This is a genomic window from Clostridium pabulibutyricum, assembly GCF_058242705.1.
Genome location: NZ_JBZAYZ010000016.1, coordinates 1 through 57,671, shown reverse-complemented (window position 1 = coordinate 57,671; position 57,671 = coordinate 1). Strand labels below are relative to the sequence as shown.

Genomic DNA, 57,671 nt, shown 5'->3' with positions numbered 1-57,671 from the left:
AAATACTGTTTCAAGTTAAAAAAATTTAAGCTGCCATATAAAACGGGCAGCTTAAAACTTACACTAAATTTTCATTCACAATATGTATCAGATTCTCGCCTTTATAATCACAAACCACAATTTTCTTTCCAAAATACCTCTCAAGTTGTTCCAGCGTTACATCGTCAAGCATTATATTTTCACCAGATTTAAACATATTTTCCGGCATTATTATGTGGTCCATAACTTCATCTGGTTTAATCTGATCCATTATATCAGTACCTGTCAAAAGTCCGGCAACAGTTATTGTCCTGCCGAAAAAATTATTTATAACTTTAAACACATTTATTCTTATACCATTGTTTTCACTATTTATTATATTCGCAGCCCACATTATCTCTTCATAGGCAAGCACTCCTGTAATAAAAGTAAATGTCCCTGTACAATCTTTGTTCAAATACTTGATCCCATTCATTAAATTCATTCTAAATGACCTTATCATGCCTATTCCATCTTCAACTTGCGCGAAATTGCCATAAAATGTTTTTTCAGGTATCTTTCTGCCCGATGTTACATAAAATTCATCAGAAAGTCTTATAAATGGTCTGCCTGTTTCCTTCAAAGCTTTTTTTTGAAATTCTTTTATTGAATCAAGTTCCAATGCTGCACTTTCAGCATTATACAACTCCATCTGGCTCAAGTTTTTTCTAAATTTAGTGACTCCTATAGGAACTGCTGCAACATTTTCTACATAAGGATAAAGTTTATAAAGATCTTTCACTGTTTTCAGAAGCTCTCTGCCCCCATTATACCCCGGGCACAACACTATCTGGCAATTCATTTTTATTTTTCCATAAGCCAGCTTTTTAAGTTTTTCATAAATATTGCCTGCAAATCTATTGTTAAGCATGCTCTTTCTAAGCTCGGGATTTGTAGTATGTACAGAAACATTTATAGGGCTGATTCTATATCTTATAATCCTGTCTATATCTTCATCCGACATATTTGTCAAAGTTACAAAATTTCCCTGAAGAAAAGACAGTCTCGAATCGTCATCCTTGAAATATAAAGTTTTTCTCATGCCTTGTGGAAGCTGATCTATAAAACAAAAAATACAGTTGTTCCGGCAGCTTTTTGCCTTATCCATAATACCGTCTTCAAATTCAATTCCTAAATCTTCGCCACATTCTTTTTCGATTTCCAGAGTCCATACTTCTTCATTTTTTTTCTTTATTTCAACTTCAACATAATCATCTGCAAGTAAAAATTTATAATCTATTACATCTTTTACTCCTGTACCATTTATGTTCAAAAGAGAATCCCCTGTCTCAACTCCCATTTCTTCTGCAATGCTTCCATGTACAACTTTAGATATTTTATTAGCCATATTTTTCAATCCTTTGTTCAACGTTATTTTTTACAGGCAGATTTTTAATTTCACGAAACCATATTTTCGTGAAATTAAAAATCAATTAGTTAGTTATTTACAAGTTCAATTTCATCTAGCAATAATCTATATTCTCTTGAAAGTTTCATAAATCTTTTTCTATTTTTCATATCAAGAGAACTGTCAATTGCACTTTTCACTATGGAAAGTCCATTTTCCAGATATTCACGGTTTGACGACCATCTATAAACCCTAGCTATATTGTTGTTCATACTGTATTCAAGAGCAGTATACGTCATGAAAAAGCTCAACCAATCATCCGTAGAATAATTTTTTATGAAATCAATACCACAATCAAATTTTTTAATTGTATAAATATCAGAACTGTCTTCTGTCCATATAACCCATACTCTGCTGTTGTCTTTCAATTTTTTAATATCTTCAAAACTAAGTAACTCTCCCTTCATATAATCATCTCCAAATATATATTAATTTAATTATATAAAGACGTTTAACGGGTCATTATTATTAAATGCCAGATCAGCTCTTAATGTGCATGATTTATAAATATTTCTGCATACATAAATTTAAAGTGCTAAAACTATCAACAACAATATCATAAAATAGATAGGAGGTATTTAACTATGAACGATAATTTTTATTTCAACTTTCCAAAGTCTGTTCCAGAACAGGAACAAAACAAACAGCCTGGAATTGAGACTGAATTGAATCCCCAGCCAATATTTGAAAATCCAGACTGCACAGGTTCCAATAAGCTGCAGGATAAAGTCGTGGTAGTAACAGGAGGAGACAGCGGCATAGGAAAAGCCGTTTCAATAGCATGTTCAAAAGAAGGAGCAGATATTGCAATAATATATTATAACGAAAACGACGATGCACAGAAAACAAAAGAAATGATAGAACAACATAAAAGAAAATGTATTATCATCCCCGGAGATATTTCAGACGATGACTTCTGCAGGTCGGCAGTACAAAAAACCATAGATTGTTTTGGAAAAATAGATGTACTTATAAACAATGCAGGTGTCCAATTTCCACAAAACAGTATTGAAGACATAAGCAATGCTCAGCTTGAAAAAACATTCAAAACAAATATCTTTAGCATGTTTTACATTACACGGGCAGCTCTTCCACATCTTAATCCCGGCTGCAGCATAATAAACACCTCATCAATAACTGCCTATGAAGGAAGTGAAACCTTAATCGACTACTCTTCCACAAAAGGCGCAATAGTATCCTTTACAAGATCACTTGCACTATCTTTGATAAACAGAAAAATACGAGTAAACGCAGTTGCTCCCGGTCCCGTATGGACACCACTTATACCTGCCTCCTACAGCATGCAGAAAGTCGGCGAATTTGGATCAAAGAATCCATATAAAAGGCCTGCACAACCGGTAGAACTTGCACCGGCCTATGTATTTCTTGCATCTCCTGAATCTTCATATATTACAGGACAGGTGCTGCACATAAATGGCGGTCAGTTTATAAGCTGCTGATACCTCATAAAAGGAGACTTTTAATAGAGTCCCCTTTTAATTGTTATTTTAAAACTATCTTGTTGTATTTCTTTTTTCCTCTTCTGACAATCATACTTCCATCTTTAAAATCATCTTGACTTACAACAGCCCCTATATCTGTAACCTTTTTATCATTTACAGTAAGTCCACCCTGCTTTATAAGTCTTCGCACTTCGCTCTTTGAAGACATTATTGCAGTCTTCACAATCAAATCAACAAGAGTGCCTCCAAAACATTCCTTTGAAACTTCCACAGTCGGAACACTGTCCATTCCATTTCCCCCGTTGAAGAACGCTTCCGAAGCCTTTTTTGCCTTGTCAGCTTCATCCTCGCCATGTATAAGTTTTGTAACTTCATAGGCAAGAACAGCTTTTGCTTTGTTTATTTCAGAATCTTTAAGAGAACCAAGCCTCCTTACTTCATCCATAGGAAAAAATGTGAGCATTGCAAGACACTTTTCAACATCTGCATCATCTATATTTCTCCAGTACTGATAGAAATCATAAGGACTTGTTTTATCACCGTCAAGCCAGACCGCACCGCCTTCAGTTTTCCCCATTTTCTTGCCGTCACTTTTTGTAAGAAGAGAAAAAGTCATTCCATATGCTGATTTTCTCTCTCTCCTTCTTATAAGATCAACGCCTGCTAGTATGTTCGACCATTGATCATCTCCACCCATTTCAATCGTACATCCATATTTTCTATTAAGCTCAAGAAAATCATATGCCTGCATTAGCATATAATTAAATTCCAAAAATGTCAGTCCTTTTTCCAGTCTCTGCTTATAACACTCTGCAGTAAGCATCTTGTTTACAGAAAAACTTACACCTATAGTACGTAAAAATTCTATATAATTTAAATTCAGAAGCCAATTTGCATTGTCTTCCATGATTGCCTTTCCATCATTAAAATCAATTAATCGTGAAAATTGATTTTTAAAACACTGTGCATTGTGTTCAATTTGCTCTCTGGAAAGCATTTTTCTCATATCGGTTTTTCCAGTAGGGTCACCTACCATTGCAGTTCCCCCACCAATAAGTGCTATTGGTCTGTGGCCTGCCTTCTGCATATGAGCCATAACCATCATCTGTATAAAGTGCCCTATATGAAGGCTATCAGCTGTTGGATCAAATCCTATGTAAAAAGTTACCTTTTCTTTTCCAAGTAATTCTCTTATTTCTTCGTCATGAGTAGTTTGTTTAATATAACCTCTTTCTAAGAGAATATCGTAAACGTTTGTCAACTTCTGCTCCACCTTTCAATATTTTATCCCATAGTTATATATTATCATAAGTATTAGTATATAATTAAAGTTAAGTTTTATCAACCATGGCGCATTGTTTTTTGGATACTATATGATATAATAAAGTTAAAGTTTTACTATAATTATATGTAAGTAGGCCAAATTTTTTCAAGGTATTAATTTCTCCTTAAATTCATGGGAGTAGTTATCAAGAATAAATTAGTCCTATTGATTTTAAGGAGGTTTTTTTATGGCAGACAAGACTATTGTATGTAAAGACTGTGGTAAGGAATTTGTATTTACAGAAGGCGAGCAGGAATTCTACAAAGAAAAGGGATTTGAAAATGACCCTGTAAGATGTCCTGAATGCAGGAGAAAAAGAAAGGCCGAAAGAAATAGATCGAGAATGTAATTAATAATGGAGAGGTTATGCCTCTCCTATATTATTTTCAAGTTAAGTAAGTTTTACTCTTTTCAATGCCCTGCCAATAGGAAGTGCAATAGCTCCGCCTACAACTGACTGAACTATATTGCCAGGTATCTCAGCTGCCGAAAGAATAAAAGCCTGAGAAAACATTATATTTGTCACAAAATGCATTAGTAAAACTCCTGCAAAATAATATGCAGTTATCATCCACATACCTCCAACTGCAAAAGCCAACATATTATTCCAGAGTTTCTCGCCATCATAATTATTCCTATATGCAATAGAAGCTGTGATATATGCCATAAACCCCTTTATAAAAAAAGTAAAAGGTGTCCATATGGCATAAGGTGATAAAATATCAAACAATCCCATACCAATAGCCGCTGAAAAAAATGCTTTCTTCCTTCCAAGCAAAATCGCAGCTAAAAATACCATGCTGTCCCCTAGATGCACAACTCCTTTTAGTCCGCCACCTGTTGGTATATTTATAAAGGCCGTTGCAATATATGTCATTGCCGCCATCAGGGCAACCCGTATTATGCCATGAACCTTGTTTCTTGTCTCCTCCAGCTTTTTCTGCTCCAATTCAATTCCCCCTTTAATTATCAATTAATATACATTATATTTTGATACATAAAAAGTACAAAATGTATGGATACACTTTTTAATAATAGATTCAAGAAAAATGGAAATACTATATTAAGATTGTACTTTAAGATATTCTACAAGGAGGTATTGTCTTCATTCAGTTGTTGGAGACAATAAAACATAAAATGATATTTGCAAAATGGTTTCTAAGTTTCCTATTTATAATATTTCTAATAAGCATTTGCTTAAAGGCAGGATGGATATTCTTGAATTTCGTAATTTCATCAACCTTCATACTTCTTTTAATCGACATATTTTTTAAGCATAAAAATTTTCTGTAATTTCCATTAAAACAATAAAATACAATGCATATTGTACTATATACTTAAGCTATCCCTAGTGATATAATTTATTGTGTGTATAGGGAGGGTTATCTTTATGTATAATACAAAAAAAGAAAGTTCCAGTTACAATATTCGATACGTACTTAATAAATCCTGGGACATTTTTCTCAAATATTATTTCATAATAATAGGATTATATTTCCTTAAAAAGGCTCTTTATCTCTGTAAGTTTCCTTCAATCAGTACTACTTCAAAAATATATCTTTTTGTACTGTCTTTTATAGCATTTTCAGCCTATAATGACATGAGAAATGATGTAAAAATATTGCCTTTTTTAGTGTTATGTATACCTTTTTTAACATTTGTAGTTTTTTTAAACAAATATGGATACACAATTTGGGGAAAAATGTTGAATTGGCAAATTTCACGAAAAATAGTAGTAGACTTAAATCCATTATTTAGTAGCATTCCACTAAACGATGGAAAATTTGCAAGAATGTATACGAATCAAACATTGACGTGGTTTTTCAGAATGATATACAATAACGGATTTGTGCTGCCTGTTCTACTTGTTATATATAGGTCTGCAATAATGCGTGACTTCAAAAAAATGCTGAGGTACGCTTTATCTGCACATATAATTCAGGTGCTTTTAATTACACCATTCTACCTAACCTTTCATCTTCAGGAAGTTTGGTATGTATATGGTGATCCGGACAGACTTGCACGTCATTTAAGTCCTTTAGCCGCAGCAGGTGTGACTTTAAACTGTTTTCCATCAATGCACACTTCGATATCATTTGCAATGTTTTTGCTTGTTTTAAGAGAAAGGGACAAGTTCTTCAAAATATTTATGTCATTTTTCTGCCTAAGTGTAGTATTTTCAACCTTATATCTTGAAGTACATTGGGTATTGGATGTTTTGGCAGGAATGCTTCTTGCATTTATTACAGTAAAAATTGTAGATTTCATGTTTAAGAAGCTGCAGCCTCTACTGCAAAGTTTTTTGGATAAATACTACTACAAAAAAATAAATACAACATATATAGAAAATTATTATATTGACACACTAGGTAAGAAATAACAAATAAAAGGCAGACTTTTAAAACAGAAAGCCTGCCTTTTATTATTTTTTACTCTGACTTTCCTATATCTGAAAGTACAAGTCCCTTATTATGCTCCACTGCCCAACTTATAGCCCATTCATTTTGAAATATTAAAAGATTCCTGTCCTTCAAATCTTTTACCATCTTTGTATCACTTGTTAAAACAAGCTCATCTTCAGGAATATCTGAATTCTCTATCCATCTTATAGCCCTATAAGATAAATTCTCCACTTTAACATCAACATTGTACTCATGTTTCATACGATAATCCAGTACTTCAAATTGAAGAACTCCTACAACTCCAACTATTATCTCCTCAATACCTATATTAAGCTCCTTGAATACCTGAATGGCGCCTTCTTCAGATATCTCATTCATTCCTTTTATAAACTGTTTCCTTTTCATAGTGTCTATAGTTCTTACTCTTGCAAAATGTTCCGGTGCAAAAATAGGTATACCCTCAAACTTGAACTTTTGTTGTGATTGGCACAAGGTATCCCCTATATTAAAAATTCCAGGATCAAATACTCCTATTATATCGCCTGCATACGCTTCCTCCACAATCTCCCTGTTTTGCGCAAGAAACTGCTGGGGTTGAGCAAGTTTCACTTTATCATTACCTTGTACATGAAATACTTCCATTCCCTTTTTAAACTTTCCCGAACATATTCTCATAAAAGCAATTCTGTCTCTGTGAGCTGGATTCATATTTGCCTGTATTTTAAAAACAAAAGCCGAAAATTGATCATTAAATACATCTATCATGCCTTTGTCTGAAGTTCTTGCCACAGGTGGTGTTGAAAGCTTTAAAAATTTCTTTAGAAATGGTTCTACACCAAAATTCGTCAGCGCACTTCCGAAAAACACAGGTGTAAGCTCACCTTCCCTCACTTTTTCTATGTCAAATTGATCTCCTGCTATATCTAAAAGTTCTATATCTTCCTTAAGCTTTTGATGCAGCGGTTCCCCAAGAAGTTTCTTGAATTTTTCATCATCTACAGAACCTTCAATAGATTTTATAGCTTTCTGTCCATGGTCTCCTCCATTAAATGCCTCTATTATATTTTTATTTCTGTCAAATACTCCCTTGAAACCAGAACCGGAGCCTATTGGCCAATTCATAGGATAGGATTTTATTCCGAGCACATTTTCTATATCCTCCATAAGGTCAAATGGGTCCATACTCTCTCTGTCCATTTTATTTACAAAAGTAAAAATGGGTATTCCTCTTAAACTACAAACGTGAAATAACTTTTTTGTCTGCTCTTCCACACCTTTTGCCGCATCTATTACCATGACGGCACTGTCTGCAGCCATTAATGTTCTATAGGTATCTTCACTGAAATCCTGATGACCAGGTGTATCCAATATATTTATGCAATAATTGTCATAATTAAACTGCATAACTGATGATGTGACAGAGATTCCTCTCTTCTTTTCTATTTCCATCCAATCCGAAACTGCATGCTTAGATGTTTTCCTTGCTTTTACCGAACCTGCAAGCCTTATTGCACCTCCATAAAGAAGCAGTTTTTCAGTCAAAGTGGTTTTACCTGCATCCGGATGGGATATTATTGCAAAAGTCCTTCTTCTTTCTATTTCCCTTTTTAAATCTGCCACAAATCTACCTCTCTTCTTGATTTTTTGCCTACATCTATTGATTATCTATATCCTGCTATCTTGGAATAAATCCCATTTTTTTCTGCATTTTTCTTAAAACTTTATTTGAAACATAATATGCTTTCTCAGCGCCTTTTTTATAAACACTTTCCAGATAAGTCTTGTCGGAAAGATATTCGTTTATCTTTTTCTGAATTGGTTCAAGTTCACTAACTATAGCTTCTGCAACATCATTTTTAAACTCTGCATAACCTGAATTTTCGTATTTTTTTTCTATTTCCTCCGCGGTAGTGTTTTTTATAGCTACAAGTATATTCATCAAATTTTTTATTCCAGGCTGTTCGTCACAATATCTAACTTTCCCTATACTATCCGTAACACACCTATTTATCTTCTTTCTTATAACATCCGGAGGGTCCATTACAAGTATATAACTGTTTGGATTTTCCGATGACTTCGACATCTTTTTCGTTGGATCCTGAAGATCCATTATCTTGGCACCGCTTTCAGGTATATATCCTTCCGGAAGTGTAAATGTCGGACTGTACAAGTTATTGAACCTTTCAGCTATATCACGCGTAAGTTCTATATGCTGTGTCTGATCTTTTCCCACAGGAACAAGATCTGCATTATAAAGCAGTATATCGGCCGCCATAAGCACTGGATAATTCAAAAGTCCCGCACTTATAGGAACACCGGAATCACTGTATTTTTGTGACTTGCTCTTGTACTGTGTCATCCTTCCAAGTTCCCCTACATATGTAAAGCAGTTTAAAAGCCATGCCGCCTCTGAGTGAGTTGGTACATGAGACTGTATAAATATCGTGTTTTTTTCAGGATCTATTCCCGCTGCAAGGTATATTGCAAGAACTTCCATGGTTCTTCGTCTCAAATCTTTTGGTTCCTGCTTTACCGTTATTGCATGCAGATCCACCACACAAAAATAACATTCATATTTATCCTGAAGTTTCACCCAATTCTTTAAAGCACCAAGATAATTTCCTATAGTCAAATTTCCAGAAGGTTGAATACCACTAAATATTACCTTTTTATCTTTTTCCATACTGACATGCCTGATTCATAAAATCAGGTTTCACCCGCCTCTCTTTGAATACCATACAATTAAAAAAAATCCTATGATTTAACAAAACCACAGGTTGTATGACTCCCAAGTTTAAAATAACTACCTTACATTTTACTATATTTATCTGTAAATTTCTACAGTATATTAAAATAATATCAGGTTCAAGTTAATATATTCAACACATTAACTTGAACCTGTTTTTGTACAAATTACATATTACTTGCTTTTCCACAATCCGTGAATATTGCAGTATTCTCTTGCAAACTTCACATCTTCACTGATTTTAAATTCTGCCTGTGGCTTGTCATCAGGAGTCAAGTATTTTCTGTATACCTTGTTTTGTGTATGAACTTCTATCCATTGGATATAATGTTCCTTTATCATAGGATGCTCAACTGAACCAACTTTTACAAGCACACCATCAGCTGTCTTTTCAATTACAGGTACATGTTTCTCAAGAGCAGCATCAACTGTATTTTCTTCAAGCAATGTCATTGGTTTGCCACAACAGGTCAAAGTCCCGCCACCTGCATTCAAAACCTCCACAATATTTCCACACACACTACATTTGTAAACTTGTTTAAGTGATATCATTTGTCTAACTCCTCCCTTTCAATAGGTATATTGTGTTCTACAATCATAAAATTCTACACAATTAGTAAAAATCCTGCCACAAAACCATAAAAACTCTATAAACTTTGACTTTTATTTTTTATATTTTAACAGTTATATCATGTATTCCATCTTTATATGGAATAATATTATCCGAAAGTCTACGTCCATCCATCCATATACCATTATTCACATCTCTGGATACAGCTATATTGTAAATGCACTTTTCTTTCTTGTATGTCATAGAATAACCTTTCCATAAATCCGGAACACATGGACTTACAGTAAACCCTGCACTCCCTTTGAGTTTAAGCCCAAGTATGCATTCTATCCCTGACCTGTACATCCATCCAGCAGCTCCGGTATACCAGCTCCATCCTCCTCTTCCTTCATTATTTTTTGAATTGTATACATCTGCAGCAGCAACATACGGCTCCAATCTATAATTCATGCTGTTTAAATATGACTTACTATGATTTACAGGATTAAGCATGCTGAATATTTCATAGGCCTTGTTGTTATATCCAAGTTCTGCAAATGAAGCTATTGACCATATTGCCCCGTGAGTATACTGTCCTCCATTTTCTCTTATTCCCGGCAGATAGCCTTTTATATATCCAGGTTCAAGACTTGACCTGTCAAATGCAGGATTCAAAAGAAGTACCATTCCTTTATCCCGCTTTACAAGATTTTTTTCAACAGCCTCCATTGCTTCCTTTGCCCTCGACTTCTTTGCACCTTTTGAAATTACAGACCAGGCCTGAACTATACAATCTATTCTGCATTCTTCATTTTGCACAGAGCCAAGTGGTGTGCCATCATCAAAATAAGCCCTTCGGTACCAGCTTCCATCCCATGCGTTTTTCTCAAGATTTTCTCTTATAAATTCAGCGGTTTCCCTGTATCTCATATAAAGCAAGTCATCTCCCACATGTAAACAAAGTGGTGAAAATTTACACAATATACTATAGAGAAACCAACCTAGCCATACACTCTCTCCCTTTCCGCGATTTCCAACTGTATTCATTCCATCATTCCAGTCACCTGATCCCATAAGCGGAATGTTGTGCTGTCCAAACCTGCACGCTCTATTTATAGCTTTTACACAATGCTTATAGATGGTATCTTTTACTTTTGATATACCGGATACACCATATCTTTCATCTTCACCTTCCTTTAGTTCCATATCTTCAAGATATTCCGTCTCCTCATAAAGTACACTGTAGTCGCCTGTATTTTCAATATAATCAGCGGTTACATATGGAAGCCACAACAAATCATCTGAAAATCTTGTTCTTATACCGCTTTCTTCAACCGGATGCCACCAGTGCTGAACATCTCCCTCCAAATACTGCCGTGTTGAACTGTATACTATATGCTGCCGTGTTATATCCGGTCTCAGATAACCAATTGACATTACATCCTGAAGCTGATCTCTGAATCCATAGGCACCGCCAGACTGATAAAACGCGCTTCTAGCCCAGTACCTGCAGCCAAGCACCTGATACATAAGCCAGCCATTAAGCATTATATCCATTGATTTATCAGGTGTGGATACCTGAATTCTCCCAAGAAAATCATTCCAGAAATCTTTCACTCCTGCAAGTTCATTTTCCACAGCCTCGAAGCTTCCATACTTTTTCAATGTTATATTCGTATCTTCAATGGACTCTCCCTGTCCAAACATCACAAGTATTTTCTTGCCCTCACCCGGCTGTAGAAAAATATCACATTTTTCAGCAATACACGGATCGAATCCCGCTCCAACCGAATTTGAAAGACTTTGTTCTCTCATGCCATACGGATTTACCATACTCCCACATTTTCCGAGAAATTCAAATCTGTCTCCTGTGTAGGACAGGTTGTCACCACCTATCATTTTCATATAACATACAAGCTTTCCAAAATACTGGCTATATGGATTCTCTGCATAAACATATCCTTCATTGTAATTCATACCGGTAAATATATACTGGGCCGTGGATTCATGAGTCACTCCAAGAACCAATTTTGTATAATATGCCGCTGATAGGTTTCTCGCACACTTTCCATCATTTCTAATTTCTACAATACAAAATTTTATGCTGTCGTGAAGTGCTGCAAATGTTGTAAATTCTCCATATATTTCTTTGAAAGAATGCTTGAATACAGAATATCCGAAGCCATGCTCAATAACATATTTTCCAGAATCCCTCACCGGCTGCGGGGATATACTCCACACCTCTCCGCTGTCATTGTCCCCAAGATAAAATGCCTCGGATTCACCATCAACCACTGCATCATTATTCCATGAAGTCAATTTGTTTTCACTGCTGTTTTTATTCCATGTATACCCCGAGCCTGATTCTGATATATGAAATCCAAAGGATTTATTCGATATTACATTTATCCATGGAGCAGGGGTGTTTTTATAATCTCTAAGTACTATAAAATATGATCTCCCATCCTTTGAAAATCCACCTATTCCATTGAAATACTGGAGATCATTCACATCAACGCCTGACACAAAATCGCTCTCTGTTTTGCTTGTACTGTGATATATACTTTCCACCTTGTCATATCTGACTTTTGGATTTTCTCCAAGCTGAACCGACAGATCTCCCCCACTGCTGTCAAACACCAGCCTCGATACTGCCTTTAAAAATCTCTCATCATCCTTTGAAACATTTCCACTACTTAACAGAAATGCTCCTCCTGCCTGATTTCTGCTGTTTCTCGCATGACTTGAATCAATAAGTTTGTTTATTTCATCCTGCAGTGGATGCATATATGAGTCTTCCTCCATATCAAGGATAACAAGATCAAACCTGAGACCTTTTATTGAAAGGTACTCATGAGTACTTAAAATTTGCCTTGCTATATGAATATCATCATATTTTCTTGTTATTACAAATACAATCGGCAGGTCTCCTGAAATTCCATATTTCCATAAAGCAGATTGGCTCCTATTTATATTTACAATATAGTTTTCTCTTTTTTTCATAGTATCATTCATAAAGAGTATTTTTGATGCCATAGTCTGATATATATTAACATGCTGTGCCCTGAGTCCAAGATATTTCATCCTCATATATGCTTCATTTAAAGACAGCTGAAACATTCTTTCTATATTGTCCATAGAAGAATACTTTCTTGCCATTTCAACTATCCTGTTTTTAGAATTTGATACACCTGTAGTATATGCCAGTCTGCAGGTTTTACCCGGATCTATTTCCACCTTTACCCTAATGCTTATTATTGGATCAATAACAGCTCCCTGAGTTCCTGAAAGTTCTACATCACTATCCATCGCTCTTGGATTTTCAAGATTTCTATCTCTTCCTATAAATCTTTCACGGTTCGTTTCATATTGTACAGGTCCAATTTTTTTTCCCTGTACACATACTGTCTGAAAAGCCCATTTTCTTTCAGCATCTTTACCCCTTGATCTCCTGCTTGCAGCGATACAAAATGGATTTTCTACAAATTCGGTTTCTATAAATAAATTTCCAAAGGCCGGATGTACAATATCAGAAGCATACGATGCGAGAGTTACTTCCATATAGCTTGTAACTTCAATACTTCTTGTATGCTGACTCTTATTTGTCAAATAAATTTCTCTTATCTCAACATCATCTTCCTGAGAAACAGTAATTTTCATACATGTCTTTATGTTACCGTCAACCCTTTGAAACTCTGATGCATCTTCTGAAAACACCACCTTGTAATTTTCTCCATAATATTTACAAGGCTGATATGCCGCGCTCCAGTATTCATTAGAATTTATATTCTTTATATAAAAAAACATTCCTGTATTGTCCCTCACGGGATCCTCTCTCCATCTTCCAACAAACATATCACCTTTTCTGCTGTACCCTCCTCCGTTATTAGTAACCATAACAGAGTATTTTCCATTCGACATCAAGTTTACTTCAGGATATTTTGTATTTAGAGAAGAATACTTCCTTTCTGGCATTACAATTTTTTCACTTTGGCCTTCATATGAAATGTATTTTTTTCTGAAGTTTTTATATACCACAGCTTTAGGAATTCTTTCCTGAAGCAGCATCTCAGAAGCCCTTACCCTAGGTACTCTATGAAATCTATTCTGAAGGATATTACCTTTAACAACATTGTCTATAGAAAGCAAACTCATTCCCTGGTGATGAACCATAAAGCACTTTATAATTTTATTCTTTACACAATCGAAAGCCTCATAAAGTCCATATCTTCCTTCAAGGCCGAGTTTTTGAAGTCTCTCTATATTTTGAGATGCGGCCGGTGCATCAACAAGAAGTGACATTACCGAGGCATATGGAGCCACTACAAGCTGACCGTCATCTATATTTCTGTCAAGAGCAGTCTCAGGAACTCCAATAGCTTTGTATTGGTAGACTGAATTTGAATCAAAACTATAATAGGCACACTCCGATATTCCCCATGGAATTCCCTTACTATCGCCATACATCCTTTGGACTTCAACCACATTTTTATAAGTTTGTTCAAGTAGCGTGCCTGAAAAACTTTTAATTATTATAAGTGGCATGAGATATTCAAACATAGTGCCAGACCATGAAACAAGAAGCTTTTTATTCCGGACGGAAATCATTGATCTGGCCATTTTAAACCAGTTTTCTTGACTAATCTGACCTTTAGCTATAGCTGCAAAACTTGCCTGCCTTGCTTCAGACGCCAGAAGATCGTAATAACTTTTATCTCTTGAATCTCTTTCAGCATTATAACCTATAGAAAACAGCCCTCTTTTTTTGTCATACAGTATGGAGAAATCATGCTCAAGTTCCATATTCTCTAATTCCAACTTTACAGACTCAAGCTCATTTACAAGTGTTTTTATATTTATTTCAGCAGACACCAAATGTTTCTTAAATTCTTCTGAACCTGCACAAGATTCATATTTTTCATTGATATATTCAAGTATTTTCTCAATTCCAGACGGTACATCACGAAGTGAAGCTTCACTAACAATATAGGTTAACTTTTCGATTAACTCCACATTATTACACGAATCATCTTGAAGTTTTTGATAAAAGTTATCCACAATAAAAGGCATATATTTATCCACAAAGTTTATAAAATCCTGTGAATTACTTTTTACTTTGCAACTCCAGTAAAATTCACTGTAATTTTCAATTATCCTGCTGGATTTTTCATTAAGCCTGCTAAGCATCTCAAGAATTTTCCTGTTTGCTACTCCAGTATTGCACCAATTATTTATATCTTCTTCATATACGCCTTGAACACCACAGTTATCCTTGATTTCTTCATTTGCAATATTTACTGTATCATAAATCCCATCCAGTAAATTTTTATTTGAAATTGGACTCTGCAGGTATTCTTCTATGGCACTCTCCAGAAGCCAAAAATAGCAAACAAGATTTCCACTGTCTACAGTAGATATATAGGAATCAAGAGGCTTTTTTGTCTTTATATCATACCAATTGTAAAAATGTCCCTTGCATCTTTCAAGTGTTTTCATGCTTGAGGTTATATTTGCAAGCCTGAAACCCAACCTGTCAATGCTTATATATCCCATATCATAGGCAGCTATATTTGATGCCATATTCATTGCCATGTTTGTAGGAGACGTTCTAAATGCAATTCCCTTCTTTGGATATTCCTGATAGTTATCCGGAGCAAGCCAATTCGTATCTTCTGTCACAAAATCCTCAAAATAAGCCCAGGTACGCCTTGCAATATTTTTTATCATTTTCATTTTATCCTTGTCAGGAAGCTTTCTCGAATAATTTCTATCCATTCCCAAAGTATAAGCAATCCATGGCGAAACAATCCACATAATACAGGAGGGCATGATAATAAATCCTGCAGTTTTTGAATTAAAAAAAGCTGCAATCTGAAATATAATTCCCAAAACACTTCCAGGATACATCAGTCTTATATAGTCCCTCATAGACTTTCCAGACTTTTTTTCGGCATCTTCCGCAGTCTGCCACTGAAGAAGATTTTTACCACTTACATATATCCTGTACAAGGTCCTTGACACTGCATCAAGCATAAGAAAGGCCTTATGCGGCAAGAATGCAAATATCAGCAAAAACTGTTCAAGAGCAAGTTTTACTCCCTCCATTCGATCTGAGAAACTTATGCCTTTGTCCGGGAGCACTATAGAATCTGATACATTAAAAAACACCGGGCATATAAGCGTTAAAATAACTATAATAAAACTCGCTTCCGGTTTCTTCAAAGCAGTCAGTGACCACAGGAAAAATACAACTACACCAGGTGCCGTCATACTTCTTCTTAGATTGTCAAATATTTTCCACTTTGAAAGTAAATTAAGTTCGCCCCTCATTTTTCCGAAAATCCAGGGAAGAAGCTGCCAGTCACCCCTCACCCATCTATGCAGCCTTTTAGAACTTGAAATATAATTTGAAGGATATCCATCTACAAACTCTATGTCTTCAGCGAGAGCTGCCCTGGCATAGGAACCTTCCAGCAAATCATGGCTGAGGACAGTATTTTCAGGTATTTTGTTTTCAAGTACACTCATAAAAGAATCTACATCATATATTCCCTTGCCTGTAAATATGCCTTCATCAAACATATCCTCATAGACATCAGATATGGAAGTTGTGTATATGTCTATCCCTGTTTCTCCGGAAAACACACTGGAATATAAAGTTTTTCCCGCACTTACAGTTCCAACACTTATTCTCGGCTGTATCAGTCCATGTCCTCTAACAATTTTTCCATCTGAAACATGCGGCACATTTAAAACATGCTCCATGGCACCTACAAGTTTCTTGGCACAATCCCTCGGAAGTATTGTATCGGCATCAAGCGTTATCACATATTTTACATTATACAAGTTTTTTATATTTCCACTTATCACATCATAACTTGTAGTTTGATCTCCTCTTACAAGACGGTTGAATTCCATGAGCTTTCCACGTTTTCTTTCCCAACCCATCCACTTTTTTTCAGATTCATTGTACTTTCTGCACCTTGACATAAAATAAAACTTATCTTTTTCTCCGGGAGAATATTTTTTATTCAATAACTTTATCATGTCAACAGCTGTCTTTACCATGACTTCATCTTTCTTTTCAACTTTTGAACTGCTGTCGGAAAAATCAGCCAGAATGGAAAAATACAAATTATCTTCCTCGTTTGAAAGATAGTAAACTTCAACATCCTTTATAATTTCTTTTATTTTTTTCACATTATCAAATATTACAGGTACTACAACTACAGTGCTGCAATTTTCAGGTATTCCATTTTCAAATTGAATTTTAGGTATGAATCTCTGACAACTAAGCTTGTTTATGCTCCAGTTAAAAATTGATATGACTATCTCACTTAAAGGAATAAGGGCAAGTAAAAATGTTACTATACGCTCCCCCCCTCCACTGAAAATTCTGCTGTATACGCCACTTGTAAATACAGTCAAAAATATTATAATTCCAACATATATGTTTGGATTCATATGTATACCGTATCCAGTCAGGTTTTTTCCAACAATTTCAGAAAGTTCTCCGATTCCTTTATCTACCAAATAATAGCCCACATGAGATTTAAAGTCTTCATTTATGTGATTTTCGGCACATTTCAGAGCACTTCTTGATATGAAAATCTCAGATAGACCCGTTTTTTTCGATATTTTCTCTATTTTATGTCTGTAATAGTCTTTCGACTCAAAGTCCATTTTTCTATATACCCTTGCAGGATCTTTTTTTAATATCTCATCTACACAATTAAGTGATTCAAAGTTTTTTCTCCAATCAAGCGATACTATGCTGCGTATCCCGTTTATAGAATTTCCCATTGAAATCTGATAGCTGTTTTGATTTTGGTGATCAAGTCTCACAGCACTGTTAAAACTCATACCTATCTTAGAAATTTGTTCGTCTATCCATTTGTATAAATCAGGACTTTCTATAAAATTATCCCTTAATATTTTCACGAATCTTTCAGTAAACGCAGGTGTAAAATTCATCTTTTTATTTTCAAGTTTCTTTATCTCCTCTGAAACACGAGCTTCATCAAGCGATTCATTATTATCATACAAATTTACTATACCTTCAGCAGCATCATCTGCAGCATCTTTATACTTTTGTTCCTGAATTATATCTTTTGCAATCATACTTATATTTTCAATAAATGCTATTCTGAGCATTATAGGAAATGCCCAAAGTTCCCCTATAGTAAGGATTGTATTTTCCTGATATGCCTTTATAAAAAGTTCTATGTTTTCCTCGCTCAATTTTTCTTCTGCCCTTGAAATCAGTTCCACTGCAATAAAATATATTCTTGGATAGCCCCTCATATATCCTCTTTCCATTATAGGGAGACTTCTGTAGTATCTATCCGGCATATTATTTTTTATACTAACATATTCTTTATTTACGAGATACATATTGTCAAGAAGCCATCTGGCACATGGAATCACCTTTCTTCCTCTTTTAATATTCAAATCGAGGAAATTATAATTTTCCACAATTGTCTTATAAAAAGAATCAAGCCTTTTTACCAGTTTTTTTCTGCAGCTTCTTAATTTCATTTTTGATGGAACAGATGAAATTTTTTTTGCGTGTTCCTTTAATTCTTCCATAGTGCTTTCTATTGGATACATGTCTTTCATCACATTATTATTTCTATCCTCAATCTTTTGAAATATTATATAAAGAAACATAAGTACCAATATTACACCCATGGCAAAAACAACATAAGACATGAAAATATCATCCTTTCCTGTGAAAAATATATTTTGCTTTGATTATTGTTTCCAAATAATCTTCAAAATATTAGTTCAAGAAAGGATGATATTAAAATCAAATCATTATTTCTCCATCTATCATGTCATCAAAGTTCTGCCTTTTGCATATTAGAGAAACATATTTTCCATTTACAAGCACCACTGCAGGTCTTCTTGCTTTATTGTAATTGCTTGCCATGGAATAACCATATGCTCCAGTTGTAAATACTGCGAGGATATCGCCTGTTACGGGTTCAGGGAGAACTGCCTCTTTTATGAGTATGTCACCTGACTCACAAAATTTTCCTGCCACAGTAACCTTCTCCAGTCGATTGGAGGACATTCTGTTTGAAATTGCACATTCATATTCAGCCCTGTACAATGCAGGTCTTATATTGTCCGCCATTCCTCCATCCACAGATATATATTTTCGTACATCTGGAATATCCTTTATAGCTCCAACAGTATAAAGCGTGGTGCCTGCATTTCCTATTATCGATCTTCCCGGCTCTATTACAAGACATGGAAGATTGATCTCAAGTTTACGCGCCTCTTTGTCTGCTTCTTCCAGTATAGCAGTGCAAAATTCTTCTATAGGTTTCGGATTGTCTCCAGCTGTATAATATATCCCGAATCCTCCCCCAAGATCAAGTTCTTCAATATCAATTGATAAATCCTCTTTTATCTTTTTTATCAAAGCAAGCATTATTCTTACTTCCTCACAATAAGGCTCAATGTCAAATATCTGTGAACCTATATGGCTGTGTAATCCCTTAAGCTTTATATTTTCAAACTTCAATACTTCTTTAATGGTATTTATTATATTGTCGTCAATCATGTTGAATCCAAATTTCGAATCTATCTGGCCCGTTTTTATATAATCGTGGGTATGTGCCTCTATTCCCGGAGTAACCCTAAGCATAATATCCTGCACTCTGTCTTCTTGTTCTGCAATTTTATTTATATTCGCAAGTTCTTCTACATTATCTACTACAAAACTGCCTATTCCAAGCTTCACACCCATTTTAATTTCGTCGATTGTTTTGTTATTGCCGTGGAAATAAATTTTTTCCATGGGGAATCCACTTTTATATGCAGTATACAATTCTCCACCAGATACCACATCCAAAAAAAGCCCCTCACTTTTTATGATCTGGCACATAGCAAGTGTTAAAAATGCCTTTCCCGCATATGCTACCTTATTTCTGCCTTTATCTGCTTTAAAAGAAGTAAAATATCTGCTGCATTTGTTCCTTATCAGTTTTTCATCAATAACATACAATGGTGTTCCAAATTCTGCCGCTATTTTAGATGCATCAACCTCACCTATATACAATCTGTTGTTTTTAACTTTCATATCGTCAAATAGTTTCACGAAACTTCCTCCAGACATTTACTAAAGATTAAATTCTTTTGCGACAATTTTGACCGTTTTAAGCTTATCTTCGTGTTTTATTGCACATGTAACTCTTATCTCAGATGTAGTTATCATTTTCACTTGTATATTGTTTTTCCTAAACAATTTAAACATTCTTGCCGCTACTCCGGAAGTTGTTTTCATTCCAATCCCCACAATAGAGAATTTAGTTATATCTTCATCTATGTCAACCTGACTCTCAACATCACAATGCTCTTTCAGTATTTCAAGACATTCGCCAAGATCAACTTTAGGTATTGTAAAAGATATATTTATTTTTTTGTCTATAGGCGCAGTCTGGCTTATCATATCTATGTTTATCTTTTTGCTTGCTATACTTTCAAATAGATTTGATATCAGATTTATATCCCCGTTTATATTCTTTACAGTTACTACTACATCATCATCACTGGTTGCAATTCCAGTTACAGGCTTATTCTCCATATTCATGTTGCTTTCCCCCTTTATAATGGTTCCTCTTATTTTACTATTGCTAAGTCCGACATATATAGGTATGTTGTATTTTTGGCCGAGCTCTATGGATCTCGGATGCATGACCTGCGCCCCAAGACTCGAAAGTTCCAGCATCTCCTCATAATCTATCTCATATAATTTTTTGGCATCTTTATACTCTCTCGGATCGACACTGTATATTCCATCAACATCGGTGTATATTTCACAAGTCCCGCCAAGCTTTACAGCTATGGCAACCGCTGTGGTGTCAGATCCGCCTCTTCCAAGAGTAGTTATATCTCCATCTTCATTTATTCCCTGAAAACCGGCTGCAATAACTATTTTACCCTCGTCCAGACTTTTTTTAATCTTCTTCCCATCTATATCTTCTATAAGTGACTTCCCATATTGGCCACTTGTTTTGATTCCTATCTGGTATGCGGTATAACTTATGGACTCATAACCCATTGCCTTGATGGTCATTGCAAGAAGAGCACATGACTTCATTTCACCGGTTGAAAGCAGTGCGTCAAGTTCCCTTTTATCAGGATTTTCCGTAATCTCCTTTGCAAGATCTATAAGATCATCAGTAGTATCCCCCATGGCTGACACTACAATAACCATACTGTCACCGGATTTTTCTCTATCCACCACGGTCCTCGCTATATTTTTTATCTTTTCTACTGTACTGACAGAACTTCCTCCATATTTTTGAACGACAATTGCCACAATATCACTCCCTAAAACTTTATAAAAATAAATGCAGCAAAGGAACACCTCTACTGCAAATTATGCAATCCTGTGTGCACCTTGTAGCTCTCCACCAGATTAAAACGAATCAAGTGACAGGCTTACACATATTATGTGTAAATCCAAAAGAAAACTTTGCCAAGTCATCTTCTTCGGCCAGAACCCCTTTTCCTGTATCTCAACGCCTGCCGGCTAGAAACAGGTACTTTTGGTTGTGGCACCTCTACCCTAGGTATCTTTTTTGTTTTTATGTTGATAAATTGTTCTAAGTTTAACATAAATATTTTTATATTTCAACTATAAATATTATAAATTGTAAAATTGATTAAATGACTTCAGAGTGTACATACAATCATCCACGCCTCCAAGTTCTCTTACGGAATGCATTGAAAGCACAGCTATTCCCATATCTACAGAGTTTATATTTATATGACTTGAAGATATTGGTCCTATGGTTGAACCTCCTCTTTCATCAGATCTGTTTACAAATATTTGAACAGGAACTCCTGCTCTCCTACAAATTTCACTGTACACAGAACTTGAAACACTATCACTTGTGTAACTTTGGCTTGCACTTATCTTTATAATAGGTCCCTTGTTTATTATTGGTCTGTTTACAGGATCACATTTCTCCTGATAGTTAGGGTGAAGTGCATGCCCGAGATCACTGGATATAATAAATGATTTTGATATAGCCCTGTAAAAATCTTCTTTCTTCTTTCTGAGACAGGATGATATTCTATCCATTACTGAAAAAAGCATTGGAGAATCCGCCCCTTGCTTTGTCGTACTTCCCACCTCTTCGTTGTCAAAACAAACCATTAAATTCGTGGCATCTGAAACTTTTGAATTGGAAATTGCAGTTATGCCCGAATACACCATGCTAAGGTCATCCAATCTTCCAGAGGATATGAATTCATTATCCGCTCCAATCACACTTCCCTTCTCAAACTCATAAAGGAAAAGGTCAAAATCAAGTATCTCACTTTCCTCGACTGAAAGCTCAGAGCAAATTATTTCTTTTATACATCCAAAGTTTTCAAAATTTCCACTTGCAGTTGAAACCAGAGGAAGAGTATGCTTCTGTCTGTTTAGTTCCACGCCTTCATTCATACTTCGATTGAGATGTATTGCAAGATTTGGTATCAACATCAAAGGTCTTTTGACATTTATAAACTTTATTTCCGGCGAAAATGGATTTTTACCTCTGACCACAACCCTTCCTGCAAAAGAAAGAGGTCTGTCAAGCCATGTGTTTATTATAGGTCCGCCATACACCTCGGTATTGAGTTTTATATATTCACCCTCGGACTTTATCTCTGGGTTTGGTTTAATTCTAAATCCCGGAGAATCATTATGTGCTGCTATTATCCTAAATCCATCCTTCTCAATTTCGCCTTCTCCTACAATAAAAGCTACAAGTGCAGATTGATTCTTTGTTACAAAATATCTGCTGCCTTTTTCAAGATTCCATGAATCTCCTTCTGAAAGTTCTATAAATCCATTTTTTTTAAGAATTGAAATTGAATTTTTTGCTGCATGAAATGCAGTTGGACTATCATAAATATAATTTATAAGACTTTCAGCATTCTTGTATGCATTTTTTCTGTCTTTCATATACAAACCTCTCCTTAAACAATTAATACAGTCAGCCTTTGGCTTTCATCCTAAAGCCTTTTGTAGCTGCTACTTCCCTTCCTATCATTACAATCTTTCCTGTTATGCAGTTTACACAATGCCTTGGGGTATCACCTGTACATATTTTCCCCGGATAAAGTGCATAAAGTTTTCTGTAAACTCCTTCTGTAACATTCGGCATAACTACATTTGCACCACTTTGAAGCACCAATGCCCTTCCATTTGGAGTGAGAGTTTCCATAGCCGTTGTAGCCGGAATATTTATATCAGGCATAAGAAGCCTTGTTACTGCAACAAATTTTCTTGCCATATTAAAACTTCCACCCTTGGAACCTTTGAGAGGTGTGTCATCATTCGGGATAAACGGTCCAACACCAATCATGTCGGCATCTATATTTTTAAAAAACAGCACATCATCTGCAAGTGATTCCACTGTTTGATTCGGAAGTCCTATAAGACATCCTGTTCCAACTTCATAACCAAGTTTTTTCAAATCCACAAGACACCTTTTTCTGTTTGCATGGCTCATTCCAGGATCCATTTTCATGTATAAATCAGGATCTGTTGTCTCTATTCTAAGGAGATATCTGTCAGCACCTGCATCCTTGTAAGCCCTATACTCCTCAAAGCTTTTCTCTCCTATGCTAAGTGTAATGGCAACGTTCAACTTTTTTATATTTGATATTATGTATTTTAATATATCAACCGTATAGTAATCATCTTCCCCTGATTGCATGACAAGTGTCCTATATCCATATCCAACAGCCTTTTTTGCAAGTTCTATAATTTCATCCGGCTCTATCCTGTACCTTTCTATATTGTCATTTTCCCGCCTTAATCCACAATACATGCAATTTCTTTTGCATATATTCGAAAACTCTATAAGTCCCCTCAAGTGTACCTGATTACCAACATACTTCTGTCTTACTCTGTCTGCAGCGTTGAATAATTCACCATCATATGTACTGTCTTGAAACAATCTCACTATATCTTCTTTTGAAATATCGTGACTCGATTCAGCATCATTTATCACATCAAGCAAATTTTTCATCACAATTCAAATCCTTTCATCATATAGATTAAGTTCAAAAGATATTTTATATACGCACAACTTATGCAAGGCTCTTGTGGACATTATATACTTAAGTCTGCTGGAGTCATCTGATGAATCCTCGAAACTATCAATCATCAAAACAGCATCAAATTCCAAACCTTTGGCAAAATAGCTTGGAAGTATAACATCGCCTTTTGAATACACTATGTCCTCACTATCAAATAAACTCACATGAATTTTTTCAGAAATGGCCTTGTAGATAACCCTGCTTTCCTTCAAGGTTTTACAAACTATTGCTATGCTTTCATATCCATCTTCCTTGAATTCTCCAATATTCTTAAGTATTCCCTTCAAAAGAAATTCAATATCCTCCGCCTTGTATTCTTGAACTTCATCACCTTTTCTAACACCTGTTACATCATCTTCCCTGAGATATTTAGACGCATATTCCATAATCTCACGTGTAGACCTGTAACCAGTTTTAAGAGAAAAGTACTTGACATCCATATCTTCAAATATCTGCTGGATGTTTAACATTGCACATGCTTCATCAGTTGGCATGATTCTCTGATTGACATCCCCCACAATTGTGAATGAGCTGCACCCTGTAAGTTCTCTTATCACTTTAAACTGAAGCATCGAATAATCCTGTGCTTCATCTATGACTATGTGCTTTATATCGCTGCTGTACCTTAGCCCTTCAAGTTTTATTTTTAAATAGAGTATGGCTGGAAGATCTTCATATATTATTTCTTTATTTTCATTATACTCATTATATATACAGGTCACATCCGGTTTTCTTATCCATTCCAAAGCTTTTCTCTTTGTGAGCATAACATCCGATATAACCTTTCTTATACTTGTGTTCCTTTTGAACTCAAGATCTGCCGCCCTGTCATTCATTTGATCTTCGCTCATTTGAGACAGCATTTCTTCATAGTCCTTCTGTATTTTTCCAACTCTTCTATTTCTTTCTTCATTAACCCTTGAACAAATTATTCTCCACGTTCTGTCAACCCTCTTAAAAAGAGGCATAGCTTTAAAATCAACAAAAATCATATCCTGTATTTCAGATTTTGAAACTATTAGACTGTCATATAATTTTATATCCCTGGCATTTAGATAAATTTTCTCTACCTTCTCCACAACAGAATCCATATCTTTAATATACTCTGGAGATCTTTTATACTTCACTTCGGATTTAAGACTAATTTTGTCATCAAGCAGCCTTTCCATATATGACTTGAAATCCATAGTATCTTCAATTTCACTTATGACTTCAGACGCAAACTGCCTGAATGTAGACTGCTTTACCCCTCCTTCTCCAAGACTCGGCAAAACCATTGAAATATAATCTATAAATATGCTGTTTGGTCCAAGAACAAGTACTTTATCTTGAAGTTCCTTTCTGTAGTTATACAAAAGATATGCCACACGATGCAATGCTATTGTTGTTTTTCCACTTCCTGCAATTCCATCGACAACCATAGCCCCTTTTCTTGGCTGTCTTATTATATTATCCTGCTCCTTCTGTATGGTCATGACTACATCTTTTAACTTGTCATCAGTATTTCTGCTCAATACAAACTGAAGTATGTCATCCTTCACATTCAAACTTGAATCAAACATCCCTTCAAGCCTTCTATTTTTTATTATAAACTGCCTTTTTGAGATGATATCCGCCGCTTCACAACCCTCAGGTGCAGTGTAACTTGAATCTCCAAGTTTGCCCTGATAGAAAAGTGAACTTACAGGTGACCTCCAGTCCACTATAAGCGGTTCATAGTCACCTGTCGTAACACCAAATCTTCCTATGTATATATTCATCCTGCCATATTTGTCTTCAAAGTCTACTTTTCCAAAATAAGGTGACGATATAAGGATTGTCAATTCCCTAAGCCTTTTTTCAATCAACTTGAACTGCTCTTCTTTTACATATAGCTCGTGATTAAAGTATTCAATTCCTTTATCTTCATCATCCCTGTATTCCTCAAGATTTTTTTCCCTGTATTTCAATATGAATTCTACCACTTCTTTTCTTTTGTCAACAAGCTCAATTATCTCTTTGTTTATATCATTAATCACATCAACAAGATGATCCTTTTCCTTGTTCAATTCAATTTCTCTTCTAAGTTCCCTTTCCAATTCATCCTTACTCATAAAATTCTCTCCATCTTTATGCGACATAGTAAAATAAACATTATTCATCAAGTAAGTTGTTTTGCTCTTTTACATCACTGTCGTTTTCAGGATTCTTATATTCATGTATAATACTCATGAATTCGTCTCCCATAAGTGTTTCCTTTTCCACAAGAGTCATGGATATTCGATTTAGCAGTTCCATATTTTGAGACAATATGTTTTTAGCATTCTCATGACACTTTTTTATTATTTTTAGCGTTTCATCATCAATAATAGACGCCGTTTCCGCGCTACAATTTTGGATAGGTCTTCCATCCAAATACCTATTCTGCATTGATTCAAGAGCCATCATATCGAATCTATCTGTCATACCATACATTGTAACCATGTTTCTGGCTGTTTGCGTGGCTCTCTCTATGTCATTGGCAGCTCCTGTAGATATACTGTTGAATTTTACCTCTTCCGCCGACCTTCCGCCAAGCATAACACATATCTGGTCAAGTATTTCTTCCCTTGTATTCAAATACTTTTCCTCTTCAGGCAACTGCATCGTATATCCAAGTGCACCCATGGTCCTCGGAACTATAGTTATCTTATGTACTGGATCCGTGTGTTTCAAAAGGGCAGCTATAAGTGCGTGACCGACTTCATGATATGCAACCTGCTTTTTTTCCTCCGGAGACAATATCCTGTCTTTTTTCTCCTTGCCTGCTATTATTACTTCAACCGCCTCTTCAAGATCCTCCTGTTTTACAGAATTCCTGCGGTTCTTTACAGCTCTCAGAGCAGCCTCATTTATTATATTCGCAAGATCTGCCCCTACTGCACCTGGAGTTGATTTTGCAACAGAATTCAAATCAACATTTTCCGATACTTTTACACCTTTTATATGCACTTTTAATATATCTTCTCTTCCCTTCAAATCAGGTCTATCAACTATTACACGCCTGTCAAACCTTCCCGGTCTTAAAAGTGCCTTGTCAAGGACCTCAGGTCTGTTTGTGGCAGCAAGTATAACAACTCCTTTTGAAGAATCAAATCCATCCATTTCTGCAAGAAGCTGATTCAATGTCTGTTCTCTCTCATCATTTCCAGATATGTTTCCCTCTCTGCTCTTTCCTATAGCATCTATTTCATCAATAAAAACTATACAGGGTGCTTTTTCCTGAGCCTGCTGAAAAAGATCCCTGACCCTTGCGGCACCCATACCTACAAACATTTCTACAAATGCTGAACCAGATATGGAAAAAAACGGTACTTTTGCTTCTCCTGCTACTGCTTTTGCAAGAAGTGTTTTTCCTGTTCCCGGAGGTCCCACAAGAAGTGCTCCCTTTGGAAGTCTCGCTCCTATATTTACATACTTTTGAGAATTATGCAGAAAATCGACTATTTCAACAAGTGACTCTTTTGCCTCTTCCTGCCCGGCCACATCCCCAAAATTCACTCCGGTTTCATTTTCAGCATATATTTTGGCCGTGTTTTTTCCGAAAGACATTACACCACTGCCCATTTTTTTACCAAAGGCTCCAAGAAAAATTTTCCATACAATTGCCAGAATGGCAATTGGAATTATCCATATCGTAAATAAATTCTTCACTATGGAATTTTCCTGTGGAACTCCACCAAATTTTATATTCGCCTTGGTCAGCTTTTTTACAAGATCAGGATCTTCAACTCTTTCAGTGTACATAATCTTGCCACCAACACTTTTCTTTGGTATTATGACCAGTTTATCTTTATTTATCTGAACTTCCGAAACTTTGTTTTGATTTATATAATTCATAAATTTGCTGTAATCAACATGCTCGGATTTTAATCCTTTCATATAATCATTAAGCAAAAACATTATTATAAGAACAACCAAAACATAATACGCAGTATATTTCCATTTATTCCCACTAAACTTTTTATTATTGAACATTTTTGTCCTCCACTTTACTCATCTATACTTAATATTATAACAATAAATATGATTTTTCCTAATAGATAAATAAAAGTTTTTATTTTATTTTCAATTTTAATTAACCTGGTTAAAATAAAATCTCCAAAAGACCTATGATTATACTTTTAAAAGTCTTCCAGAGATTGAGCGATATCTATTTTATATTACTTTGCAAGTTCATATATGGCATGGGAATATATTTTTGCATTTTTTACCACGTCATCAATTTCTATATATTCATTGGCATTATGGATAGTTTCCGGCCTTCCCGGGAACATAGGCCCAAAGGCTACTATATTCGGCATATCCTTGGCATATGTTCCACCACCTATTGCCAAAAGTTTTGCTTCTTCTCCTGTTTGTTCAGTATAAACCTTCTTGAGTATCTTTATAAGTGGATGATCTTCCGGGAAAAACAGAGGCTTCTGATGAACCATATTTTCAATTCTAAATCCTGTATCTACTATTCTGAGTTCGAACGGCTTCATCATGTCATCATACTTGAAAGTCACAGGATATCTAAGGTTCAACGAAACAGATATTTTATTTTCACAGGCATCTACAGCCCCAACATTGAAAGTAAGCTTACCCGATTCAGCATCTTCCATTGCTACACCAAATGAACTTCCATCAGTTTCAAATCCTATATACCTGTTCAAAAAATCAATGGAATCTGTCATGGCGGACCTTTCAATATTCAAATCCCCAACAAGCTTTAACATCTGCATAACAGCATTTTTTCCAAGTTCGGGCGTACTTCCATGAGCTGCTGTTCCAGTTACTTTTATTACAAAAAGTTCTCCCTGTATTTCAGTTTTTGCATCAAATCCATTCTTCTCGGATAAGCTGTGTACAATTTCAGAAATTTTTGATTTATCACTGACTTCCAATCCACACTCACAATAGTTAGGGACTACATTTGCACGTGATCCACCTTTTATATATCTTATAATACTACCATTTTTACCTGTACCTTTGATATCTTTAACCATATTGAAGGTAGTTATTCCTTTTTCAGCATATATTATAGGATATTCTCCATCCGGTGTAAAACCATAAACAGGCGGATTCTCACGTTTATTATAATAATCCACTTCCGAGCATCCATTTTCCTCATCAGTACCAAATATTATCCTTACCCTTTTGGAAAGCGGCAATTTTAAGTCCTTCAGCACTTTTAGAGAATATAACGCAGTAATTATAGGCCCCTTGTCATCCATAGTACCTCTTCCATAAATCTTTCCATCATGGATTTCAGCACCATATGGTGGGAACTTCCATCCTGCACCTTCCGGTACAACATCAAGATGTCCAAGTACTCCAACGTAGTCTCTGCCTTCTCCGAATTCTGCATATCCCATATATCCATTCATGTTTACAGTTTTAAATCCAAGATTTCTTGAAATCTCAAGAGTCTTTTCAAGAGCCCTGCCTATATTGTCACCAAACGGTCTTCCCGGCTTTGGACTTTCAGTCACGCTTTTAATTCTAACAACTTCCTGAATAGATTTTATTATATCATTCTTGATTTCTTCAACCCTGCCATCTATATCCATAATGAACCTCTCCTTACAATTAATATGCTCTGCCCCAATATACCAGGTGTTTTGCCTTTTTTCCACAACATACACATGTATCAGATATATTTTCTTTCTCAAACGGAATACACCTGGACGTAGCTCCCGTTTCTTCCTTTATCTTGTCTTCACATGCCATGTCACCGCACCACATTGCTTTTACAAATCCTGTTTTATTTTCCACTATGTCTTTGAATTCATCCATGTTTAAAGCTGCATGTGTCTTGTTTTTCACAGATTCTCTTGCACTTTCAAGCATGTTGTTATGAATATCATCAAGAAGTTCCGGTATTTTTGTTTCAATTTCATCCATAGATACAAATATTTTTTCTCCAGTATCTCTTCTTGCAAGTACAACCTGATTTTTCTCAATATCCTTAGGTCCAACTTCAAGACGTATCGGAACACCTTTCATCTCGTATTCACTGAATTTCCAGCCCGGCATCTTATCGGTATCGTCAAGTTTCACCCTGGCAACCTTCGATATTCTTTCTTTAAGTTCAGAAGCCTTTTCAAGTACTCCTTCCTTGTGCTGAGCAACTGGAACAACAACAACCTGTATCGGTGCTATTCTAGGCGGCATTACAAGTCCACTGTCATCACCGTGAACCATTATAATGGCTCCTATAAGGCGGGTAGTAACTCCCCAGGAAGTCTGATAAACATATTGAAGCTTTCCATCTTTATCGGAATACTGCATTCCAAAGGACTTTGCAAAATTTTGTCCAAGAAAATGTGATGTACCTGCCTGAAGTGCTTTTCCATCATGCATAAGTGCTTCTATAGTGTAAGTTGAATCTCCTCCTGCAAACTTTTCTTTTTCAGTTTTCTGTCCTTTAAGTACAGGTATTGCAAGAACATCTTCACAAAGCTCCCCGTATATGTTGAGCATTTTTATAGTTTCATTTTGAGCTTCCTCTTTAGTTTCATGTATTGTATGACCTTCCTGCCACAAGAACTCGGTAGTTCTAAGGAACGGCCTTGTAGTTTTTTCCCATCTTACAACAGAACACCACTGATTGTAAAGCTTAGGAAGATCTTTATATGACTGAACTATCTTCGCATAATGTTCACAAAATAAAGTTTCCGATGTAGGTCTCACGCAAAGCTTCTCTGTAAGCTTGTCATTTCCTCCCTGTGTAACCCATGCGACTTCAGGTGCAAATCCCTCTACATGGTCTTTTTCTTTCTGCAAAAGACTCTCTGGTATAAACATCGGCATATATACATTTTCGTGTCCTGTTTCCTTAAACCTTCCGTCAAGATATTTTTGTATACTCTCCCACATAGCATAGGCATATGGCCTTATAATCATACATCCTTTTACACTTGAATAATCTGCAAGCTCAGCTTTCTTTACTATATCCGTATACCACTGTGCGAAATCCTCATCTCTAGATGTTATTTCCTTTACAAGTTTTTTTGATTTTGACATTATAAATTTCCTCCAGTTTTTTTGTAATAAAAAGCCCCGATCCCACATTATGGGACCGAGACTGTATCGGCGGTGCCACCCTAATTAACATATTATTAGAACATATTCACTCTTAATTTTAACGACAAATGCCGCTGTAATTTTAATTACAGAACTCCAAGGCAGGTTCGATATAGCTTCAGTAGAAATTTTTCACCCATAATTTCCTCTCTAAAAAAGAGCATACACCTACTAATCCTCTTCACAGTAAAATATAAATATAACGATCAAATTCTATGATAGAATATGGAATCCATATTGTCAATAACCAATCATCCTAATTTCTTTATATAGAGATCGGGTTTTATATCAAAATATACACATATATCACATATTTCCTGAAGTGTTTTGTCATTCATAGGAATTCCATTCTTCATTTTGTCATTGTAAGCTTCAATTTCTTTTTCTCCATGAGTATATATTCTATGTGCATCTTTAGCCTTTTTTGAATTCCTGAGTTCTTTTAAATATGTAGAAAGACCATTTTTAACATCCTCTTTGTCACCAAATATTCCATAATCTATTGCACAAAAATAATGGCAGGTTCCCGAACCACCTTTTCCGTCAAGATGCACATAATTTCCTGTAAGACCGCCTGAAAGAATTGCTGTAAAAAGCTCTACAGAAAGTGCAAATCCATATCCCTTATGACCTCCTGTAAGCTCTTTTGAACCGCCAAGAGGAACTATTCCTCCTCCAAGATGTTTCGGAACATTATACAAAACATCCTCTGGATTCGAAGTGTCGCATCCGTCAGCATCAAGTGCCCATCCCATTGGAAGAGGTTCCTGCCTTTTGTGGTAAACTTCCACCTTTCCTCTTGTAACAACGCTTGTTGCCATATCAATAAGAAGAGGATAAGGCTCTGCCGGCATTGAAATTGCAATAGGATTTGTACCAAGCATAGCCTCTTTTCCAAACGTAGGCACTATAACTGCAGGAGAATTAGTCATGGATATTCCAAGCAGTCCCTGTCTTTCAGCCATTCTCGCATAATAACCTGCTATACCGTAATGATTGGAGTTTTTTACAGTTACCATGCCTATACCCGAAGTTTTGGCCTTTTTTATAGCTATCTCCATGCTCATTTTTCCTATAAGTTGCCCCATGCCTGCCTGTCCGTCAATAGCTGCGGATACAGGAGTTTCTTTGAGTATTTTGGGATTTGAGTCCACTATTATGAGCCCCTGCTTTATTTCATCATAATATTTAACGAGTCTCTGAATCCCGTGAGATTCAATTCCAAACAAATCAGAAAGCAGCAAGACATCAGTTATTGTGTCACTGTCTTCTTCTGTAAAACCAAATTTTTCAAAAACAATATTACACATCTTTTTCAATCCGCTATATTCAACTTTTGTGTACGCCACCTTTTAGTCCCCCTCGATTTTTATTTGTTTAATTATACCACACATTATAATGCTTTAAAGCGAAAGAAGGCCGTTGAATTAAAATGCACTTCAACAACCTTCTTTATTTTTAATGTTATGTATTAAAAATACACTCTATTACTCATATCCTTCTCATCAATGAATAAATATACTTAAAATCAGAACGACTCCCAAACCAACAAGTGAATTTACAAGCTCAAGCAACCCCCATGTTTTAAATGTATCCTTCATAGAAATCCCAAAAGTTTGTTGAAATAAGAGGAATCCTCCATCATACATTAACGTCATGGTATTACTTCCGACAGCACACGCAAGAACCATAAGCACTCCATTAACATGAAAAGCTGTAACCATTGGAGCTACAATTCCAGCTGCTGTTATTGCCGCAACTGCACCTTGTCCAGTAAGCACACGAATTATAACTGTAATTATCCATGCAAGAATAAACGGTGATATTGGCATATTACCTACCAATTTTACGATAGTATTTCCAACTCCTGCATCAATTATAACCTGTTTCATAACTCCACCTGCTGCAATGACCAAAAGTACATTTGAAATTCCCTGTATTGCACTTGTCATTGAATCTGTAATTTGTTTTCCATTCATTCCTCTTGAAAAACCAAACAAGAACATTCCTACAACCACTGCAATCAACATGCTTACTTCTGCACTACCTATGAAAGTTGCAAATGAATATAAGAAATCACCTTTATTTACAGTTAATTTTATAATGGATGAAAAAATCATTAAAATTGCTGGCAACATTGGTACCAAAAGGCTGGCACCGAAACTTGGAAGTTCACTATCACTCTTTTCTTCTGAAGTTGTTATCATATCATTTAACGGCATTTCATTAAGTCCCGGAATAAATTTAGGTAAAATTACACCTGAACAAATAATTGAAGGAATAATTACAACCAGACCAAGCACATATATAAGTGATATATTGGCATTAAACGCAGTGGCCAAAGCCATAGGTCCAGGCTGTGGAGGGAAGATACTATGCCCCATAGTACAACCCGCAACCGTTGGAATAATTAACTTCATATATGGAACTTTAGCTTCTTTTGCAATACTTATAACAAGTGGGCAAGTAATTAGGAACGCAACTTCGTAAAACATTGCCATACCAAAAATACTTCCTATAATCAACAATGCAAATGGAAGAAATTTTATTCCGAATTTTCCTATTATTGTATCAGCGATTTGCTGAGAAGCACCAGAATCAGTCATCAATCTTCCGATAATTGCTCCAAAGATTATAATGAAAGTCAACGATCCTAAAATGCTTCCTATCCCGGTTTGGATCATCGGCACAATTTTAGCCATGGGTATCCCTTCAGCAAAAGCAATAAATATTCCAGAAATAAGCAGTGCTAAAATAGTATGAATTTTAGCTTTAACAATTAAAAAAACTAGAATTGCAATTCCAAGTATAATCCATAATACCTGAAACAAATAACCTGTCATCATAAATATACATCTCCAAACTTTAAATATTTGTTTATATTAAAATATTTTATTAAGAATCAATGTTTCGTTAGCGTTTACACTTTTAATACCATTTTCCATAATTGTTACTTATGCTAATAAATGTTATAATTAATTTGTTTATATTTTTATTTATTTGACATTTTTTTATAATTGACCATATAAGGAATGCACTCTTATTATGATCAACTATAAACTTAAATGTCTATTTTTTATCTATTTGACTTGCCTATTGCTTCCCATATTCCATTTAAATAGGTTGCACCAAGCGCTCTGTCATAAAGCCCATATCCAGGTCTTGCCTGTTCGCCCCATATCATTCTTCCATGGTCCGGCCTTATATATCCGTCAAATCCAACATCGTAAAATGCTTTAAGCACCTCGTACATATCAAAAATTCCATCTTCTGAACGATGTGACACTTCATGAAAATGCTTAGGCGAAAGTATCTTTATATTTCTTACATGTGCAAAAGGTATTCTTTTCTTTGCTCCGAAATATCTTATTATTTCAGGTATATTGTTGTCTGTACTTGATCCAAGTGAACCCGTACAAAGAGTTATTCCGTTATATGGACTGTCCACAAGGTTTATTATTCTTTCAAGATTTTCCTTTGAATGCACTATTCTTGGAAGACCAAATACGTTCCAGGCAGGATCATCAGGATGAACAGCCATCTTAACATCATACTTTTCACAAGTAGGTATTATTGCTTCGAGAAAATACTTGTAGTTTTCAAATAATTTCTCTTCATCTACATTTTCATATAGCTTGAGTACTTTTTTTAATTCCTTGAGCCTTTCAGGTTCCCATCCAGGAAGTGAAAATCCATTTGAGCTCTTTGCAGTATTCTCAACTATTTCTATAGGATCCAATCCTTTTAACTTGTCATCATCATAATATAAAACTTCCGAACCATCAGAAAGCTTATATGCAAGATCCGTTCTAAGCCAGTCAAATACAGGCATGAAGTTATAACATATTACCCTTACTCCAGCTTTTCCAAGATTCTTTATACATTCTTTATAGTTTTCAATATACTTGTCCCTTGTTGGAAGTCCAAGCTTTATATCTTCATGAATATTTACACTTTCAATGACTTCAAGTTCAAGTCCATGAGCTTCTATATCCTTCTTGTACTCAAGTATGGTTTCCATAGGCCACACTTCTCCAGCCGGTATTTCAGGAAGAAATCCTGCAACACCAGAAACTCCTGGTATCTGGCGTATTTGCTGCAAAGATACACTGTCATCATCCTTGCCAAACCACCTAAATATCATTTTCACAAAAATCATTCCTTTCAAAAATTAGTTCAAATATTTTTTAAGAGTATTCCTAACTGAACCTTTTCCTTCTACAAGTTCTTCAAAATAATCTTCAATTTTTTCTCCAAGCCCAGCTTCACAAAGATCCAAACCAAATATATCTTTATTCGAAATTATCTTGTTTATGGTGCCTTTCTTGTAGCTCTTCCCGAGTTCAACACCTGAAAGCTCTACCTTGAGAACTTCAAATAATGGATCCGGACTAACTTCAAATTTGTTTCCATTGTCGTCTACTCCAAGAAGATATCTGAGCCATCCTGCAATAACAAGAGGTATATATTTAAGTGACTTCACGTCCATACCCTTTTCAACATAGGATTTTATTGTTTCACCAAACCTTATTCCAACCTTCTGGGACGTATCCGATGCTATCCTCTGCGGAGTATCCGGTATATTAGGATTTGGAAGTCTTACTTCTATTACCTCCTTTATGAAATCCTTAGGTGCTATGATTCCCGGATCTACAACTACAGGCATTCCCTCACTGTATCCTATTTCATTTATAAGTCTGACTATTTCTTTGTCTTTCATTTCATCTGCAATGAGCTTGTACCCAAGGAGACATCCGTATACTGCCATTGATGTATGAAGCGGATTTAAGCATGTACAAACCTTCATCTTTTCAACTCTTTCAACAGTCTTCCTATCTGTAAAATAAACTCCTGCCTTTTCAAGCTTTGGCCTTCCATTTGGAAAATCATCTTCTATTACAAGATACTGAGGTCCCTCTGCATTAACAAATGGTGCTATATAAGTGTTCTTACTTGTTACAATAGGCTTTACATCAGCAAGTCCAACTTTTTCAAGCTTTTCTTCAACTATATTTGAAGGTCTTGGTGTTATCTTATCTATCATGCTCCATGGAAAAGCAACTTTGCCGCCGTCGTTTATATAACTTGAAAATTCTTTTTCAGCCAATCCATTTTCAATCCATTTATTTACTATTGTATTAACTGAATTGCAAAGTTTTTCACCATTATGAGAGCAATTATCCATGCTGACAACTGCGATCGGCAGACTTCCTGACTTGAATCTCGTATAAAGAAGCGCTGCAACCTTCGAAATTACGTTTTTCGGTGAAGCCGGACCGTTTTGAATGTCATCCATAACTTCATCCTGAAACTCTCCCGAAAGTTTTTTTAAATTGTATCCCTTTTCAGTTATTGTAAAACTCACAATTTGCAGGGACGGTTCTTTGAATATCTGACTTAATCTATCCCAGTTCTTTTTTATGCTGCTGTCTCCAACTACACTTTCGCCTACACTTGCAATTACGGTATTTTCAAGACTTCCATCCGGATTCATTATAACCTGGACACTTAAATTGTCATGTGGCTTGTAAATTTTGTCTATGATTTCATAGTCATAGGTCTCAACTGCAGTTATTCCTGCCTTCTCACTTTTCCCATCCAGAAGTTTTTGATCAAGTGCTGCTATAAATCCCCTGAATATATTGCCTGAACCAAAATGAACCCATACTGGATTTTCTTCAGTGTTTTTGCACATATTTTCATAATCGAACTTTGGAAGCTTTATTCCGGCATTTTTCCATTCAGACTCATTTTTTATGCCTTTTTTGTCCAAACTTAGCATTTTATTCTTACCTCCTTGTAATATTTTCACTTAATTTATTTATAAAAAATAGATTATAGTATAATAATAAAAAATGTGTTAAAATTATGTTGTATTATATTTCAAGAGGTCTTCATCGATTAATATAGCCTAAATATATTTATCGATGTCCTCTTTTTTGCATATTTACATAAAATACTGCGGATACCTCTTCTTTACATCGTCCAAATCATAATTTACTTTCATCAAATGATTTTTCATAACTTCATCAGCCTTGTTAGAATCTTTGTTCTTTATAGCCTCAATTATAATTTTATGCTGAAGATATACATCATTTACATTAAGGTTTGACCACAGTGTAAGCATACGAATACGCTGAAAATCCACTTCCACCTGACAAATCGTATTCCATGTTCTGCTCTTTCTGCATCCTTCAAAAATAGTTTTGTGGAATTCTTCATCAAGTTTAAATACCTTTATAAAATCTTTACTTCCAATGTACAACTCCTGCATCTTCAAGTTCATTTCCAATGCTATTATTTTTTCTTCCGGGAATTCATTGCATGCAAGCTTCACAACAGCTCTCTCCATATGTTCCCTGAGAAATCTTGCTTCCTCCACAGAATTCAGATCAATCAATGACACAAAAGTACCTTTTTGTGGATAAATATCAAGCAGTCCCTCCTTGGATAAAAGTAAAAACGCTTCTCTGACTGGAGTTCTGCTGATGGAAAATTTCTCTGAGATCCCCTTCTCTGAAATGCTGAGACCCGGCTCAAGATGAAGTTGTACTATATCTTCCTTTAAAATATGATACAGTTTTTTGCTAGTTAAATTTTTTCCGATTTGAAAAGCCATAATCTGTCTCCTTCATTTCTATACTGCCATACTTGCATGGTAGCTATAAGTAAATTATAGCATATGTTTTTATAAATTCAATATATTTTTTATAAAAAACCGGAAAAGTTTACATTCGCATTATTTCTCATTATGCACGGCTCTTCATAAAACTCTCAAGTTGACTTCTGCAAGGATATCCATCACTATCTCCTAAAGACATTACAGCAAGTGCACCTATGGCAGTACCCCTCTCTACCGAGTCCTTAATTGAAAGGTTTTCCAAAAGTCCACTTATAACTCCAACTGCAAATCCATCACCTGCACCAACAGTATCTACAACCCTGTCAACTTTAAAACCTTTGACTTCATAGGATTTTTCTTTAGATTTTACAAAAGCTCCCCTGCTGCCAAGCTTTAAAATTACAACTTTAACTCCATGATTCAAGTAAAAGTCAGCAATTTTATCTGGATTATCACTTCCAGTCAAAATCAATCCTTCACTTATACCAGGAAGAACAATATCACTTTTAAACGCAATATCATTAATTACATTTACCATGTCCTGTTTTGATTTCCAAAGCTGAGGACGCAAGTTGGGATCAAAAGTAATCCTTATATTATTTTTCTTCAACAGCTTTATCAATTCATATACAGCCTGCCTGCAATTCTCCGACAATGCAGGAAATATACCTGTCAAATGTGCATGTTTCACATCCGTCAAGTTTAAAGCTTCCAAATCATTCTTAGAAAAATGAGAAGCAGCAGAATTTTTTCTGAAATAAAAAATTTTAGGATCTCCATCGCTAACTTTGGATTTTAATTGATATCCAGTAAAATACTTTTCAGTCGACCCTATATAATCTGTACCTATATTTTCACTTTCCATGCTTTGCTTTATAAAATCACCAAATGGATCTTTACCGAGTTTTGTAATATACTCAGTAGAATGTCCAAGTCTTGATAACCCTACGCAAACATTTACTTCTGCCCCTGCTAAAAACTTTTCGAAGAATTTTACATCCTTCAATTCCTTGTCTGTTTCACCAGCTCCACTTGCTCCAAATAAAGTCAGCGGTTCTCCAATAGTCAAAAACTCACCCATAAATTACACTCCTCTATATTTATAAACACTTCTGCAATACAAAACTTTTAGAAACCGGTTTATATAAAAACAAAATATCGCCAATATTAACTTGATTCTTTATTTAAATGTGTTGATCCTCTGATTTCCAATCTTGATTTTAAATATATACAAGATGTTTTTTCAGAGTCACCACCTAATTTTTTTAAGAGTATCTTTGCAGATTCAACTCCCATAGCATATGTAGGTTGTGATATAGTCGTAATTCCAGGCGGTATAAGTGATGCCCATCCCCAGTTGTCATATCCATAAATTCCTATGTCCACTGGTATTTTTAAATTAATGTCATTTATTACATGTAATAAATTTAGTAAAGTTACTCCATTAGCTGCAAAAACTACTTTATTCCCAGAATTATTTTTTACAAAACTAATTAAATCCTGCTTTGTCTTATCCAAATTTGCATTATCACATACATACACATTAAAATTACTTGAATCAAGCCTGCTGGAACATGCTTCAATAAATGCTTTCTTTCTATCACGTCTGGCGCTTATTTTTCCTACATCAGGAGTAAACATTGCAAAGCTTCCAAATCCCTGATCAATCATGTAATTAGTCACATTGAATGTCATTTCAAAATTATTGCTCGTCACACAATCAAAAAACTTGGGATTTACTACCCTGTCAAGCATAATAACAGGTATTCCTAATTGCTGAATCCTCATTACAAATTTTTCATTGTAACCTGTGCCATTAATCACAAGTCCGTCTATGTTCTGATCCATCAATGACATTATGTCTTGCTTTTCTTTGATTTTATCATTGTCGGAATTGGTTATTATAATATTATAGTCATATTTCCTACACTCATCCCCAATTCCCTTTATCAGCATAGATGAAAATGGATTTGTCAAGTCGGCCATGACTACTCCTATAAGACTGCTTTTCTTAAGTTTTAGAGTCCTTGCCGTATTACTTGGTCTATAATTCAGCTGACTTATTACTTTATGAATTCTGTCTCGCGTATCATCTGACATAAACTCAAATTTCTCATTTAAATACCTTGATATCGTTGACTTGGAAACCTTTGCCTCCCTTGCAACATCGTCAATTGTAACTTTTTTTTGTTCCTTCATAGTGGATATCCTCATTCTGTAATTATATATTTAGAAACCGATTTACTATGATTTTATATTAACATAACACTACATTCATTTCAATACATAAAATATACTAATTTATATCACAAATTCAAGCCATTTAATAAAAGCCGACAGGAGATTCAGTTTCCCATCGGCCTTTATTATTCAAGTTCAGGCAAGCTTTATCTGTTTTATAAATGCCAATGCTCCAACAGCACCAGCAATGCCTATAATTCCAGCCAGAATAAAAGCTGATATATAGCTCCCTGAAAATTGAATTATAAACCCGGTAACAGATGGTCCCAAAATTCCTGCACAATTACCTATTCCATGCATTACCCCTCCAACTGACCCTACACTACTTGAATCAACAATATCATCCACAACTCCCCAGTAAATTCCTCCCGTAAAATATAGAAAGAATACAGCAATGGCCACTAGAGTAATGACCAACATATTGCTACTGGCATACACTACAGAAAAAACTGATACGCCTGATAAAAGAAGACCAAATCCTATAATAATTCTTCTTGAAAGAAGCGGATTGTTCTTGAAAACAGTTTTTACAAGAAAATCGGAAAACACCCCGCCAAATGCTATTGCCACAAATCCCAAAGTCCACGGAATAACATTTATAACGCTAACCAGTTTAAGCGACATGCCTCGCGAATCAGTTAAATAGCTTGGAAACCAAGTTAGAAAGAAAAATAAAATATAATTATATGCAAAGAAAGCCAATGCTGTGAATATAATTACCTTTTGCCTCAAATAAAATGATAGCTTTAACTTACTAGTAATCTTTATTTTGCTTACTAACTTTACTGTTGTATTAACTTTCTCCTGAGTCATATCTGCCGGTGGTCTATCATCAACATATCTCCACCAAAAAAATGCCCAAATCAAACCAACAAGCATAATAACTACAAATGATATTCTCCAGTTAAAATAAATTGTAATGAGTCCAACTACCGGTCCGGAAATTGCGGCTCCAAGAGGTGTACCACTTGATGCAATCCCCATGATAGAGGTCTTTTTATTGGAAGGATACCATAAATCAATGGTTTTATTAGTTGTAGTAGAAAGTGGTCCCTCGGCCATGCCAAAAATAATTCTTATAACCATTAAACTTATAAATCCAACTGATATTGCAACTGCACCACTAAATATAGACCAAACAATTAGAGCTGCCAGCAAAGTATCTTTAGGACCAAATCTATCGGCGGCAACACCTCCAATTACATTGAACGCAGCGTATCCTACAGAAAAACAGCTGAAAATAATGCCAAACTCCCCGGGAGTAAGCATAAATTCCTTTTCAATATGTGTAGCTGATATTGAAAGCGCTGATCTATCAAGATAATTAATAATTCCACATAAGAAAAGCATTGCCAAAATAAATTTTCTTTTAGACTTTAAATCCATTTTCACATAAACACTTCCTTATTCAATATTTTAATTATTCAAATATCAATACCGCTTTTTTTACTTTTTGTGGATGTTTGTCAATAAAATCAAATGCTGTTTGAACTTTTTTAAATTCAAACCTGTGAGTAATTAATCCGTCATTCTTCAAATTTCCACTTTCCATTAATCTAATTACATTTGCAAATTGATACGATTGAAGTCTGCTTCCAACAATAGTAAGCTGTTTTTTTGTAATAGGCAGTTGGCTGATTGAAGCTTTGTCTTCTGAAAACCCGAGTACGACTACAGTTCCTGCTGGTGAGGTTACATCCAATCCAATTTCAAACGTTTTCGTAATACTTACAGCATCTATAACTTTATTCACGCCATCTCCTTTTGTCCATTTCTTCACCGCATCATTTATATTTTCTTTTGATATATCAACAATTCTATCTGCGCCATTTTGTATGGCAAATTCCAGCTTTTCAGGTACAATATCACTTACCATTACTTCTGTACCTTTCACTTTGGCTAATTTAAGAATACATATTCCAATAGGTCCCGCTCCCTGGACAAGAAGCTTGTCACCTATTCCAACATCACCTCTTGATGTAGCATTGGCACCTATGGTATAAGGTTCTACAAGCACTGCCGTATCCCAGTCTAGCTTCTTATTTATTACATGACATTGCTTTTCAGGCACCGTGAAATATTCCCTCATTCCTCCATCTTCATGAACCCCGAATACACTTAAATTCCTGCAGACATTAGGCATTCCATGACGACATGCATAACATTTACCGCAATATCTAATAGGTTCAATTACAACATGATCTTCCTCTCTTAAATCCTTTACATTCTCGCCAACTTGGACAATTTCTCCAACAACCTCATGTCCCATAACTCTAGGCAATACTGAAAGTGGATTTTCGCCATGATATAAATGCACATCCGATCCGCAAATACCTACCCTTTTCGTTTTTACAAGTACATCATTGCCATTTACAATTTTGGGCACTTCTTCATCTTCTAACCTCAAATCATCTTTTTTATAGACCCTTGCAACTTTCATATTGTTATCCCCTATATTCCTATAAATATTTTTTCTATTTGAAAAAACACAACTCCCCCCTCGGTTTTCATACTACCATACTTATATGGTAGTTATGAATAAATTATTACATATATTGTTATAATTTAAATTTGTACAATAATCCCGATTATGGATTTATATCTTGATATATGAAACAATGTTTTATATAATGAAACATATAAATGTATAATTAAAATATTTAGGCAGGGAGATAGATTATGATTGAAAAAATTGAAACCTTGAGAAGAATTGAAGAAGTCGGCGTAGTAGCCGTAGTCAGAGCCGAAGATTCAGAAACTGCAGAAAAGATTTCCAAGGCATGCATAGACGGCGGAATACCTGCAATAGAAGTAACTTTCACTGTACCCGGGGCAGATAAAGTTATAACCTCATTAAAAAATAAGTTTTCGGACAAAGAATTGATAGTTGGAGCAGGCACTGTATTAGATAGTGAAACTGCCAGAATAGCCATACTTGCAGGTGCAAAATACATAGTAAGTCCTGATTTTGACCTGGCTACTGCAAAGCTGTGCAATAGATACCAAATACCTTACATGGCTGGATGTATGACCGTAACTGAAATGGTAAAAGCTATGGAAGCAGGTACCGACATTATAAAATTATTCCCTGGAAGTGCATATGGTCCAAGTATTGTAAAGGGCATAAAAGCACCACTTCCTCAAGTTCCTATAATGCCAACCGGTGGAGTCAACATCGACAATGTAGCAGAATGGATAAAAAATGGATGTATTGCTGTAGGTGTCGGTGGACAATTGACAGGCGGTGCAAAAACCGGAGATTACAATAAAATAACCGAGACTGCAAAAGAATTTACACGCAGAGTAAAAGAAGCTAGAAATTAACGTTTAAAAATTTAAATCTTTTCATATATTAAGACTAGCAATTGAATTTTTAATATAACACTTAAATCTTCAATTGCTAGTCTTGACTATTCTACAAGCATCCCTGAAAAATTCTATCTTATCTTAGGTGATCTTGATATTTATACTATAAATTTAATTTTCAAGCTATCTTCATTTTAATTTTTTTCTTTTTTTCAATTAAATTGATAATTCTATCTCTATATTTCTTACCTGACCTCAACCCATAAAGCATTTTTGAAAGATATTTTTCGGGAACTCCAGTTTCACTGGATAATTGTCTCTGTGTCAGTCCAAGTTTAACTATGTTAGTTTTAACATATAATCCAAAATCACATAATTTATTTTTGTTCAAAAACACCCCTCCTATATTATAAATTGCAGTAAAATATATACATAGCTACAGATAATTCTACAAACTTCGATGTTTAATTACTGTATAAGATAACAATAACTAATAATTATATTATTATAATGATCTTAAATAAGGATAAATTAAACAAATGATTTCTTATTTTAACTAGTGATGCTATATTTAGAGTATTATTATTTTGGATGAGTTTTCCTCCATAATTTAATTATATATGTCATATGACATCATGTCAATATATATGTTGTCATTTAACATCATATATTATCCAAATATATATTTTTATGCACAAATATACATTTAATTCATAAAAGGAGGCAGCTATATGAACACCTTGGGTAAAAGAATTGCTTATATTAGGAAAATAAACAATATGAGTCAGAGACAGCTCATGAATACACTTAATATTACAAATCTGGGGAGAATAGAAAAAGGAGAAAGAAAGCCTGGAATTGATATAATAATTGCTATTTCAAATTATTTCAATGTATCTACAGATTGGCTTTTAAAAAATGATGGAAAGGTTCCCCTGCCAAATAATACAGAAAACGATACAAATATCAGTAATATTGAACTAAAGTATTTTGGAAAACGTCTCAGGGAAATAAGAGTAAAAAATAACATATCAATTTTAAATATGAGTTTAAAAACAGGTATAAAATATAACTCTTTAGAGCATTTTGAAAACGGAGATTATCTTCCAAAACCACACGAACTTTTATTAATTCTTTCTAATTTTAAATGTTTTTCTCTCGAAAAATTATTTAAACCGTCCACAATAAGCAAATTGAGTTCAAATATGAATTTCGGAACTCAAAAAACAACTGATATAGGGCAAAAAATAAAGTTACTACTTAAAAAATATACAGTCGATATAAGCGTTCTTAGTAAGATAAGCGGTATACCTGAAAATGTGATAAAAGACTATATCTCAGCTAAAACAGCACCTGATATTACTTCCACAATCAAGTTGTCAAAGATATTTAATTGTTCCTTAATATGTAATCAAACAGCTACAGTTGCAGGCACCGGTAAGGATCCAGAAAAATTATCCTGCGATGAAAAAAATATAATAAACTGCTTAAGAACGTCATCTGAAACCGAACGTTTTATATTAAAGAGTATTATAGAAAAGTTCAAACATTCGTCTATAAGTGGGATACCATACAAACAAAGCTGAATAATGTCGAGCGACATTGTCATAATTGGAGCGAATTTTCGCCTAATTAAGTAAAGTATGGCTTAAAATAGAAAAAAAGACTGTTCTATAATTTTAGAACAGTCTTAAGATTCATATGGAATCCACTATCAAGCTTCCCATTTTCTTTGTTCCAACAACTTTTTTACCTTCTTCCAAAATGTCAGGAGTACGATATCCTTCATCAAGAGTTTTTAATACAGCCTTTTCTATATCCAATGCAGCTTCATCCATATTAAAAGTATATCTAAGCATCATGGCAGCACTCATAATCGTTGCAATTGGGTTTGCTTTATCATCGCCTGCAATATCTGGTGCCGAGCCATGAATTGGTTCATAAATTCCGACTTTTCCCCGACCTATGCTTGCAGAAGGAAGCATTCCAAGTGAACCTGTAAGCATGGACGCCTCATCACTTAATATATCGCCAAATGTATTTTCAGTAACAATAACATCAAATTGTTTAGGATCTCTTATAAGCTGCATTGCTGCGTTATCTACATACATGCAATTGAACTCTACATCATCATATTCTTTTGAAATTTCAGTAACAGTTTCTCTCCACAATCTCGAACTTTCAAGCACATTTGCTTTATCTACAAGAGTAACTTTTTTATTTCTCTTCCTCGAAATCTCAAAAGCCTTTCTCGAGATTCTTTCTATCTCAGGTGTTGAATATGCCATTACATCCCATGCTTTTTCTCCTTCCGGGATTGCTACTCTCTTTTTTTCTCCAAAATAGATTCCTCCTATAAGTTCTCTTACAATCATTATATCCAAACCATCTCCAAGAACTTCCGGTTTTAAATTTGAAGCTGATTTAAGCTGAGGAAACAAAATTGCAGGCCTTAAATTTGCAAATACTCCAAGTGCTTTTCTAATACCAAGGAGTCCAACTTCCGGTCTTAAATTACTTGGTATATGATCCCACTTAGGTCCGCCAACCGCACCAAGAAGAACAGCATCACTATCCTTACATACATATATAGTTTCTTTGGGAATAGGTCCTCCTGTAGCATCTATAGCTGCCCCTCCCAAAAGTACATCCTTGTATTCAAATTCCACTTTATATTTTTCTCCAACCGCATCAAGTACCTTTATTGCTTCCCCAATAATTTCTTTTCCAATTCCATCTCCTCTTATAACTGCTATCTTCATTTATCTGACACTTCCTTTTTTAAATAGTTTATAAGTCCATCAGAGTTTATAATTTTCTGCATAAATTCAGGAAAAGGAGCCGCCTTGTAAGTTTTCCCCTTTGTCAGGTTGTTTATAGTTCCAGTAGTTACATCAACTGATATTTCATCGTTATCGTCTATATCCTTCGAAGCTTCACTGCATTCCATTATAGGCAGTCCTATATTTATCGAGTTTCTAAAAAATATCCTGGCAAAGCTCTCAGCTATAACACATTTTATTCCGGATGCTTTTATAGCTATAGGTGCATGCTCTCTGGATGAACCACATCCAAAATTTTTACCTGCAGTAATTATTGTTCTTTCTTTAGCTTTTTCTGTGAAATTCTCATCTATATCCTCCATACAATGCAGAGCCAGCTCTTTGGGATCACTTGTATTTAAATATCTTGCAGGTATTATTACATCCGTATCCACATTGTCTTTATACTTTATTACATTCCCATTTATCATTATTTTACTACCTCCTCTGGCGATGAAATCTTTCCGGTAATTGCAGATGCTGCCGCCACAGCCGGACTGCACAAATATACTTCACTTTCAGGATGTCCCATTCTTCCCACAAAATTTCTATTGGTAGTTGATATCGCTCTTTCACCTTTTGCAAGTATTCCCATATATCCACCGAGGCAAGGTCCACAGGTTGGAGTACTTACAACAGCTCCGGACTTTATAAATATATTAACAAGCCCCTCTTCCATTGCCTGAATATATATATTCTGTGTTGCAGGAATTATAATTACCCTTACATTCCCGTTCACTTTCTTGCCTTCCATTATTTTTGCCGCTATCCTGAGGTCATTTATTCTTCCATTTGTACATGATCCTATTACTACCTGATCTATGGATACATCTCCAACTTCGTCTATTGTTCTTGTATTTTCAGGCAGATGAGGAAATGCCACTGTAGGTTTTATAGTTGACATATCAATCTCTATAACCTCGGAATATACTGCATCATCATCTGCAGTATACATATTATACTGTTTTTCGGAATGCTCATTCATGTATTCCCGAGTCTTGTCATCAACTTCAAATATGCCATTTTTGGCACCGGCTTCAATCGCCATATTTGTTATTGTAAACCTGTCATCCATTGAGAGTGACGAAACACCGTCTCCTGTAAATTCCATGGATTTATAAAGTGCACCATCAACTCCGATTTTACCTATTATATCGAGAATTACATCTTTTCCGCTAACCCACTTCTGAAGCCTGCCTTTCAATACAAACTTAATTGCCTCCGGCACTTTGAACCACGCTTTTCCCACAGCCATACCAGCTGCCATATCAGTACTTCCAACGCCTGTTGAAAAAGCACCAAGTGCACCATAGGTGCAAGTATGCGAATCTGCCCCTATTATTACTTCCCCTGCAACTACAAGACCCTTTTCCGGAAGAAGTGCATGTTCAATTCCCATCTGTCCAACTTCAAAATAATTTTCTATCTTCTTATCATGTGAAAAATCTCTAACACATTTGCATTGCTCAGCTGATTTTATATCCTTTGCAGGTGAAAAATGATCTGGAACTATGGCGATTTTTTTTCTGTCGAATACTTTCGTGAAGCCCGCTTTCTTAAATTCCCTTATCGCAACAGGTGTAGTTATATCATTTCCAAGTACCATATCGAGTTTACACTCAATCAGCTGCCCAGATTTCACACTTTCAAGTCCTGCATGTCTTGCTAATATTTTTTGAGTCATAGTCATTCCCATATTTATCTCCTCCTCTTATCTCTTCAATTGTAAAATCACACTCGCCCATATTCAGTTTTATGCGTGTTATCTCCCATTTCATAATGTATCCTGTTTATTGCATTCACAAAAGCTCTTGCACTTGCCTCTACAATATCAGTACTCATGCCTTTCGCTGTAAATACTCTATCGTTTTTTTCAACTTTCACTGTTACTTCCCCAATAGCATCTTTTCCACTTCCTATAGACCTTATAAAATAATCTTTAAGTTTTATATCTATTCCAGATGCCTTCTCAATAGCCCTGAAAGCTGCATCAACCGGGCCATCTCCACAAGCTGCCTCTCTTATATTTTTGTCTTTATATTTCAACTCTATGGTTGAAGTTGAAACCATGGTATTTCCGCTTGAAAACTGATAATACTTGAGATCATATGCTTCAGGAACCTGAAATATTTCATGATTTATTATTGTCTCTATATCCTCATCCGATATAATTTTCTTTTTGCCTGTAAGGTCTTTAAACTTTTTAAATGCTTCATTTATGCTGTCTTCGCTTAAATTATCATAGCCAAGCTCTTCTAAATGCTGTGCAAAACCATGTCTTCCAGAATGTTTTCCCATAATCAAGGTACTTCTTTTAAGTCCTATGGACTCGGGAGTCATAATTTCGTAGGTTGATCTGCATGCCAAAACCCCATGCTGGTGTATTCCCGCCTCATGAGCAAACGCATTTGCCCCGACTATAGACTTGTTATTTGGAATAGGCATTCCAGTAGCATGACTTACAAGTTTGCTTGTTTTTACTATTTCATCCGTTACAATATCCGTCCTACAGCCTATAAGACTTTTTCTGGTTTCAATTGCCATCACAACTTCTTCCAATGCAGCATTTCCAGCTCTTTCTCCTATACCATTTACAGCACATTCAACCTGCCTTGCTCCATTTTTTACAGCAGCTATTGAATTTGCAACTGCCATCCCAAGGTCATCATGACAGTGAACACTTATAATTGCCCTGTCTATATTAGGCACATTTTCTTTTATTCCACGAATAAATTCACCGAATTCATCAGGCATATCATATCCAACAGTATCGGGAATATTAACTATGTCCGCTCCTGCATCTATAACTCCTTCAACAATTTTATATAAAAACCCAGGATCACTTCTTGTAGCATCTTCCGGTGAAAATTCAACACTTGGACAAATTGATTTCGCATACTTGACCATTTCAACTGCCTTTCTATACACCTCATCCTGACTCATTTTCAGTTTGTATTTCATATGCACGTCAGATGTGGCTATAAATGTGTGTATTCTGGATCTTTGAGCATATTTCAAAGCTTCCCATGCTCTGTCTATATCTTTTTTTACAGCTCTTGAAAGTCCAACAACTACAGGTTTTTTAACAGCTTTAGCTACTGCCATTACGGCTTCAAAGTCTCCATCGGAGGCTATTGGAAACCCTGCTTCTATTACATCAACATTCATTCTCTCAAGCTGCTTTGCAATCTCTATCTTATCTTTCATGTTCAAGTTCACCCTCGGTGTCTGTTCTCCGTCTCTCATTGTAGTATCAAATATATAAACCTTATTACTTTCCATATTGATTCCTCCAAATAATAAAAATATTTTTAATTTTAAATGGCCAGTTAAAATTTTTAATATAAAAAGGCACATCCTTCGCTTTGGGGCGAAAGATGTGCCGCGGTACCACCCAATTTTCTTCTCAATTAAATAACGACCAATGCCGGCGTGACCTACTTTAAATTCAGTCTGCAATTCAGGAGTGAGCTTCAATTTATAAAATTCATGGGATTTCACCTTTCCCCACTCTCTTTTGAATTTAAATAAATCTACTTTTCTCCATCAATATCTTTAAATTATTTGTATTTTTAACTTAATATGTCTGGAATTAAGCACAAAAAAACAGGTCTCAATCGCTCTGGGGCGATGGATCTGTCGCGGTACCACCCAATTTTTTTCTTAATTGAATAACGGTTTAAAACCGGTACAGCCTACTTTTAATTCAGCCTGCCAACTCCAGGGGGAGCTTCGATTTATACAACATGTGAGCTTTCACCAACCTCACTCGCTTGAAAAATGAAATAAACCTACTTTTCCCTTTCACAGTTTCTAATCAACATTTAATATGGGATTAGTATAATATACACTTTGAAATCTGTCAATATATTTTTTTAATTTATGCAATATAAAAATACAGAGGGAAATCCACGTAGAAATTCCCCCCCTCTTCATAGCTTGAAATCACGCACCTCTTTCTTGATTCTCCGTTACAATGGCGCTATGATAATATCCATAAGCAAAATAAATTACAAGACCCAAAACAAGCCATATCACAAATCTAATCTGAGTTATACGTGGAAGATTAAATATAAGTACACCGCAGAATATTATTGATAAAATAGGTATTACTGGAACCCACGGGCATTTGAAAACCCTTCTTCTTTCCGGATCCTTCTTTCTCAGAATCATAACTGCTGCAGATACTATTATAAACGCACACAACGTTCCAATATTTGTAAGCTCAGTTACTACATTTATTGGAATAAATCCTGCAACTACAGCTGTTACAATTCCTACAAGCAGTGTACTTCTTGCAGGAGTTTTATATTTGGGATGTACATGTCCAAAAAACTTCGGAAGCAATCCATCTCGTGACATTGCAAACAATACACGAGTTTGTCCAAACATCATGACCAATATTACCGATGTAAGTCCACATATAGCTCCAACTGATACAAGTGCAGCACCCCAATGATATCCAACCTGCTGAAGAGCGAAAGCAACTGGCGCTGCAGTAGCCTTGAACTTTAAATACGGAACCATTCCTGTTAGTATGGCTGAAACAACTATATAAAGAACTGTACATACAATAAGGGAAATTATAATTCCTCTTGGAAGATCCTTTTGTGGATTTTTGACTTCCTCAGCTGCTGTAGATACTGCATCGAATCCTATATAGGAAAAGAATATCACCGACGCACCCGACACAACTCCGCTCCATCCATATGGCATAAAAGGATGCCAGTTTGAAGAATTTACATGTGAAATGCCAAGTATTATAAATAGAGCAATAACTACAAGTTTTATACCAACTATTACGTTGTTTACAGTAGTACTCTGTTTTACACCTATTACATTGACAAATGTTACAAACGCAATTATAATTACTGCTGGAAGGTTTATAATTCCTCCCGAAGAAGGTGCTACAGTTAAACTTTGCGGTAAGGTTATTCCAAGATCCCCGAATATATTTACTATATATCCAGACCATCCTATAGATACAGTTCCAATGGCAAAAGCATATTCAAGTATTAAATCCCATCCTATAATCCATGCCCAAAATTCTCCCAATGCTATATAACCATACGTATACGCACTGCCAGCTGCCGGTACCATTGACGCAAATTCTGAATAGCACAGCGCAGCACACCCACAGGCAATACCTGCTATAACAAATGAAATTACAAGTGCCGGTCCTGAATAATTAGCAGCAGCCACTCCTGTAAGCACAAATATTCCAGTACCTATTATAGCCCCAATTCCAAGCATTGTAAGTCCAAAAGTTCCAAGTACCTTTTCAAGTCCGCCATCTTTTTTAGTCTCATCCATAAGGGCATCTATGGCCTTAGTTCTAAAAATGTCTTTCATACTATTCCTCCATTCATAATAATAAAGAACTGAACAATAAGCTTTACTTTTATAATTCACTATTCTGATTCTGTTATGGTAAATTATAAAAAATATTTTAATATTGCATTTTTTATTATAATACTCCCATTTTATTTTTAATTCAATAGCATATAGTAAATTTTTAAGGTATCTTTTTGATAAAAGAATATTTTATAACGTTATCTTTTTATATATTATTTTTAAGTATATATATAATTGAATAATATATTTTTCTATCTTTCATTAATTGTTGTCAATGTATTTTATACAAACAAAATTCAAGCCGGATAAAAATTAATAAAATTAATTCTTATCCGGCTTGTTTACTCAATCTTGAAATCAGATTTATAATTTCCAAGAAGCTTAAAATACCTACACTTTTTTTTAATTTTTTCAACAGCATTTTTTACAACATCGTCAAACATATTTCCATAAAAATCTACGTAAAAAAAATATTCCCAGGGAGTATCGGTTTTTGGTCTTGATTCTATTCTTGTCATATTAAGATTGTTGTTTTTAAAAATCTCCAACACATCACAAAGAGTACCAGCCTTATGTTCAAGGGTAAATATCACACTTATCTTATCCGAATCCCCGTCAAAACAAATATCTTTCCCCACAATTATAAATCTAGTATAATTATTTTTATTATAATTTATCTCTCTTTGCATAATATTTAGATTATACAATTCTGCAGCCTTTTCACTGGCTATACAAGCCTTATTTTTTACTCCGGCTTCACTTATATACTTTGCACTTTCAGCAGTACTAAAATACGGTATATATTTCCATTCTTTATCCTCAAGATACTTTCTGCTCTGAAGGAAAGCCTGATTATGAGAATATACTTCTGTTATATCTTCGAATTCAGCCCCTTTTATTGTTAAAAGGTTATGCCTGATACCTACACATTTTTCTCCTATTATATGAAATCCGTATTTTCTGAGCAGATCATATACATCTGTTATACCTCCAGTAGAAGAATTTTCAAGCGGAAGTACACCATACTTTATATCATTTGTTTCAAGAGATTTAAATACACTCTTGAATTCACTATACCCTTCAGTATTCTTGCAATCTCCAAAGTATTCTTGAAGAGCCTGATGAGTAAAAGATGCCTTTTCACCATAAAATCCTATTTTATATAATTTACAGTATTCTGGTTTTTCCACAAATATGCCCCCTAATCACATATCCATAAGATCAGCAATTCCTATAGAAGCAGCTGCTTCTATAACAGGAACAGCTCTAGGTACAATGCAGGGATCATGTCTCCCTTCTATTTTAATTGACGAATCCGTCATTTTACTAATATCCACAGTATTCTGTTCCTTAAGTATAGATGCCGTAGGTTTCACAGCAGTTCTAAAAATTACAGGCATACCGTTTGTAATCCCTCCAAGAATTCCTCCATTGTTATTCGTCTTTGTTTTTATACCATTGTTGTCATCAATATAATATTGATCATTTGCTTTGGAGCCTTTCATGTGTGAAATTTCAAAACCACTTCCAAACTCAATTCCTTTAACAGCAGGTATCGAAAAAACAAGATGTGAAAGCACACTTTCCATAGAGTCAAAAAACGGATCGCCATATCCTGCAGGAATATTGACAATTGCAGTTTCCACAACTCCACCTACAGAATCACCCTCAGCTTTTGCTTCAAGAATTTCATTTTTCATTTTTTCTCCAGACTCATAATCCATAACCGGAAATCTACTCCTTGAAAGATTTCTAAGCAAATCATCTTCTACAGAAACTTTATTAAAAAATTCAATGTCTTCTGTCTGCCCTATACTTTTTATATGACTTCCTATAAATATCCCTTTTTCTTCAAGCATTTTTCTGAATATAGCTCCTGCAAATACAATCGGTGCTGTAATCCTTCCAGAAAAATGTCCGCCTCCTCTGTAGTCATTAAAGCCTCCATATTTGACAAATCCAGTAAAATCCGCATGTCCTGGTCTTAAAAGTTTTTTTGTTTTTTCATAATCACCCGAATGTTTATCTTCATTTCTTATTATTGCACACAATGGCGTTCCTGTTGTCTTTCCATTAAAATACCCACTCAATATTTCAAATTCATCTTTTTCTTTTCGCGGTGTAGTAAATTTACTTCTGCCGGGAGCCCTTCTTGACATCTGCTCTTTTATATAGTCAAAATCCAGCTCAATACCTGCTCTCAAACCATCTATTGTGATACCTATGGCACCTCCATGCGACTCCCCAAAAATCGACAACTTTATGTTTTTACCAAAAATTCCACTCATATGCAAGACTCCTAATCTTCAATATATTCCACATGTCCACCAATTTTCGCAAAATCATTCCAAAAATCCGGATACGACTTATTCACACAATCCGCACCTTGAATTACAAGATTCCCACTGCACATTGATGAAACCGAAGCAAGTGCCATGGCTATTCTATGGTCATTAAAACTTGACACTACTCCACCTTTTAATTTATTTTTTCCATTTATAACAAGGCCATCTTTTTTTTCTTTTACATCAGCACCTATTTTATTAAGCTGCGAAGATATTGCCTGAAGTCGATCCGACTCCTTCAATCTCAGTCTTGATGCATTTATAATCTCTGTAACTCCATTGCTTACTGCAGCAATAGATGCAATAACCGGTACAAGATCCGGACACTGCGCAGCATCCACTATAACACCATTTGTCTTAGATGGAATTGCAGTTATACAATTATCCAATATTTGAATATTTCCGCCCATCTCTTTAAGTATATCGACTATATGTTTGTCACCCTGATGTGAATTTATATTCATTTTTTGACATGAAACTTTGTTTCCCAATACTCCCATCACAAGAAAAAATGCAGCCTGTGAGAAATCAGTTTCCACATAATAATCACAACTTTTGTAAAGCTGTCGGCCTTTTACTATAAACTTTTCATAATTCTCATTCACTACATGGATATTAAATTTTTGAAGCATGTCAAGTGTCATGTCTACATAAGGTTTTGATTCAAGTTCTGTAGTCACCTCTATCTCAGAATCCCCTTCCAATAATGGAAGTGCAAACAACAATCCTGTAATAAACTGTGAGCTTATATCTCCTTTTATTTTATAGTTTCCACTTTTTAATATTCCGTTTATGTGAAGCGGTAATCTACCTTCTGAATTGCTGTAACATATTTTTTGCTCGTCAAAAATCTTGTAATATACGTCAAGAGGCCTTTCAACGAGCTTACCAGCACCTGACAAGACAACTTCCTCTCCAAGTGTTGAAACTACAGGTATTATAAATCTGAGTGTAGACCCTGATTCACCGCAAAATATAGATCTGTTTTCCAAAACCACTTTTCCAGTACCATTTATACAAACTGAATCTTCAAAAGTGTTGATTTCAACTCCAAGTGACTTCATCGCCTCAATTGTAGCAAGAATATCTTTTGAAAAATATACATTTTGTATTGTACTTCTGCCTTTCGAAAGTGAAGCACATATAATACTACGATGGCAAAGACTTTTGGAAGATGGAACTTTTATATCTCCACCAAGTTTGCACGGAACAATCTTAATATTCTTCATCTGAACTCCCCTTTTATGTATCAATGAATTTTTTTGGCCTGAATCATTGCATCCTCAAACATTTCCCCCAAATCGCCAGTATTTTTATTATCTATATCATTCTTTATCCTGGAAAGCACCTTTTGAAATCGTTCTATTCCATCAGATAAGTCTTTTGAATTTAATACAAAGAGTTCTGTCCATAATTTTGAATTGATCATGGCAACTCTTGTTGAATCTTTAAAACTTCCACCTACGAACAATTCAGAATTTACGTTCTCCATACGACTACCAAGAAGTGCTGTTGCTATCGCATGTGGAAGCTGGCTCGTATACGCAATTATACGATCATGCTCTTCGGGTGAAATGCACTCCACATTTTTACACCCAAGCTTTTGAGCCATCAAAGTTATAAGTTCAATACCTTTTCTGTTACTTTTAGTTCCGGGTGTTATTATATAATTTGCATCTTTAAATATGGAACCATCTGCATATTCTATCCCTTTGTATTCTCTGCCCGCCATTGGATGTCCTGCAACAAATTCAAAAGTTTCAGGTAGAAATGAATCAACAGAATCGACTACCACCTTTTTTACACCCGAGGTATCAGTTATAATAACTCCAGTCTTGAAATATTTCATATTTTCTCTTATAAATTCAACAGTGTCCTTCGGATATAAACTTACTATTATAATATCTATATTCTTAAGAAATTCACCTGGCTTGTCATATCCATGGTCAATTATATTCATATCCAAAGCCTTGTGTAGGGTTTTTAAATTATTGTCCACTCCAATTATACAACCTGTATTTAAATTTTTAAGTGCCATTGCGTAGGAGCCACCAATAAGTCCAACTCCTACAATAGCTATATTAAAATCACCAAAACCACAATCTTCCAAACCTTATCCCCTCCAAAAGCCGGATTATCTATACTCTTGCAGAACTATACTCCTGCTTTACTCCTGTATCAACAAGTCTTGTTATATCCTTCATAAGTCTGTCAAATCTATCCGGTGTTATCGATTGTTGTCCATCACATAATGCATTTTCAGGATCATTATGAACTTCAATTATAAGTCCGTCCGCTCCAACTGCAACTGCCGCTTTTGCAAGAGGCTCAACCATCCACCACAAACCTGACGCATGACTTGGATCTACTATTACAGGAAGATGACTTAATTTTTTTATTGCAGGTATTGCACTTAAATCAAGTGTATTTCTTGTATAATTTTCAAAAGTTCTAATTCCTCTCTCGCAGAGTATAACATTTTTATTCCCTTCAGACATTATATATTCCGCCGACATAAGAAGCTCTTCAATTGTAGCTGAAAGACCTCTCTTTAAAAGTATCGGCTTTCTTGTTCTGCCAAGTTCCTTAAGCAATTCGTAATTTTGCATATTTCTGGCTCCAACTTGAATTACATCTACATCTTCAACAAATTCATCTATCATATTGGCAGACATTATTTCCGTAACTATTGGCAGTCCTGTTTCTTTTCTTGCAAGCTTTAAAAGTTCAAGTCCTTCCATTCTAAGTCCCTGAAAACTATACGGCGATGTTCTTGGCTTGAAAGCTCCACCTCTTAAAAATTTGGCGCCGCCTTTTTTGACACTTCTGGCTATCTCAACTATCTGATTTTCATTTTCCACAGAGCAAGGGCCTGCTATTACAGAAATATCCCCTCCTCCTATATTTCTTCCATTCACATCAATTACAGTATCATCTGGATGAAATAATCTATTCACAAGTTTATAATTTTCCTGAACTTTATGAACTTTTTCAACATATTGGTTTGCTTGAATTTTGCTCGCTTCTATTTTTGAAGTATCTCCAATCAATCCAAGTACACTGCACTCTTCACCTTTCCAAACATTAACTTTTACATTTTCCATCTCAAGTTTCTTTTTCAATGTCAATATTTCTTCTTGAGGTGCATGAGGTTTCATAACTATTACCATAATTGATTCTCCTATCTGCATAATTTTTTTTATTTAAATCGAATTAATTGATATTGGCCAAAAATAATTTATACTCCGGATTATAAATCAATTCAGCATATAAAAAAAGCAGAGCCTCTAATGAGGTTCTGCTTTAAATACACCTTGCAATCTTAATATACCTGTAAGACTGTTCTCCATAATTTTGTATTTAAATTATTATTTCTTCTCATTAGAAACGAATTGAATATTTTTTTGCAAAAGAAGTAAGCAGCGCTAAAATAAAAATAGCCCCAGCTAAAGTTAAAGTAATACTTTTTGCTTTCAATTCCCTTTCCAATGATATTTTTCATAATAAAAATTCCTCCAAAATTTAAAATATAAACAGTATTTATTTGTCACTAATTATATCAGTTTTCAAGCGGATGTCAATAGTAAATATAAAATTTCATAATCACCTATGAACGAAAGATGATAATGTCTTAGTATACCAAAGTTGATTATGTCCCAAAAAGCAAATTTATAATATAATAAACCTCATGACAAAGAAATGAGGTGGACATGATTAGAAAGGTATATTTAAAAATGAATGAAGAATTAAAATATAAAGTTATTAAGAAGTTAATAGATAGTAATGGTAACAAGCAGAGAGCTGCAATTGAGTTAGGCTGCACTGTTAGACATATAAACAGAATGATTAAGGGATATAAGGAAAAAGG

The 57,671-nt window shown here is 35.1% G+C and carries 42 protein-coding genes, 1 riboswitch and 3 other annotated features (1 of these 46 running past the window's edge); of the genes, 6 read left to right on the top strand and 36 right to left on the bottom strand.

The window, feature by feature from the left end:
* A protein-coding gene (locus AC4CVH_RS14185) for an IclR family transcriptional regulator (protein ID WP_490788399.1) crosses the window boundary here: on the top strand, window positions 1-19 show its final stretch. 731 nt of this gene lie to the left of the window's left edge; only the last 19 of its 750 coding nucleotides appear in the window; its start codon lies beyond the left edge, outside the window; its stop codon occupies window positions 17-19.
* Window positions 20-58: 39 nt separating this feature from the next.
* On the opposite strand, the gene AC4CVH_RS14180 is transcribed toward AC4CVH_RS14185, so the two are convergent.
* The gene (locus tag AC4CVH_RS14180) at window positions 59-1,366 is read right to left on the bottom strand and encodes a DUF512 domain-containing protein (RefSeq protein WP_490788398.1); all 1,308 of its coding nucleotides are present in this window, start codon (window positions 1,364-1,366) and stop codon (window positions 59-61) included.
* Window positions 1,367-1,455: 89 nt separating this feature from the next.
* Window positions 1,456-1,833: an IDEAL domain-containing protein gene (locus tag AC4CVH_RS14175; protein ID WP_490788397.1), complete on the bottom strand. Its 378-nt coding sequence runs from the start codon at window positions 1,831-1,833 to the stop codon at window positions 1,456-1,458.
* A gap of 177 nt (window positions 1,834-2,010) precedes the next feature.
* On the opposite strand from AC4CVH_RS14175, the gene AC4CVH_RS14170 reads away from it, so the two are divergent.
* On the top strand, window positions 2,011-2,886 hold the full coding sequence (locus AC4CVH_RS14170) for an SDR family oxidoreductase (RefSeq protein ID WP_490788396.1): 876 nt from the start codon (window positions 2,011-2,013) through the stop codon (window positions 2,884-2,886).
* Window positions 2,887-2,929: 43 nt separating this feature from the next.
* Here the strand turns inward: AC4CVH_RS14170 and tyrS are convergent, their stop codons facing one another.
* Window positions 2,930-4,150: a tyrosine--tRNA ligase gene (gene tyrS, locus AC4CVH_RS14165; protein ID WP_490788395.1), complete on the bottom strand. Its 1,221-nt coding sequence runs from the start codon at window positions 4,148-4,150 to the stop codon at window positions 2,930-2,932.
* Between the two features lie 250 nt (window positions 4,151-4,400).
* On the opposite strand from tyrS, the gene AC4CVH_RS14160 reads away from it, so the two are divergent.
* Window positions 4,401-4,562: a zinc-ribbon domain-containing protein gene (locus tag AC4CVH_RS14160; protein WP_490788394.1), complete on the top strand. Its 162-nt coding sequence runs from the start codon at window positions 4,401-4,403 to the stop codon at window positions 4,560-4,562.
* A 42-nt stretch (window positions 4,563-4,604) separates the two neighbouring features.
* Here AC4CVH_RS14160 and AC4CVH_RS14155 read toward each other — a convergent pair whose 3' ends face one another.
* Window positions 4,605-5,162, bottom strand: coding sequence for an ECF transporter S component (locus AC4CVH_RS14155; protein ID WP_490788393.1), 558 nt, complete (start codon window positions 5,160-5,162; stop codon window positions 4,605-4,607).
* 441 nt (window positions 5,163-5,603) lie between these two features.
* Between AC4CVH_RS14155 and AC4CVH_RS14150 the strand changes: the two genes are divergently transcribed.
* A complete protein-coding gene (locus tag AC4CVH_RS14150) occupies window positions 5,604-6,593 on the top strand; it encodes a phosphatase PAP2 family protein (protein WP_490788392.1) in 990 nt (329 codons plus the stop codon).
* A gap of 49 nt (window positions 6,594-6,642) precedes the next feature.
* On the opposite strand, the gene AC4CVH_RS14145 is transcribed toward AC4CVH_RS14150, so the two are convergent.
* From AC4CVH_RS14145 to AC4CVH_RS14045, 21 genes are all read right to left on the bottom strand, one after another.
* Window positions 6,643-8,235 (bottom strand): peptide chain release factor 3, encoded by a 1,593-nt coding sequence (locus AC4CVH_RS14145; protein WP_490788391.1) that lies wholly within the window; start codon window positions 8,233-8,235, stop codon window positions 6,643-6,645.
* 55 nt (window positions 8,236-8,290) lie between these two features.
* On the bottom strand, window positions 8,291-9,298 hold the full coding sequence (gene trpS, locus AC4CVH_RS14140) for a tryptophan--tRNA ligase (RefSeq protein ID WP_490788390.1): 1,008 nt from the start codon (window positions 9,296-9,298) through the stop codon (window positions 8,291-8,293).
* A gap of 237 nt (window positions 9,299-9,535) precedes the next feature.
* Window positions 9,536-9,913 (bottom strand): desulfoferrodoxin, encoded by a 378-nt coding sequence (locus AC4CVH_RS14135; protein WP_490788389.1) that lies wholly within the window; start codon window positions 9,911-9,913, stop codon window positions 9,536-9,538.
* A 118-nt stretch (window positions 9,914-10,031) separates the two neighbouring features.
* Complete coding sequence (locus tag AC4CVH_RS14130) at window positions 10,032-18,623, bottom strand: GH36-type glycosyl hydrolase domain-containing protein (RefSeq protein ID WP_490788388.1); 8,592 nt, start codon at window positions 18,621-18,623, stop codon at window positions 10,032-10,034.
* 97 nt (window positions 18,624-18,720) lie between these two features.
* Complete coding sequence (gene lysA / locus AC4CVH_RS14125; protein WP_490788387.1) at window positions 18,721-20,019, bottom strand: diaminopimelate decarboxylase; 1,299 nt, start codon at window positions 20,017-20,019, stop codon at window positions 18,721-18,723.
* Window positions 20,020-20,040: 21 nt separating this feature from the next.
* Window positions 20,041-21,243 (bottom strand): aspartate kinase, encoded by a 1,203-nt coding sequence (locus AC4CVH_RS14120; protein ID WP_490788386.1) that lies wholly within the window; start codon window positions 21,241-21,243, stop codon window positions 20,041-20,043.
* A gap of 76 nt (window positions 21,244-21,319) precedes the next feature.
* Window positions 21,320-21,498, bottom strand: a riboswitch (Lysine riboswitch).
* Window positions 21,499-21,570: 72 nt separating this feature from the next.
* Window positions 21,571-22,881, bottom strand: a complete 1,311-nt coding sequence (locus AC4CVH_RS14115) for a M18 family aminopeptidase (RefSeq protein ID WP_490788385.1) — start codon at window positions 22,879-22,881, stop codon at window positions 21,571-21,573.
* 31 nt (window positions 22,882-22,912) lie between these two features.
* Window positions 22,913-23,953 (bottom strand): [FeFe] hydrogenase H-cluster radical SAM maturase HydE, encoded by a 1,041-nt coding sequence (hydE, locus tag AC4CVH_RS14110; protein ID WP_490788410.1) that lies wholly within the window; start codon window positions 23,951-23,953, stop codon window positions 22,913-22,915.
* 6 nt (window positions 23,954-23,959) lie between these two features.
* Window positions 23,960-26,116 (bottom strand): HelD family protein, encoded by a 2,157-nt coding sequence (locus tag AC4CVH_RS14105; RefSeq protein WP_490788384.1) that lies wholly within the window; start codon window positions 26,114-26,116, stop codon window positions 23,960-23,962.
* Window positions 26,117-26,156: 40 nt separating this feature from the next.
* Window positions 26,157-28,019 (bottom strand): ATP-dependent zinc metalloprotease FtsH, encoded by a 1,863-nt coding sequence (gene ftsH, locus AC4CVH_RS14100; protein ID WP_490788383.1) that lies wholly within the window; start codon window positions 28,017-28,019, stop codon window positions 26,157-26,159.
* 185 nt (window positions 28,020-28,204) lie between these two features.
* Window positions 28,205-29,596, bottom strand: a complete 1,392-nt coding sequence (pepV, locus tag AC4CVH_RS14095) for a dipeptidase PepV (RefSeq protein ID WP_490788382.1) — start codon at window positions 29,594-29,596, stop codon at window positions 28,205-28,207.
* A gap of 19 nt (window positions 29,597-29,615) precedes the next feature.
* Window positions 29,616-31,052: a proline--tRNA ligase gene (proS, locus tag AC4CVH_RS14090; RefSeq protein WP_490788381.1), complete on the bottom strand. Its 1,437-nt coding sequence runs from the start codon at window positions 31,050-31,052 to the stop codon at window positions 29,616-29,618.
* A gap of 47 nt (window positions 31,053-31,099) precedes the next feature.
* Window positions 31,100-31,306, bottom strand: a binding site (T-box leader).
* Window positions 31,307-31,363: 57 nt separating this feature from the next.
* Window positions 31,364-32,461, bottom strand: coding sequence for an Ldh family oxidoreductase (locus AC4CVH_RS14085; protein ID WP_490788380.1), 1,098 nt, complete (start codon window positions 32,459-32,461; stop codon window positions 31,364-31,366).
* Window positions 32,462-32,617: 156 nt separating this feature from the next.
* Complete coding sequence (locus tag AC4CVH_RS14080; RefSeq protein ID WP_490788379.1) at window positions 32,618-33,958, bottom strand: gluconate:H+ symporter; 1,341 nt, start codon at window positions 33,956-33,958, stop codon at window positions 32,618-32,620.
* A 230-nt stretch (window positions 33,959-34,188) separates the two neighbouring features.
* Window positions 34,189-35,262: a mannonate dehydratase gene (gene uxuA / locus AC4CVH_RS14075; RefSeq protein ID WP_490788378.1), complete on the bottom strand. Its 1,074-nt coding sequence runs from the start codon at window positions 35,260-35,262 to the stop codon at window positions 34,189-34,191.
* A gap of 21 nt (window positions 35,263-35,283) precedes the next feature.
* Window positions 35,284-36,894 (bottom strand): mannitol dehydrogenase family protein, encoded by a 1,611-nt coding sequence (locus AC4CVH_RS14070; protein WP_490788377.1) that lies wholly within the window; start codon window positions 36,892-36,894, stop codon window positions 35,284-35,286.
* Between the two features lie 165 nt (window positions 36,895-37,059).
* Window positions 37,060-37,731, bottom strand: a complete 672-nt coding sequence (locus AC4CVH_RS14065) for a GntR family transcriptional regulator (RefSeq protein ID WP_490788376.1) — start codon at window positions 37,729-37,731, stop codon at window positions 37,060-37,062.
* A 130-nt stretch (window positions 37,732-37,861) separates the two neighbouring features.
* Window positions 37,862-38,815 carry a sugar kinase gene (locus AC4CVH_RS14060; protein WP_490788375.1) on the bottom strand — a complete coding sequence of 318 codons (954 nt, stop codon included), beginning with the start codon at window positions 38,813-38,815 and terminating at the stop codon, window positions 37,862-37,864.
* Between the two features lie 86 nt (window positions 38,816-38,901).
* The gene (locus AC4CVH_RS14055) at window positions 38,902-39,933 is read right to left on the bottom strand and encodes a LacI family DNA-binding transcriptional regulator (RefSeq protein WP_490788374.1); all 1,032 of its coding nucleotides are present in this window, start codon (window positions 39,931-39,933) and stop codon (window positions 38,902-38,904) included.
* 177 nt (window positions 39,934-40,110) lie between these two features.
* On the bottom strand, window positions 40,111-41,361 hold the full coding sequence (locus AC4CVH_RS14050) for an MFS transporter (protein ID WP_490788409.1): 1,251 nt from the start codon (window positions 41,359-41,361) through the stop codon (window positions 40,111-40,113).
* A gap of 34 nt (window positions 41,362-41,395) precedes the next feature.
* The gene (locus AC4CVH_RS14045) at window positions 41,396-42,415 is read right to left on the bottom strand and encodes a zinc-binding alcohol dehydrogenase family protein (protein WP_490788373.1); all 1,020 of its coding nucleotides are present in this window, start codon (window positions 42,413-42,415) and stop codon (window positions 41,396-41,398) included.
* A 239-nt stretch (window positions 42,416-42,654) separates the two neighbouring features.
* On the opposite strand from AC4CVH_RS14045, the gene AC4CVH_RS14040 reads away from it, so the two are divergent.
* The gene (locus AC4CVH_RS14040; RefSeq protein WP_490788372.1) at window positions 42,655-43,299 is read left to right on the top strand and encodes a bifunctional 4-hydroxy-2-oxoglutarate aldolase/2-dehydro-3-deoxy-phosphogluconate aldolase; all 645 of its coding nucleotides are present in this window, start codon (window positions 42,655-42,657) and stop codon (window positions 43,297-43,299) included.
* A gap of 160 nt (window positions 43,300-43,459) precedes the next feature.
* Here the strand turns inward: AC4CVH_RS14040 and AC4CVH_RS14035 are convergent, their stop codons facing one another.
* A complete protein-coding gene (locus tag AC4CVH_RS14035) occupies window positions 43,460-43,672 on the bottom strand; it encodes a helix-turn-helix domain-containing protein (protein ID WP_490788371.1) in 213 nt (70 codons plus the stop codon).
* A gap of 340 nt (window positions 43,673-44,012) precedes the next feature.
* Between AC4CVH_RS14035 and AC4CVH_RS14030 the strand changes: the two genes are divergently transcribed.
* The gene (locus AC4CVH_RS14030; RefSeq protein WP_490788370.1) at window positions 44,013-44,867 is read left to right on the top strand and encodes a helix-turn-helix domain-containing protein; all 855 of its coding nucleotides are present in this window, start codon (window positions 44,013-44,015) and stop codon (window positions 44,865-44,867) included.
* Window positions 44,868-44,978: 111 nt separating this feature from the next.
* Here AC4CVH_RS14030 and leuB read toward each other — a convergent pair whose 3' ends face one another.
* From leuB to aroF, 10 genes are all read right to left on the bottom strand, one after another.
* Window positions 44,979-46,043: a 3-isopropylmalate dehydrogenase gene (leuB, locus tag AC4CVH_RS14025; RefSeq protein ID WP_490788369.1), complete on the bottom strand. Its 1,065-nt coding sequence runs from the start codon at window positions 46,041-46,043 to the stop codon at window positions 44,979-44,981.
* The gene (leuD, locus tag AC4CVH_RS14020) at window positions 46,040-46,534 is read right to left on the bottom strand and encodes a 3-isopropylmalate dehydratase small subunit (protein ID WP_490788368.1); all 495 of its coding nucleotides are present in this window, start codon (window positions 46,532-46,534) and stop codon (window positions 46,040-46,042) included. Before leuD ends, leuB begins: the two co-directional genes overlap by 4 nt.
* Window positions 46,534-47,805: a 3-isopropylmalate dehydratase large subunit gene (leuC, locus tag AC4CVH_RS14015; protein WP_490788408.1), complete on the bottom strand. Its 1,272-nt coding sequence runs from the start codon at window positions 47,803-47,805 to the stop codon at window positions 46,534-46,536. Before leuC ends, leuD begins: the two co-directional genes overlap by 1 nt.
* Window positions 47,806-47,834: 29 nt before the next feature.
* Window positions 47,835-49,385, bottom strand: a complete 1,551-nt coding sequence (locus tag AC4CVH_RS14010; RefSeq protein WP_490788367.1) for a 2-isopropylmalate synthase — start codon at window positions 49,383-49,385, stop codon at window positions 47,835-47,837.
* Between the two features lie 81 nt (window positions 49,386-49,466).
* Window positions 49,467-49,662: a binding site (T-box leader), on the bottom strand.
* A 61-nt stretch (window positions 49,663-49,723) separates the two neighbouring features.
* Window positions 49,724-49,920: a binding site (T-box leader), on the bottom strand.
* A 128-nt stretch (window positions 49,921-50,048) separates the two neighbouring features.
* Entirely contained in the window at window positions 50,049-51,455 is a 1,407-nt protein-coding gene (bcaP, locus tag AC4CVH_RS14005; protein ID WP_490788366.1) for a branched-chain amino acid transporter BcaP, read from the bottom strand.
* A gap of 344 nt (window positions 51,456-51,799) precedes the next feature.
* The gene (locus tag AC4CVH_RS14000) at window positions 51,800-52,648 is read right to left on the bottom strand and encodes a prephenate dehydratase (protein ID WP_490788365.1); all 849 of its coding nucleotides are present in this window, start codon (window positions 52,646-52,648) and stop codon (window positions 51,800-51,802) included.
* A gap of 15 nt (window positions 52,649-52,663) precedes the next feature.
* Window positions 52,664-53,746 (bottom strand): chorismate synthase, encoded by a 1,083-nt coding sequence (gene aroC, locus AC4CVH_RS13995; RefSeq protein WP_490788364.1) that lies wholly within the window; start codon window positions 53,744-53,746, stop codon window positions 52,664-52,666.
* An 11-nt stretch (window positions 53,747-53,757) separates the two neighbouring features.
* Entirely contained in the window at window positions 53,758-55,032 is a 1,275-nt protein-coding gene (gene aroA, locus AC4CVH_RS13990; RefSeq protein ID WP_490788363.1) for a 3-phosphoshikimate 1-carboxyvinyltransferase, read from the bottom strand.
* Between the two features lie 20 nt (window positions 55,033-55,052).
* Window positions 55,053-55,913, bottom strand: coding sequence for a prephenate dehydrogenase (locus tag AC4CVH_RS13985; protein WP_490788362.1), 861 nt, complete (start codon window positions 55,911-55,913; stop codon window positions 55,053-55,055).
* 28 nt (window positions 55,914-55,941) lie between these two features.
* Entirely contained in the window at window positions 55,942-56,973 is a 1,032-nt protein-coding gene (aroF, locus tag AC4CVH_RS13980) for a 3-deoxy-7-phosphoheptulonate synthase (protein WP_490788361.1), read from the bottom strand.
* Window positions 56,974-57,671 lie beyond the last annotated feature (698 nt).

Excerpts from the sequence above, each read along its gene's own strand:
- AC4CVH_RS14105 (WP_490788384.1), bottom strand. The coding sequence starts at position 26,116 with ATGAGTAAGGATGAATTGGAAAGGGAACTTAGAAGAGAAATTGAATTG.
- AC4CVH_RS14065 (WP_490788376.1), bottom strand. The coding sequence starts at position 37,731 with ATGGCTTTTCAAATCGGAAAAAATTTAACTAGCAAAAAACTGTATCAT.
- AC4CVH_RS14055 (WP_490788374.1), bottom strand. The coding sequence starts at position 39,933 with ATGAAGGAACAAAAAAAAGTTACAATTGACGATGTTGCAAGGGAGGCA.
- AC4CVH_RS14160 (WP_490788394.1), top strand. The coding sequence starts at position 4,401 with ATGGCAGACAAGACTATTGTATGTAAAGACTGTGGTAAGGAATTTGTA.
- aroC (WP_490788364.1), bottom strand. The coding sequence starts at position 53,746 with ATGAGTGGAATTTTTGGTAAAAACATAAAGTTGTCGATTTTTGGGGAG.
- hydE (WP_490788410.1), bottom strand. The coding sequence starts at position 23,953 with ATGAAAAATTTGCTTGATGTGATAAATGATGCTGAATCGAGTCACGAT.
- aroA (WP_490788363.1), bottom strand. The coding sequence starts at position 55,032 with ATGAAGAATATTAAGATTGTTCCGTGCAAACTTGGTGGAGATATAAAA.
- AC4CVH_RS14010 (WP_490788367.1), bottom strand. The coding sequence starts at position 49,385 with ATGGAAAGTAATAAGGTTTATATATTTGATACTACAATGAGAGACGGA.
- AC4CVH_RS14175 (WP_490788397.1), bottom strand. The coding sequence starts at position 1,833 with ATGAAGGGAGAGTTACTTAGTTTTGAAGATATTAAAAAATTGAAAGAC.
- AC4CVH_RS14045 (WP_490788373.1), bottom strand. The coding sequence starts at position 42,415 with ATGAAAGTTGCAAGGGTCTATAAAAAAGATGATTTGAGGTTAGAAGAT.
- AC4CVH_RS14050 (WP_490788409.1), bottom strand. The coding sequence starts at position 41,361 with ATGGATTTAAAGTCTAAAAGAAAATTTATTTTGGCAATGCTTTTCTTA.
- AC4CVH_RS14115 (WP_490788385.1), bottom strand. The coding sequence starts at position 22,881 with ATGAAAGACAGAAAAAATGCATACAAGAATGCTGAAAGTCTTATAAAT.
- aroF (WP_490788361.1), bottom strand. The coding sequence starts at position 56,973 with ATGGTAATAGTTATGAAACCTCATGCACCTCAAGAAGAAATATTGACA.
- AC4CVH_RS14135 (WP_490788389.1), bottom strand. The coding sequence starts at position 9,913 with ATGATATCACTTAAACAAGTTTACAAATGTAGTGTGTGTGGAAATATT.
- proS (WP_490788381.1), bottom strand. The coding sequence starts at position 31,052 with ATGTCAAAATCAAAAAAACTTGTAAAGGAAATAACATCTAGAGATGAG.
- AC4CVH_RS14170 (WP_490788396.1), top strand. The coding sequence starts at position 2,011 with ATGAACGATAATTTTTATTTCAACTTTCCAAAGTCTGTTCCAGAACAG.
- AC4CVH_RS14150 (WP_490788392.1), top strand. The coding sequence starts at position 5,604 with ATGTATAATACAAAAAAAGAAAGTTCCAGTTACAATATTCGATACGTA.
- trpS (WP_490788390.1), bottom strand. The coding sequence starts at position 9,298 with ATGGAAAAAGATAAAAAGGTAATATTTAGTGGTATTCAACCTTCTGGA.
- leuD (WP_490788368.1), bottom strand. The coding sequence starts at position 46,534 with ATGATAAATGGGAATGTAATAAAGTATAAAGACAATGTGGATACGGAT.
- AC4CVH_RS14060 (WP_490788375.1), bottom strand. The coding sequence starts at position 38,815 with ATGGGTGAGTTTTTGACTATTGGAGAACCGCTGACTTTATTTGGAGCA.
- ftsH (WP_490788383.1), bottom strand. The coding sequence starts at position 28,019 with ATGTTCAATAATAAAAAGTTTAGTGGGAATAAATGGAAATATACTGCG.
- pepV (WP_490788382.1), bottom strand. The coding sequence starts at position 29,596 with ATGGATATAGATGGCAGGGTTGAAGAAATCAAGAATGATATAATAAAA.
- AC4CVH_RS14070 (WP_490788377.1), bottom strand. The coding sequence starts at position 36,894 with ATGCTAAGTTTGGACAAAAAAGGCATAAAAAATGAGTCTGAATGGAAA.
- AC4CVH_RS14130 (WP_490788388.1), bottom strand. The coding sequence starts at position 18,623 with ATGTCTTATGTTGTTTTTGCCATGGGTGTAATATTGGTACTTATGTTT.
- AC4CVH_RS14030 (WP_490788370.1), top strand. The coding sequence starts at position 44,013 with ATGAACACCTTGGGTAAAAGAATTGCTTATATTAGGAAAATAAACAAT.
- leuB (WP_490788369.1), bottom strand. The coding sequence starts at position 46,043 with ATGAAGATAGCAGTTATAAGAGGAGATGGAATTGGAAAAGAAATTATT.
- bcaP (WP_490788366.1), bottom strand. The coding sequence starts at position 51,455 with ATGAAAGACATTTTTAGAACTAAGGCCATAGATGCCCTTATGGATGAG.
- AC4CVH_RS14180 (WP_490788398.1), bottom strand. The coding sequence starts at position 1,366 with ATGGCTAATAAAATATCTAAAGTTGTACATGGAAGCATTGCAGAAGAA.
- AC4CVH_RS14080 (WP_490788379.1), bottom strand. The coding sequence starts at position 33,958 with ATGATGACAGGTTATTTGTTTCAGGTATTATGGATTATACTTGGAATT.
- AC4CVH_RS14040 (WP_490788372.1), top strand. The coding sequence starts at position 42,655 with ATGATTGAAAAAATTGAAACCTTGAGAAGAATTGAAGAAGTCGGCGTA.